At 67.3% G+C, this 52,719-nt stretch carries 50 protein-coding genes and 5 tRNA genes (1 of these 55 running past the window's edge); 22 read left to right on the top strand and 33 right to left on the bottom strand.

The features are described 5' to 3' along the window. Positions 1-92: 92 nt before the first annotated feature. Positions 93-1,184 carry a sn-glycerol-3-phosphate ABC transporter ATP-binding protein UgpC gene (gene ugpC / locus ABE434_RS09540; protein WP_346478640.1) on the bottom strand — a complete coding sequence of 364 codons (1,092 nt, stop codon included), beginning with the start codon at positions 1,182-1,184 and terminating at the stop codon, positions 93-95. A 354-nt stretch (positions 1,185-1,538) separates the two neighbouring features. Here ugpC and zwf point away from each other — a divergent pair, with 354 nt between their 5' ends. The 5 genes from zwf (at position 1,539) to ABE434_RS09515 (ending at position 7,529) form a co-directional block, all read left to right on the top strand. Further along, positions 1,539-2,978, top strand: a complete 1,440-nt coding sequence (gene zwf, locus ABE434_RS09535) for a glucose-6-phosphate dehydrogenase (protein WP_346478639.1) — start codon at positions 1,539-1,541, stop codon at positions 2,976-2,978. Next, a complete protein-coding gene (gene glk / locus ABE434_RS09530) occupies positions 2,975-3,982 on the top strand; it encodes a glucokinase (RefSeq protein WP_121041860.1) in 1,008 nt (335 codons plus the stop codon). The genes zwf and glk overlap by 4 nt, the downstream gene beginning before the upstream one ends. Then, positions 3,979-4,701, top strand: coding sequence for a 6-phosphogluconolactonase (gene pgl, locus ABE434_RS09525; protein WP_346478638.1), 723 nt, complete (start codon positions 3,979-3,981; stop codon positions 4,699-4,701). The genes glk and pgl overlap by 4 nt, the downstream gene beginning before the upstream one ends. Before the next feature lie 45 nt (positions 4,702-4,746). Beyond that, positions 4,747-6,663 (top strand): phosphogluconate dehydratase, encoded by a 1,917-nt coding sequence (gene edd, locus ABE434_RS09520; RefSeq protein ID WP_346463688.1) that lies wholly within the window; start codon positions 4,747-4,749, stop codon positions 6,661-6,663. A gap of 206 nt (positions 6,664-6,869) precedes the next feature. Further along, a complete protein-coding gene (locus tag ABE434_RS09515; RefSeq protein ID WP_346478637.1) occupies positions 6,870-7,529 on the top strand; it encodes a bifunctional 4-hydroxy-2-oxoglutarate aldolase/2-dehydro-3-deoxy-phosphogluconate aldolase in 660 nt (219 codons plus the stop codon). Between the two features lie 54 nt (positions 7,530-7,583). Here ABE434_RS09515 and ABE434_RS09510 read toward each other — a convergent pair whose 3' ends face one another. The 3 genes from ABE434_RS09510 to ispG all read right to left on the bottom strand — a co-directional run bounded on the left by ABE434_RS09510 (position 7,584) and on the right by ispG (position 10,407). Continuing rightward, complete coding sequence (locus ABE434_RS09510) at positions 7,584-8,231, bottom strand: response regulator (RefSeq protein WP_123728958.1); 648 nt, start codon at positions 8,229-8,231, stop codon at positions 7,584-7,586. Positions 8,232-8,453: 222 nt separating this feature from the next. Then, the gene (locus ABE434_RS09505) at positions 8,454-9,161 is read right to left on the bottom strand and encodes a phosphatase PAP2 family protein (RefSeq protein ID WP_346478636.1); all 708 of its coding nucleotides are present in this window, start codon (positions 9,159-9,161) and stop codon (positions 8,454-8,456) included. After that, complete coding sequence (gene ispG / locus ABE434_RS09500; RefSeq protein ID WP_313212901.1) at positions 9,142-10,407, bottom strand: flavodoxin-dependent (E)-4-hydroxy-3-methylbut-2-enyl-diphosphate synthase; 1,266 nt, start codon at positions 10,405-10,407, stop codon at positions 9,142-9,144. The genes ABE434_RS09505 and ispG overlap by 20 nt, the downstream gene beginning before the upstream one ends. Positions 10,408-10,533: 126 nt before the next feature. On the opposite strand from ispG, the gene ABE434_RS09495 reads away from it, so the two are divergent. After that, entirely contained in the window at positions 10,534-11,760 is a 1,227-nt protein-coding gene (locus ABE434_RS09495; RefSeq protein ID WP_346478635.1) for an ATP-binding protein, read from the top strand. Continuing rightward, the gene (locus ABE434_RS09490) at positions 11,757-12,341 is read left to right on the top strand and encodes a response regulator transcription factor (protein WP_176989677.1); all 585 of its coding nucleotides are present in this window, start codon (positions 11,757-11,759) and stop codon (positions 12,339-12,341) included. The genes ABE434_RS09495 and ABE434_RS09490 overlap by 4 nt, the downstream gene beginning before the upstream one ends. A 70-nt stretch (positions 12,342-12,411) precedes the next feature. Here the strand turns inward: ABE434_RS09490 and ABE434_RS09485 are convergent, their stop codons facing one another. The 7 genes from ABE434_RS09485 to pcnB form a co-directional block, all read right to left on the bottom strand. After that, positions 12,412-13,356, bottom strand: coding sequence for a hypothetical protein (locus ABE434_RS09485; protein ID WP_346478634.1), 945 nt, complete (start codon positions 13,354-13,356; stop codon positions 12,412-12,414). Positions 13,357-13,370: 14 nt separating this feature from the next. Continuing rightward, positions 13,371-14,885: a glucose-6-phosphate isomerase gene (gene pgi / locus ABE434_RS09480; RefSeq protein WP_346478633.1), complete on the bottom strand. Its 1,515-nt coding sequence runs from the start codon at positions 14,883-14,885 to the stop codon at positions 13,371-13,373. Further along, the gene (panD, locus tag ABE434_RS09475) at positions 14,882-15,262 is read right to left on the bottom strand and encodes an aspartate 1-decarboxylase (protein ID WP_019183273.1); all 381 of its coding nucleotides are present in this window, start codon (positions 15,260-15,262) and stop codon (positions 14,882-14,884) included. The genes pgi and panD overlap by 4 nt, the downstream gene beginning before the upstream one ends. 266 nt (positions 15,263-15,528) lie before the next feature. After that, a complete protein-coding gene (gene panC / locus ABE434_RS09470) occupies positions 15,529-16,371 on the bottom strand; it encodes a pantoate--beta-alanine ligase (protein ID WP_346478632.1) in 843 nt (280 codons plus the stop codon). Continuing rightward, complete coding sequence (gene panB, locus ABE434_RS09465; protein WP_346478631.1) at positions 16,368-17,183, bottom strand: 3-methyl-2-oxobutanoate hydroxymethyltransferase; 816 nt, start codon at positions 17,181-17,183, stop codon at positions 16,368-16,370. The genes panC and panB overlap by 4 nt, the downstream gene beginning before the upstream one ends. A gap of 31 nt (positions 17,184-17,214) precedes the next feature. Further along, the gene (gene folK / locus ABE434_RS09460) at positions 17,215-17,703 is read right to left on the bottom strand and encodes a 2-amino-4-hydroxy-6-hydroxymethyldihydropteridine diphosphokinase (protein WP_346478630.1); all 489 of its coding nucleotides are present in this window, start codon (positions 17,701-17,703) and stop codon (positions 17,215-17,217) included. A gap of 3 nt (positions 17,704-17,706) precedes the next feature. Continuing rightward, positions 17,707-19,074 carry a polynucleotide adenylyltransferase PcnB gene (gene pcnB / locus ABE434_RS09455; RefSeq protein ID WP_346478650.1) on the bottom strand — a complete coding sequence of 456 codons (1,368 nt, stop codon included), beginning with the start codon at positions 19,072-19,074 and terminating at the stop codon, positions 17,707-17,709. A gap of 50 nt (positions 19,075-19,124) precedes the next feature. Here pcnB and ABE434_RS09450 point away from each other — a divergent pair. Continuing rightward, positions 19,125-19,199: transfer RNA gene (locus ABE434_RS09450), tRNA-Glu, on the top strand. 149 nt (positions 19,200-19,348) lie between these two features. Here ABE434_RS09450 and ABE434_RS09445 read toward each other — a convergent pair. After that, on the bottom strand, positions 19,349-20,779 hold the full coding sequence (locus ABE434_RS09445; protein ID WP_346478629.1) for a sugar porter family MFS transporter: 1,431 nt from the start codon (positions 20,777-20,779) through the stop codon (positions 19,349-19,351). Between the two features lie 138 nt (positions 20,780-20,917). Between ABE434_RS09445 and ABE434_RS09440 the strand changes: the two genes are divergently transcribed. Both ABE434_RS09440 and fdxA read left to right on the top strand, forming a co-directional pair. Continuing rightward, positions 20,918-21,850: an SMP-30/gluconolactonase/LRE family protein gene (locus ABE434_RS09440; protein ID WP_346478628.1), complete on the top strand. Its 933-nt coding sequence runs from the start codon at positions 20,918-20,920 to the stop codon at positions 21,848-21,850. A gap of 105 nt (positions 21,851-21,955) precedes the next feature. After that, on the top strand, positions 21,956-22,279 hold the full coding sequence (gene fdxA, locus ABE434_RS09435; RefSeq protein ID WP_123728932.1) for a ferredoxin FdxA: 324 nt from the start codon (positions 21,956-21,958) through the stop codon (positions 22,277-22,279). 70 nt (positions 22,280-22,349) lie between these two features. On the opposite strand, the gene ABE434_RS09430 is transcribed toward fdxA, so the two are convergent. Next, a complete protein-coding gene (locus ABE434_RS09430) occupies positions 22,350-22,874 on the bottom strand; it encodes a hypothetical protein (RefSeq protein ID WP_176989670.1) in 525 nt (174 codons plus the stop codon). A gap of 26 nt (positions 22,875-22,900) precedes the next feature. Further along, a complete protein-coding gene (gene dapA / locus ABE434_RS09425) occupies positions 22,901-23,794 on the bottom strand; it encodes a 4-hydroxy-tetrahydrodipicolinate synthase (protein WP_176989901.1) in 894 nt (297 codons plus the stop codon). 164 nt (positions 23,795-23,958) lie between these two features. On the opposite strand from dapA, the gene ABE434_RS09420 reads away from it, so the two are divergent. The 10 genes from ABE434_RS09420 (at position 23,959) to ABE434_RS09375 (ending at position 29,879) form a co-directional block, all read left to right on the top strand. Beyond that, positions 23,959-24,519 (top strand): glycine cleavage system protein R, encoded by a 561-nt coding sequence (locus ABE434_RS09420; RefSeq protein ID WP_019183297.1) that lies wholly within the window; start codon positions 23,959-23,961, stop codon positions 24,517-24,519. 78 nt (positions 24,520-24,597) lie between these two features. Then, entirely contained in the window at positions 24,598-25,077 is a 480-nt protein-coding gene (locus ABE434_RS09415) for a peroxiredoxin (RefSeq protein ID WP_346478627.1), read from the top strand. A gap of 81 nt (positions 25,078-25,158) precedes the next feature. Beyond that, on the top strand, positions 25,159-26,556 hold the full coding sequence (locus ABE434_RS09410; RefSeq protein WP_176989668.1) for a PhoH family protein: 1,398 nt from the start codon (positions 25,159-25,161) through the stop codon (positions 26,554-26,556). Between the two features lie 23 nt (positions 26,557-26,579). Beyond that, the gene (locus ABE434_RS09405; RefSeq protein ID WP_176989900.1) at positions 26,580-27,059 is read left to right on the top strand and encodes a hypothetical protein; all 480 of its coding nucleotides are present in this window, start codon (positions 26,580-26,582) and stop codon (positions 27,057-27,059) included. A 30-nt stretch (positions 27,060-27,089) separates the two neighbouring features. After that, positions 27,090-27,761, top strand: coding sequence for a YoaK family protein (locus ABE434_RS09400; RefSeq protein ID WP_346478626.1), 672 nt, complete (start codon positions 27,090-27,092; stop codon positions 27,759-27,761). A 43-nt stretch (positions 27,762-27,804) separates the two neighbouring features. Further along, a complete protein-coding gene (gene thiD / locus ABE434_RS09395) occupies positions 27,805-28,614 on the top strand; it encodes a bifunctional hydroxymethylpyrimidine kinase/phosphomethylpyrimidine kinase (protein WP_346478625.1) in 810 nt (269 codons plus the stop codon). Beyond that, positions 28,611-29,450 (top strand): alpha/beta fold hydrolase, encoded by an 840-nt coding sequence (locus ABE434_RS09390; RefSeq protein ID WP_346478624.1) that lies wholly within the window; start codon positions 28,611-28,613, stop codon positions 29,448-29,450. Before thiD ends, ABE434_RS09390 begins: the two co-directional genes overlap by 4 nt. Positions 29,451-29,512: 62 nt before the next feature. Next, positions 29,513-29,589: transfer RNA gene (locus ABE434_RS09385), tRNA-Arg, on the top strand. Between the two features lie 54 nt (positions 29,590-29,643). Further along, positions 29,644-29,720 (top strand) — tRNA-Arg (locus tag ABE434_RS09380). Between the two features lie 82 nt (positions 29,721-29,802). Then, positions 29,803-29,879, top strand: a tRNA-Arg gene (locus ABE434_RS09375). 80 nt (positions 29,880-29,959) lie between these two features. On the opposite strand, the gene ABE434_RS09370 is transcribed toward ABE434_RS09375, so the two are convergent. Both ABE434_RS09370 and ABE434_RS09365 read right to left on the bottom strand, forming a co-directional pair. After that, positions 29,960-31,105, bottom strand: a complete 1,146-nt coding sequence (locus ABE434_RS09370) for an alpha/beta fold hydrolase (RefSeq protein WP_346478623.1) — start codon at positions 31,103-31,105, stop codon at positions 29,960-29,962. 110 nt (positions 31,106-31,215) lie between these two features. Beyond that, a complete protein-coding gene (locus tag ABE434_RS09365) occupies positions 31,216-32,142 on the bottom strand; it encodes a LysR family transcriptional regulator (RefSeq protein WP_346478622.1) in 927 nt (308 codons plus the stop codon). 140 nt (positions 32,143-32,282) lie between these two features. Here ABE434_RS09365 and ABE434_RS09360 point away from each other — a divergent pair, with 140 nt between their 5' ends. Continuing rightward, positions 32,283-32,984 (top strand): pirin family protein, encoded by a 702-nt coding sequence (locus ABE434_RS09360; RefSeq protein ID WP_346478621.1) that lies wholly within the window; start codon positions 32,283-32,285, stop codon positions 32,982-32,984. 57 nt (positions 32,985-33,041) lie between these two features. On the opposite strand, the gene ABE434_RS09355 is transcribed toward ABE434_RS09360, so the two are convergent. The 3 genes from ABE434_RS09355 to ABE434_RS09345 all read right to left on the bottom strand — a co-directional run bounded on the left by ABE434_RS09355 (position 33,042) and on the right by ABE434_RS09345 (position 37,315). Beyond that, complete coding sequence (locus tag ABE434_RS09355) at positions 33,042-35,180, bottom strand: TonB-dependent siderophore receptor (RefSeq protein ID WP_346478649.1); 2,139 nt, start codon at positions 35,178-35,180, stop codon at positions 33,042-33,044. A gap of 231 nt (positions 35,181-35,411) precedes the next feature. Then, positions 35,412-36,560: an aldo/keto reductase gene (locus ABE434_RS09350; protein WP_346478620.1), complete on the bottom strand. Its 1,149-nt coding sequence runs from the start codon at positions 36,558-36,560 to the stop codon at positions 35,412-35,414. A gap of 113 nt (positions 36,561-36,673) precedes the next feature. Beyond that, positions 36,674-37,315: an ankyrin repeat domain-containing protein gene (locus ABE434_RS09345; protein ID WP_346478648.1), complete on the bottom strand. Its 642-nt coding sequence runs from the start codon at positions 37,313-37,315 to the stop codon at positions 36,674-36,676. A gap of 226 nt (positions 37,316-37,541) precedes the next feature. Between ABE434_RS09345 and ABE434_RS09340 the strand changes: the two genes are divergently transcribed. Beyond that, the gene (locus ABE434_RS09340; protein ID WP_346478619.1) at positions 37,542-37,919 is read left to right on the top strand and encodes a VOC family protein; all 378 of its coding nucleotides are present in this window, start codon (positions 37,542-37,544) and stop codon (positions 37,917-37,919) included. Positions 37,920-37,977: 58 nt separating this feature from the next. Here the strand turns inward: ABE434_RS09340 and ABE434_RS09335 are convergent. From ABE434_RS09335 to ftsH, 14 genes are all read right to left on the bottom strand, one after another. After that, positions 37,978-38,070, bottom strand: a tRNA-Ser gene (locus tag ABE434_RS09335). Positions 38,071-38,151: 81 nt separating this feature from the next. Then, a complete protein-coding gene (csrA, locus tag ABE434_RS09330; protein ID WP_019183311.1) occupies positions 38,152-38,355 on the bottom strand; it encodes a carbon storage regulator CsrA in 204 nt (67 codons plus the stop codon). Between the two features lie 145 nt (positions 38,356-38,500). Beyond that, positions 38,501-41,380 (bottom strand): alanine--tRNA ligase, encoded by a 2,880-nt coding sequence (alaS, locus tag ABE434_RS09325; RefSeq protein WP_346478618.1) that lies wholly within the window; start codon positions 41,378-41,380, stop codon positions 38,501-38,503. A 107-nt stretch (positions 41,381-41,487) separates the two neighbouring features. Then, positions 41,488-41,979 (bottom strand): recombination regulator RecX, encoded by a 492-nt coding sequence (gene recX, locus ABE434_RS09320; RefSeq protein ID WP_176989647.1) that lies wholly within the window; start codon positions 41,977-41,979, stop codon positions 41,488-41,490. 110 nt (positions 41,980-42,089) lie between these two features. Next, entirely contained in the window at positions 42,090-43,130 is a 1,041-nt protein-coding gene (gene recA, locus ABE434_RS09315) for a recombinase RecA (protein WP_121041797.1), read from the bottom strand. 204 nt (positions 43,131-43,334) lie between these two features. Further along, positions 43,335-43,985 (bottom strand): transcriptional repressor LexA, encoded by a 651-nt coding sequence (gene lexA, locus ABE434_RS09310; RefSeq protein ID WP_176989646.1) that lies wholly within the window; start codon positions 43,983-43,985, stop codon positions 43,335-43,337. A 485-nt stretch (positions 43,986-44,470) separates the two neighbouring features. Next, entirely contained in the window at positions 44,471-46,150 is a 1,680-nt protein-coding gene (gene ubiB, locus ABE434_RS09305; RefSeq protein ID WP_176989645.1) for a 2-polyprenylphenol 6-hydroxylase, read from the bottom strand. 36 nt (positions 46,151-46,186) lie between these two features. Next, complete coding sequence (locus tag ABE434_RS09300) at positions 46,187-46,681, bottom strand: CinA family protein (RefSeq protein WP_176989644.1); 495 nt, start codon at positions 46,679-46,681, stop codon at positions 46,187-46,189. A 138-nt stretch (positions 46,682-46,819) separates the two neighbouring features. Continuing rightward, entirely contained in the window at positions 46,820-48,130 is a 1,311-nt protein-coding gene (hflX, locus tag ABE434_RS09295) for a ribosome rescue GTPase HflX (protein WP_176989643.1), read from the bottom strand. A 26-nt stretch (positions 48,131-48,156) separates the two neighbouring features. Next, positions 48,157-48,438 (bottom strand): RNA chaperone Hfq, encoded by a 282-nt coding sequence (gene hfq, locus ABE434_RS09290; protein WP_019183319.1) that lies wholly within the window; start codon positions 48,436-48,438, stop codon positions 48,157-48,159. A 107-nt stretch (positions 48,439-48,545) separates the two neighbouring features. After that, positions 48,546-49,499 carry a tRNA (adenosine(37)-N6)-dimethylallyltransferase MiaA gene (gene miaA, locus ABE434_RS09285; protein WP_346478617.1) on the bottom strand — a complete coding sequence of 318 codons (954 nt, stop codon included), beginning with the start codon at positions 49,497-49,499 and terminating at the stop codon, positions 48,546-48,548. Further along, positions 49,499-50,398: a dihydropteroate synthase gene (gene folP, locus ABE434_RS09280; protein WP_346478616.1), complete on the bottom strand. Its 900-nt coding sequence runs from the start codon at positions 50,396-50,398 to the stop codon at positions 49,499-49,501. The genes miaA and folP overlap by 1 nt, the downstream gene beginning before the upstream one ends. Before the next feature lie 117 nt (positions 50,399-50,515). Next, entirely contained in the window at positions 50,516-50,704 is a 189-nt protein-coding gene (locus ABE434_RS09275) for a hypothetical protein (protein ID WP_346478615.1), read from the bottom strand. 100 nt (positions 50,705-50,804) lie between these two features. Continuing rightward, positions 50,805-52,719 carry the 3' portion of an ATP-dependent zinc metalloprotease FtsH gene (gene ftsH, locus ABE434_RS09270; protein WP_176989639.1) on the bottom strand. 29 nt of this gene lie beyond the right edge of the window, so 1,915 of the gene's 1,944 nt are visible here — the last part of the coding sequence; the start codon falls outside the window, past its right edge; it ends in the stop codon at positions 50,805-50,807.

Raw genomic sequence — 52,719 nt, 5'->3', positions numbered from 1 at the left:
GGGCCGGCCACTCCCTCAGTGGGGGCCTGGGGGTTTGGGGGGCCAGGTTTTGCCCCGCCGGCGCCCCGGCAACCCCGTATCCCGTCCGCGCCTTACGCGTCGTTCAAGCGCTCGCCGGTCTCTGCATCGAAGAAATGCAGGCCCTGCGGGTGGATCGCCACGCGGATCGGCTCGCCGACCGACGGCAACGCCTGCGGCGCCACCCGCATCACCAATGGCTGGCCGCCGCTGGTCATGTTGACGAAGATTTCGTTACCGACCGGCTCGATGCCGTCGATCATCGCCTCGAACGCGGTCGCATCCCCGGCCGCCGCCGGCTGCAGATGCTCCGGGCGCACGCCCACGGCGATCGCCTTGCCGACCCATGCCTGATCGATCCGGGCCTGGCCCAGCGGTGCGGTCAGTGCGGTGTCCTGCACGGCGTAGCCACTGTCGGTGCACTGCAGGGTGCCGCGCAGCACGTTCATCGCCGGGCTGCCGAGGAAGCCGGCCACGAACAGATTGGCCGGACGGTCGTACAGCGCCATCGGGGTGTCGATCTGCTGGATCACGCCATCCTTGAGCACCACGATCCGCTGGCCCAGGGTCATCGCCTCCACCTGATCGTGGGTCACGTAGATCATGGTGGTGCCGAGCTTGCGATGCAGCTGCGCGATTTCCGTGCGCACGCTGTGGCGCAGCTTGGCGTCCAGGTTGGACAGCGGCTCATCCAGCAGGAACACCGCCGGCTCGCGCACCAGCGCACGGCCCAGCGCGACGCGCTGGCGCTGGCCGCCGGACATCGCCTTGGGCAGCTTGTCGAGCATGTCGGTCAGGCCGAGCGTTTCGGCCGCTTCGCCCACCCGCTTGCTGATCGTGGCCTTGTCGTGCCCCCGCAGCTTCAGACCGAAGGCCAGGTTCTCGGCCACGGTCATGTGCGGGTACAGCGCATAGCTCTGGAACACCATAGCGATGTCGCGGTCCTTGGGCGCCACGTCGTTGACCACGCGGTCGCCGATCGTCAGCGTGCCGCCACTGATTTCTTCCAGGCCGGCGACCATGCGCAGCAGTGTGGACTTGCCACACCCCGACGGCCCCACCAGCACCATCAATTCACCATCGGCCACTTCGAAGGTCGCGCCCTGCACGGCCACCTGACCGTTGTCGTAGACCTTGCGAACGCCCTGCAACTGCACTTTTGCCATATCACCATTCCAGTCCGCCCGGTCTCCGGGCTGTTATGCGGAACTGCCTTCGGCCCTCCCGATGGCAGGTCGATGGCGTGGTGCCGCATGACGGCGACCACTGCAATCGAATACAGTCTGCGCATTCTGCCATGTAAACGTTTTCACGTGGCACTATCCGATAGTCGGCCGTGACCTGGATGCCGGGGAGGATGCGATATCCCCCACGACACCGGGTTGGCAGGCCATCATGCCGGGCGGAATCCCTGGGGCGTGCTGCACCTGCAACAAGCAGACAACGGACCCCGCCCGACCCCCGAGAACATAGACGAGAAGCGATTGACAACGATGTCACCCGGATCTGAAACTCGAGCGATGCACGACACCCTTTTCCTGTTTGGCGCCACAGGTGACCTGGCCCAGCGCTATCTGTTCCCCTCGCTGCTGCGATTGCTGGGCGACGGTCTGCTCCCCGAGGACTTCAAGGTCCGTGCGCTGGCGCTGTCGCCGCACGATACCGAAGCCTTCCGCGAGATCCTGCGCCCGCGCCTGCAGCAGGCCATGCCGATGGCCAGCCAGGACGACATCCACTCGCTGCTGCAGCGCATCGACTACCGCTCGGTGGATCTGCGCAATCCGGACTCGGTGGCCGAATCGGTCAGCGATCTGGTCGACCGCCACTGCGTGAGCTACCTGGCCATTCCGCCGGGCCTGTACATCTCCACCTGCGAAGGGCTGGCCAAGGGCGGCGCGTTGGCCGCTCCGCACCGTCTGATGCTGGAGAAGCCGATCGGCAGCGACAGTGCCAGCGCCGAGGAGATCATCTCCACCATCGGCCAGTGGATCGACGAAGACCGCGTGTTCCGCCTGGATCACTACCTGGGCAAGGCCGCGGTGCAGAACCTGATCGCGCTGCGCTTCGGCAACACGCTGCTCGAGGCGGTATGGAACCGCAACTACATCGAATCGGTGCACATCCTGGTCGCCGAGAGCGAGGGCGTGGACGGTCGCGATGCCTACTACGCCCGTTCCGGCGCGCTGCGCGACATGGTCCAGAGCCACATCCTGCAGTTGCTCTGCCTGGTCGCGATGGAGCCGCCGGCCTCGCTGGAAGCCGACCGCATCCGCGATGAAAAGGTCAAAGTGCTGCGCGCCCTGCGCCCGCTCACCGCCAAGCACGCCGCACGCGACAGCGTGCGCGGCCGCTACACCGCCGGCACCATCAACGGCCAGCCCGCGCAGGCCTACCAGCCGCCGGAAGGCAGCGATGTGGAAACCTTCGCCGGGGTCACCGCGCATATCGACAACTGGCGCTGGTCCGGCGTGCCGTTCCACCTGGTCACCGGCAAGCGCCTGGCCGAGCGCACCACCCGCGTGGTGGTCACGCTGAAGCCGGTCACCCACTGGCTGTTCGAGCGCCCGCACCGCCGCAACGCGACCCCGAACCGCATCACCTTCCAGCTGCAGCCGCAGGAAAACATCGAGCTGGGCCTGATGAGCTCGCTGGCCGGCCCGGAATGGGGCGCGCTGGAGCTGCATCCGCTGGAACTGGAACTGTCCGTGCCGACCGGCCTGCACCGTCGCATCGCCTACGAGCGCCTGTTCCTGGATGCGTTCAACGGCAACCATGCGCTGTTCGTGCGCGATGACGAAGTGCGCGCCGCCTGGGCCTGGATCGACAGCGTCAGCGACGCGTGGAAGGAAGCCAAGCTGCCGCTGCAGCCCTACCCGGCCGGCGAATGGGGTCCGCGGGAAGCCACCGGCTTCCTGCCCGCCGAGGCCGAGGCCGACGCTGTCCACGGTGATCAGGCATGACGGTGTTGTCCCAGCCGGTCCTCGTCGCGGATATCGGAGGAACCAACGCACGCTTCGCCCTGGCCGATACCTCGCTGGCCGCGCCGCTGCAGCAGGACAGCATCCGCGAATTCGCGGTCGCTGATTTCCCCTCGCTCGGCGAGGCGGCACGCCACTATCTGGAGCAGATCGGGGCGGAAGCCAAGCGCGGCGTGTTCGCCGTGGCCGGCCGCGTCGACGGTGACGAGGCGCGCATCACCAATCACCCGTGGGTGATCTCGCGCATGCGCACCGCGCACATGCTCGGCTTCGACGAGCTGCACCTGATCAACGACTTCGCCGCCCAGGCGATGGCGATTTCGCTGCTGCAGCCGCAGGACGTGATCCAGGTCGGCGGCGCGGCGTGGGTGCCGGGCAAACCCGGCCAGCCGCGCAACTACGCGGTGATCGGCCCGGGCACCGGGCTGGGCGTGGGCGGGCTGATCCTGCGCCACGGCCGCTGCTACCCGCTGGAAACCGAAGGGGGCCACGTCAGCTTCCCACCGGGCACGCCGGAGGAAATCCGCATCCTGGAAATCCTCTCCGAGCAGTTCGGCCGTGTCTCCAACGAGCGCCTGATCTGCGGCCCGGGCCTGGTCAACATCCATCGCGCCGTGTGCGAGATGGCCGATATCGATCCGGGCCAGCTGCAGCCAGTGGACGTCACCGCGCGTGCGCTGCATGGCGACCCGCAGGCGATGCGCACCGTGGATGTGTTCTGCGCGGTGTTCGGCGCGATCGCCGGCGACCTGGTGCTGATGCAGGGCGCCTGGGACGGCGTGTTCCTGACCGGCGGCCTGGTGCCGAAGATGCTCGATTCGCTGCAGCACTCCGGCTTCCGCCAGCGCTTTGAACACAAGGGCCGCTTCTCTTCGATCATGTCCAAGGTGCCGTCACTGGCGGTGATGCACCCCAGCCCCGGCCTGCTCGGCGCGGCCGCGTATGCGGCGGATGTGGAACGCGATCTGCCGGGAGGCACCGCATGAATACCCTGGATACGTCCGATCGTTTCACCCTGATCCGCCATGGCGATGCCGATTGCTGGATCGAAGCCGTCGCCGCCGAGATGGCGGCCGAGCTCAACCGCGACATCGCCGAATTCGGCCGGGCGCGCATGCTGCTCTCCGGCGGCACCACGCCGGCGCCGATCTACCAGGCGCTGGCCGAGCTGGACGTTCAGTGGGACCGGGTGGAAGTGAGCCTGGTCGATGAGCGCTGGCTCTCGCCGCAGGATCGCGACAGCAATGCATGGCTGGTGAAGGAGAGCTTCCTCACCCGTGCCGAAGGCGCGCATTTCGATCCGCTGGTGCGGGTCGGCAAGCCGCTGCCCGAGTGCGTCTACAGCGCCAACCTGCAGGCCCAGCACAGCCAGCGGCCCTGCCTGAGCGTGCTCGGCATGGGCAATGACGGCCACACCGCCTCGCTGTTCCCGGGTTCGAAGGATCTGACCCGCGCACTGGAAAGCACCCTGCCCTACGCGGCGCTGGATGCCACCGGCTGCCCCGGTGCGAACCAGTGGCCGCTGCGCATCACCCTCACGCCACACGGCCTGAAGCAGAGCCGCCAGCGCCTGTTGCTGCTGCGTGGCAAGCAGAAGCTGGAAGTGCTCAAGCACGCGCTGGAAAGCAACAATCCGCAGCTGTATCCCATCCTCAACGCGATCGATCTCGACGGCGCGAAACTGCGCGTCCACTGGTGTGACTGAGTTGCCCCGGTGTTGTTCCGTTCGCCTTCTCATAGCCGGTAGCCAATGAGCCTGCATCCCAAACTCCATGCCATCACCGAGCGCATCGTCCAGCGCAGCGTCGCGTCCCGCGCCGCCTACCTGGCCGGTGTCGACGCGGCGCTGCGCGACGGCCCGTTCCGTTCGCGCCTGAGCTGCGGCAACCTCGCCCACGGGTTCGCCGCGTGCGGCCCGACCGACAAGTCGCGCCTGCGCGGCGGCGTGACGCCCAACCTGGGCATCATCACCGCGTACAACGACATGCTCTCGGCGCACCAGCCGTTCGAGCACTACCCGGAGATCCTGCGCGAAACCGCGCGCGAACTCGGCGCGACCGCACAGGTTGCCGGCGGCGTGCCGGCGATGTGCGACGGCGTCACCCAGGGCCGCGGCGGCATGGAGCTGTCGCTGTTCTCGCGCGATGTGATCGCCCAGTCGACCGCGATCGGCCTGAGCCATGACATGTTCGATGCCAGCGTCTACCTCGGCGTCTGCGACAAGATCGTGCCGGGCCTGCTGATCGGTGCGCTGGCGTTCGGCCACCTGCCGGCGATCTTCCTGCCAGCCGGCCCGATGACCCCGGGCATTCCGAACAAGCAGAAGGCCGAAGTGCGCGAGCGCTATGCGGCCGGCCAGGCGACCCGCGAGGAACTGCTGGAAGCCGAAGCCGCCTCGTACCACGGCGCCGGCACCTGCACCTTCTATGGCACCGCCAACTCCAACCAGACCCTGCTCGAGGCGATGGGCGTGCAGATGCCGGGCGCCTCGTTCGTCAATCCGGATACGCCGCTGCGCGATGCACTGACCCGCCAGGCGGCAGTGCGTGCGCTGGAGATCAGCGCGCTGGGCGACGACTTCCGTCCGCTCGGCCGCCTGATCGACGAACGCGCGATCGTCAACGCCGTGGTCACCCTGATGGCCACCGGTGGCTCGACCAACCACACCATCCACTGGATCGCAGTGGCGCGTGCAGCCGGCATCGTGCTGACCTGGGACGACATGGACCAGCTCTCGCAGCTGATCCCGCTGCTGGCCCGCGTCTATCCGAACGGCGAAGCCGACGTGAACCGCTTCGCGGCCGCGGGCGGCACCGCGTTCGTGTTCCGTGAGCTGATGGAGGCCGGCCTGATGCACGCCGACCTGCAGACCGTGGCCGAAGGCGGCATGCCGCAGTACGGCCAGGAGCCGGCGTTGCGCGACGGCAAGCTGACCTACATCGATGGCGTGCGCGAGAGCGCCGATCCGGATGTGGTGCGTGGCGTGGCCAATCCGTTCGAATCCCAAGGCGGCCTGCGCCTGCTGCGCGGCAATCTCGGTCGCTCGCTGATCAAGCTGTCGGCGGTGAAGCCGGAGTTCCGCACGATCGAAGCGCCGGCGGTGGTGGTCGATGCGCCGCAGGTGCTGAACAAGCTGCACGCGGCCGGCGTGCTGCCGCACGATTTCGTTGCGGTGGTCCGCTACCAGGGCCCGCGCTCCAACGGCATGCCGGAGCTGCATTCGTTGGCGCCGCTGCTGGGCCTGCTGCAGAACCAGGGGCGCCGGGTGGCGCTGGTCACCGATGGTCGTCTGTCGGGTGCCTCGGGCAAGTTCCCGGCGGCGATCCACATGACGCCGGAAGCGTCGCGCGGCGGTCCGCTGGCGCGGGTGCGCGAGGGTGACATCATCCGTCTGGATGGCGAGGCCGGCACGCTGGAGCTGCTGGTGGATGCGGCGGAGTTCGCGGCTCGCGAGCCGGCGCCGAACACGGCACCGGCGGCGCACGATCTGGGCCGCAATCTGTTCGCGATGAGCCGTCGTCTGGTGGGTCCGGCCGATCAGGGCGCGATGTCGATTTCGTGTGGGCCGGCGGCCGATGACGGCAGCATCTGGAACTACGATGCGGAATACGAGCTTGGGCATGATGCGGCGGCTGCGGATGCGCCGCATGAGGGTAAGGACGCGTGAGCTGACGCAAAAGCGGCGGCTGGGTGTTCTGGTTGAGGCAGCGGGATGGCCCCAACCAGGACGCGCCGTGAACCCATCCATGGGGGCTCGTAAAGCGGCATCCATGCCGCTTAACGGTCCTGGTTGGGGCCATCCCGCTGCCTCCGGACACTTTTCGGCGCGTCGTTTGCGCTGCAGACATTGATGAAAAGAAGGATTGGAAACGCATGAGCATCGCCGAACATCAGAAACGCGCTGAAACCCTGTTGACGGCTGCCGGCATTCTGCCGGTGGTGACGGTGCATACGCTGGATCAGGCCCGTGCGGTCAGCGCGGCGTTGCTGGAGGGCGGGCTGCCCGCGATCGAGCTGACGCTGCGCACGCCGGTGGCGATGGAAGCACTCGCGATGCTCAAGCGCGAGCTGCCGGATGTGGTGGTGGGTGCGGGCACGGTGTTGACCGTGGAGCAGATGCAGCAGTCGATCGATGCGGGGGCGGATTTCCTGGTCACGCCGGGTACGCCGGCGCACATGGCCGATGCGTTGGCACAGGCGGCGTTGCCGGTGGTGCCGGGTGCGGCGTCGCCGACCGAAATGCTGGCGCTGTATGCGCGCGGCTTCCGGGTCTGCAAGCTGTTCCCGGCCTCGGCCGTGGGCGGGCTGGCGATGATCAAGGGTCTGGCCGGTCCGATTCCGGATCTGAAGCTGTGCCCGACCGGTGGCATCACCGAAGACACCGCCGCCGAGTACCTGGAGCAGAAGAACGTGGTCTGCATCGGTGGCTCGTGGATGGTGCCGGGCGGTTGGATCGAGCGTGGCGAGTGGGACAAGGTACGCGCGAGTGCGGCCCAGGCCGCGAAGATCGTGGCGCGGGTCCGCGCGCACTGAACGAAAACGCCCGGGCATGCCCGGGCGTTTTTTCATCCACCGCCAGCACGCGGGCTACATCGGTCGCGCCGGATTCACCAGGCCGTACTGGCTGGCCATGCGCGCCAGCGCGATGTTGTCATTGATGCCCATCTTCTCGAACAGGCGCGCCTTGTGCGTGTTGACGGTCTTCGCGCTGAGGCTCAGGCGCTTGGCGATGTCTTCCTGGCGCAGGCCCTGGGTGAGCAGCAGGGCCACTTCCAGTTCGCGCGGGGACAACGTGTCGAACGGCGAGTGGTTGCCTTCCACGTTTGACAGCGCCAGGTTCTGCGCGATGCTGTTGCCCAGGTAACGGCGACCGAGCGCGGCATCGCGCACGGCACGCAGCAGTTCCTGTGCATCGCAGGCCTTGCCGATGTAACCGGAGGCACCGGCTTCGAGCAGACGCTTGGGCATCGGGCCATCTTCAAGGACGGAGACGATCACCACGCGGGTGCCGTGATCGCCACGGACCACGCGTTCGGTGACCTCCATGCCGCTCACGCCCGGCAGGTGCAGATCGCACAGCACGACGTCGGGCCGCAGGCGGCGGATATCCGGCAGCGCATCTTCACCGCTCTCCGCCTCACCGACCACCTCGATGTCGGTCTCGTTGGAGAGGATCATTTTCATGCCGGTACGCACCAGAGCATGATCGTCCACCAGATACACTCGAATCGTCATCCGCCAACCTCGTCAAACACTGTGAACGGGGGCAAGCCTAGCTGCGGGATGTGTCGATCACAAGGAACCCGGTTCCCCGTCATCGCGTTCTGCTCCGCGCATCACAGACGTGCTGTCCTGCCCCTCCCCCTGTGCCTCTCATCCTAGTCTGTTCCAAAGAAACAGCCTATCGATGCGGCGCGTCTTCATGCCGTTTTCGGCCAGTTTACCGCCGTAATGCTCTCAGTGGCGGTGCCGCCAGGGATGGCGGCGGCGGAACATGACCAGGAAGCACCCTACCACCCAGACCAGGGCGGCACACCAGCCGGCCAGGATGTCGGAGGGGTAATGGACCCCGAGGTAGACCCTCGAGAGGCTCACCAGCACCGCGAAGGTCACCGCCGACAGGGCCACCGGCCAACGCCAGCGGGTATTCCAGGCCAGCAGCACCAGGGTGACGGCCAGGGTCATCGAGCCCATCGCGTGGCCGCTGGGGAAGCTGAAGGTGCTCTCCGGGGCGATCGATTCCCACAGGCTGGGGCGGTCGCGCTGGAAGAAGCGCTTGCTGCCCAGGTTCAGCAGGGCGGAGCCGACGAAGCAGATCGCCACGAAACTGGCTTCGCGCCAGCGCTTGCGCCAGACCAGCAGGGACACGATCAGCACATCGGCCGGGATCAGGAACCACTCGTAGCCCAGCTTGGAGAGCAGCACGAAGAACGCGTCCAGCCCCGGCGAATGCAGGCCGTGCATCTTCCACAGCAGGGGCGCGTCGAAATAGATCGATTCCAGCGCGTGGACTTCGTCGGCCAGCGCGACGAACCCGGCCAGCGGCAACAGCACGCCGACGAACAGCATCACGAAGCGCCAGGCGTTGCGGCCCATCCAGTGGCGGAAACCGGCCGCCTGCTCCGGGGCGGCCAGCACCGCCGGCTTATCCCGCGCGTCGGACATAGGTCCGTTCGACGTACGCGTCGATCAGCGCCACGAAGTCCTGGGCGATGTTGTCGCCGCGCAGGGTCACCGTCTTCTCACCGTCCACGAAGACCGGTGCAGCCGGGGTTTCGCCGGTGCCCGGCAGCGAGATGCCGATGTTGGCGTGGCGCGATTCGCCCGGCCCGTTGACGATGCAGCCCATGACCGCCAGGGTCATGCTTTCCGCGCCGGGGTGGCTCACTTTCCAGACCGGCATCTTCTCGCGCACGTGGTTCTGCACGACCTTGGCCAGTTCCTGGAAGAACTCGGAGGTGGTCCGGCCGCAACCCGGGCAGGCCGTGACCAGCGGCGTGAAGGCTCGCTGCCCGGTGGTCTGCAGCAGTTCCTGGGCGACGATCACCTCGGCCGTGCGCGACTGGCCCGGCTCGGGCGTCAGCGAAATACGGATGGTGTCGCCGATGCCTTCCTGCATCAGCACCGCCAGCGCCGCCGAGGAGGCGACGATGCCCTTGCTGCCGATGCCGGCTTCGGTCAGGCCCAGGTGCAGCGCGAAATCCGAGCGCTGGGCCAGGTCGCGATACACCGCGATCAGTTCCTGCACGCCACTGACCTTGGCCGAGAGCACGATGCGATCGCGCGGCAGGCCGAGCTCGACAGCGGTTTCAGCCGAATCCAGCGCCGACCGGATCAGCGCTTCGCGCAGCACGCGGCCGGCATCCCAGGGCTGTGCGCGCTGGCTGTTCTCGTCCATCAGGCGCGCGGCCAGGGACTGGTCCAGCGAGCCCCAGTTGGCGCCGATGCGGACCGGCTTGTTGTAGCGGATCGCGAACTCGATCAGCTGCGCGAACTGAGTGTCCTTCTTCTTGCCGAAGCCGACGTTGCCCGGGTTGATCCGGTACTTGGCCAGGGCCTCGGCGCAGGCCGGTTCCTGGGTCAACAACTGGTGGCCGTTGTAGTGGAAGTCGCCGATCAGGGGGACATCGATCCCCATCATCTGCAGCTTCTCCACGATCCGCGGGATGGCCGCGGCCGACTCGGGATTGTTGACGGTCAACCGCACCATCTCCGAGCCCGCACGCCACAGTTCGGCCACCTGCTTCACGCTGGAGGCGACATCGGCGGTGTCGGTGTTGGTCATCGACTGCACCACCACGGGATGGCCCCCACCCACGACCACGCCGCCGATATGGACAGGCTGGGTCTGGCGGCGGGCCCACACGGCGGAGTCGGCGGGTTGGGTCGGTCGGGTCACGGCGTCATGCATCCGCCTATTTTAGCGCGCCAGGCGCACGCTGAGGTGCTTGCCGTTGGTTGCCGCTCATGTTGCCCCGCAGCGATGCGGCCGATTGTCGCAGGCAGGCATAGGCGGGAGCGCATACGATGTGCGGACATGACCGGTACCGACGCCCCCTTCCTCCGCACCCTGTGCAGCCTGCGCTGGCTGGCCGTGGCCGGCCAGGCCGCGACGATCCTGGTCGCCACCTCGGTACTGGGGCTGGAACTGCCGCAACTGCCGCTGTGGGCCGGCGTTGCCGCGCTGACCCTGTTCAACCTGTACGCGCAGCTGCGTGTCCAAGGCCCCGATACGGCCCCGGTCACCGCCTTCGGCCACATCCTGGTGGATGTCACCGTGCTGACCTGGATGGTCGGGTGGAGCGGCGGCATCGCCAATCCCTTCGGCTCGCTGTTCCTGATCCTGATCGCGCTGGCCGCGCTCGCCCTGCCCCTGCGCTGGACCCTGGCCGTGGCCGCAGCCTGCCTGATCGGTTACGCGGTCAGCGGCGTGTTCGGCCTGCCGCTGCCAAGCGGCTACTTCACCGGTGCGCAGATGCAGCAGTGGGGCGTGGTCTGCAACTTCCTGCTGTCGGCGACCGTGGTGCTGGTGTTCGCAACCCGGCTGGCGATCGCCCTGCGCCAGCGCGAGCATGAGCTGGCGATGCTGCGCGAACGCTTCGTGCGCAACGAGGGCATCGTCGCGCTGGCCACCCACGCCGCCTCGGTCGCCCACGAACTCAATACGCCGCTGGCGACCATGACCCTGCTCGCCGACGACATCGCCGACCAGACCGAAAGCAGCGAGGTCCGCGATGACGTGGAAACCCTGCGCGAGCTGCTGGTGCAGTGCCGTGAGCGCGTGCTGGCGCTCGCCCGCCCGGCCGCCGGCGATGCGCCGGGCCGCGACGCGGTGACCCTGCCGCAGGTGCTGGAACAGTGGCGGCTGGTGCGCCCGACCATCGCACTGCATCGCAATGAGGATGCCCCGCTGACCCTGCCGCTGGACCCGGGCATCGGCCACCTGCTGATGGTGCTGCTCAACAATGCCGCCGACGCCGGCGAGAAGGCCGACCGCGCGCAGGTGGATCTGACGCTGCGCATCGAAGGCGACGATCTGATCGGCGAAGTGCGCGATTACGGCCACGGCTTCGACGCCCGCGAGGCGGTGCTGCCCGGCACGCTGTTCAACAGCGGCAAGACCGACGGCATGGGCGTCGGCCTGGCCCTGTCCCACGCCACCATCGAGCGCCTGGACGGCGAGCTGTGGATGCGCCCGGCCAAGGGCGCCGGCACCCGCGTCGGCTTCCGCCTGCCTCTGTCCCCACGGGAGACTTCCGCATGACCACCTTCACTCCGGCGCCCGGCCTGGCCAGCCATGGCCTGCTGGTCGACGACGACGAACTCTATCTGCGCACGCTGCAGCGCAGCCTGGCCCGCAAGGGACTGGAAACCGTGACCGCCAGCGACACCGCCTCGGCGCTGCTGCTGGCGCGGCAACAGCCGCCGGCCTACGCCTTGATCGATCTCAAGCTCGGCACCGAATCCGGCCTGGCCCTGATCCAGCCGCTGCGCGCCCTGCGCGAAGACATGCGGATCCTGCTGGTGACCGGCTATGCCAGCATCGCCACCGCGGTGGAGGCGATCAAGCTCGGCGCGGACGACTACCTGCCCAAGCCGGCCACGGTGCCGATGATCCTGCGCGCGCTCGGCGAGGAAGACGATGGCCCGGCCGACGATGGCGACATGGAGCCGCCGGATGCGATGACGCCGATCAGCCGCCTGCAGTGGGAACACATACAGCAGGCGATGCATGAGACCGGTGGCAACGTCTCCGCCGCTGCGCGCCTGCTCGGCATGCATCGGCGCTCACTGCAGCGCAAGCTGGCCAAGCGGCCGAGCCCGGAGCGCGATCCGACGCGGTGAGGCCGGTGCAATCGGTCCACGTAGGTGCAGCGCGACGTGCCCCCCGGGCCACTGTGTGGCTCGGCTTCCTTCAAGGTTCGAGAAGAATCCGCACGTCCATCCCTTGCGCACGGGCGTGTGCCTGGACTTCCGCGCTCCACTGGACCATCCCCCCGCGCAACAGGTCGCCCCGGCTGGGCAGCACTTCGCGACTGGGGCAGTAAAGATCCAACAGCAGGCGGTTGCGCGCCTCAACGGTCATCTCGGCACCCGCCGAGCTGGCGGCAATCGCGTCCGCTCGCGCAAGAGCACCCTCGTCCAGGGTACCTTCCTCGTGGCGAAGCAGGACCACAACCGGCACGTCCATCCCCTGCTGCACCGCAGCCTGCAATCGATCATGCCCGTCAAGCACGACATGGGCCTGCAGCCCGCTGACCCACATCAGCAGCACCGGCGGGAGCGTACCCGCGCGGGCATGTCGCGCCCAGGCATTGACCCGTCCATTCTGGGCGGGCGATGGGGAACGCAACGGAATCGGTGCGACTGGGCGGCCGAGGGTAATGTCCGACCAGTCCAGCGCATCCAATGCTGGACGTGCCAGTGCAAGGGCGGCCATGTCGGGTCGAATCGAGACCGCAGCGCTGCCATGCAGCGAAGGCTGCAACAACCATTGGCCATCGGCCAAGGGAGAACTGCCGGATCCAGCCAACGCCTCAGCGAAGAATCGGGCCCATCCAGCGCGCGCCCGAGCAGCGTCGGCCGCATGTTTTTCGCGCACCTGGGCGGCCGTGATCGGAGGCACGATGCCGGGGGACAACGGCGAGTCACTGCGAAGCAGGTCTACCCCCCAGTAGTCCCTCTCCACCCGGGCCCACAGCATTGCGCGGTCGCCTGCGGCCACCCGCAGGCAGTGGGGTGGACACACCGAGACAGTAAATGCAGGCGGCGTGCACGCCGAAACGTCGAGGAGCAATCCGCCCCAGACCCCGGGCTGCTTTCGCTGCCCGAGATCACGCCAGTGCATGGACACCCCCATCGCAGGCTCCGCGATCAGGCCTTCAGTTCAGCCAGAATCGCGCGGGTCACCGGGTCATCGATGGCCACGTCCTCGCCCTGCAGGGCAGGCAACAGGCCACTGGCCAACTGCTTGCCCAGCTCCACGCCGAACTGGTCGAAGGCGTTGATGTTCCAGATCAGCGACTGCACGTACACGGCGTGTTCGTACATCGCGATGAGCGCACCCAGCGAGTGCGGGGTCAGCGCGTCGAGCAGGATCAGCGTGCTCGGGCGGCCGCCGGGATACTCGCGGTGCGGATCATCGCTGCCCTGCCCGTTGGCCAGCGCTTCGGTCTGCGCCAGCAGGTTGGCCATCAGCGCCTGGTGGTTGACCACGTAGGGATCATCGTTGTGCACGCAGCCGATGAAATCGGCCGGGATCACGCTGGTGCCCTGGTGCAGCGCCTGGAAGAAGCTGTGCTGCACATCGGTGCCCGCCCCGCCCCACCACACCGGCACGGTGTCGCTGGCGACCGGGCTGCCATCGAGCTGCACGCGCTTGCCCAGGCTTTCCATCACCAGCTGCTGCAGGTAGGCCGGCAGCAGCGCCAGGCGCTGGTCGTAGGTCATCACCGCATGCGTGGCATGGCCGAGCAGGTTGCGGTTCCAGATGTCGGTCAGCGCGTGCAGCACCGGCAGGTTCTGCGCCAGCGGTGCGGTCAGCGCGTGTTCGTCCATCTGCGCGGCGCCCTCGAGCAGCTGCTCGAAGCGCGTGAAGCCGATTGCCAGTGCGATCGGGAAACCGACCGCCGACCACAGCGAATAGCGCCCGCCGACCCAGTCCCACATCGGCAGCACGCGGCCGGCGGCGATCGAGAAGGCCTTGGCCGCACGCTCCGGGTTGGCGCTGACCGCATACAGGCGCTCGCTGCCGCCCAGCCAGTCGTGCAGGATCTGCCCGTTGAGCAGGGTTTCCTGGGTGCCGAAGGTCTTGGAGATCAGGATGCCGGCGGTGGTGGCCGGGTCCAGCGTGGCCAGCGTGCGCTGCATCGCCGCGCCGTCCACGTTCGACACGAAATGCACGCGGAAGCGTGCGCCGGTGACCGGACGCAGCGCGTCGGCCACCAGCCGCGGACCGAGGTCCGAGCCGCCGATGCCGACGCTGACGATATCGGTGATGTTGGTGGCTTCCAGCGCGGCGATCAGCTCGCCCATCTGCTGGCGTACCTGCGCGGCGGTAGCGAAGGCCTCGCCGGCCACCGGCGCGCCGCTGGCATCGCCGCGCAGCGCAGTGTGCAGCGCCGCGCGGCCTTCGGTCACGTTGACCGTTTCACCGCGGAACAGGCGCTGGAAGCCGCCGACGACATCGCGCTCGGCGGCCAGCTGCAGCAGTGCGTCCAACGCCGCGCGGTCGTACTTCTGCCGCGCGAAATTGACGTACAACGGACCGACCCGCAGCCCCAGCGATTGTGCGCGGCCCGGTTCGGCGGCGATCAACGAAGGGATGCTCGCGCCACGCAGGCGCTGGGCATGGGAATGAAGCGGGTCGAATCCGTTGTGCTGTGTCATGCGGCCTGTGTCGGGATCGTGTCGTTGGTGTGGGAGATCTGGTTCTTGCCGTCCACATATACCAACTTCGGCTTGAAGCTGTCAGCTTCTTCTTCGCTCATGCTGGCGAAGGCCGCGATGATGATGATGTCGCCCACCTGCACGTGGCGCGCGGCGCCACCGTTGAGCGACACCACGCCGCTGCCGGCTTCGGCGCGGATGGCATAGGTGGAGAAACGCGCACCGTTGGTGACGTCCCAGATGTGCACCTGCTCGAACTCACGGATGCCGGTGGCAGCCAGCAGGTTGTCATCGATGGCGATGGAACCTTCGTAGTTCAGCTCGGAATGCGTGACGGTGGCGCGGTGGATCTTGGTCTTCAGCAGGGACAGGTGCATGGCGACGGGACAACGGTAAAGGAAAGGGAAATTCTAGCACCCGCTGGATCGGCGGCAGGGCGCGCGGCGCCGGTCCCGGGAGGGCGCTGCCCATCGTTCAGCATCTTCACGCCTCCACGCCACCCCGGTAGAGCCACCCCATGGGTGGCTGCGCGGGACCGCGGGTCACAGTGGCGGAACGCGGGGCACACCGGCTCCAGGGGGCGCCCCCTTGAGCAGCCACGCGTGGCGTGGCCCTACACCCGCCCCGCCCGGGGTTTGCCCCCTCAGAACTCCAGGTTGTCGATCAACCGGGTGTTGCCGATCCGCGCGGCGATCAGCGCTACGCGGGTGCCGTCGTTGGCATCGGCCGGCTCGGACAGGTCCGGCAGGCGCACCACGGCGTAGTCGACCTGGAAGCCCGCCGCCTGCAGCGCGGCGGCCGCCTCGGCCTCGATCAGGCTGCGGCTCTTGCCGGCGATGAAGCCTTCGCGCATGCCCAGCAGCACCTGGTGGATGCTGGTCGAGACCGGGCGCTGCTCGGCGCTGAGGTACTGGTTGCGCGAGCTCATCGCCAGGCCGTCGTCTTCACGCACGATGTCGCCCCCGACGATCTGGATCGGGAAGGCAAGGTCTTCCACCATCTGGCGGATCACCGCCAGCTGCTGGTAATCCTTCTTGCCGAAAGCCGCCACGTCCGGCTGGACCTGGTTGAACAGGCGCGAGACCACGGTGCAGACGCCATCGAAATGGCCCGGGCGGTGCGCGCCCTCGAGCAGGCCGCTGATGCCCGGCACGTTGACGCTGGCCGCCAGCGCGACGCCGAACGGGTACATCGATTCAACGGTGGGCAGCCACAGCACATCGCACCCGGCCTGCTCCAGGCCGGTGGTGTCGGCTTCGGGCGTACGCGGATAGCGGGTGAAATCCTCGTTCGGGCCGAACTGGGTCGGATTGACGAACACGCTGGACACGACGCGGTCGGCGTACTGCCGGGCCAGCGTGACCAGCGAATAATGACCTGCATGCAGGTTGCCCATGGTAGGGACCAGCGCGACGCGCAGGCCCTCGCGCTTCCAGCCGTTGACGACGGCGCGCAGACGGGACAGTTCGGTGACGGTTTCGATCATGAGGCGTAGGCGTGTTCTGCGTCGGGGAAGGAGCCGTCGCGCACGGCGTCGGCGTAGGCACGGACCGCACCGGCAACCGACCCGCCTTCGGCAAGGAAATCCTTGACGAACTTGGGACGGCGATGGCCGCTGTCCAGGCCGAGGAAATCATGCAGCACCAGCACCTGGCCATCGCAGTGCGGGCCGGCACCGATGCCGATGGTGGGCACACTGATGTCCGCGGTGACCTGGGCAGCCACCGGCGTCGGCACGCATTCGAGCACGACCAGGCTGGCGCCGGCGGCGACCGCAGCCTTGGCGTCGTCGCGCAGCTGCTGGGCGGCATCGCCACGGCCCTGCACGCGGTAACCCCCCAGGCGCAGCACCGACTGCGGCGTCAGGCCCAGGTGCGAGCAGACCGGAATCTCGCGCTCGACCAGGTAACGGATGATGTCCAGCTTGAAGCCGGCACCTTCGATCTTGACCATCTCCGCGCCGGCCTGCAGCAGGCGCAGCGAGGCATCCAGCGCGCGCTCGGGCGTCGCGTCGGCGCCGAACGGCAGATCAGCGACCAGCAGCGCGCGTTGCAGCACGCGGGCCACGGCGCGGGTGTGATAGACCATGTCATCGGTGGTCACCGGCAGGGTCGAATCGTGCCCCTGCACCACCATGCCCAGCGAGTCGCCAATCAGGATCAGGTCCACGCCGTTGGCGTCGAAGCTGCGGGCGAACCCGGCATCGTAGGCGGTCAACATCACCAGCTTCTGCCCAGTGCGCTTGGCCTCCGCCAATGCGGGGACGGTCCAGGGCTTGCTTTCTGCGTGGGTACTCATGAGCTGATAACCGGTGGCGATAAGCCCCGCATTATCCTCCTATTGGAGAGATCCCGCAGGCCTCGACCCGCATCACAGCATCCCGCACGCGGCCGTGCCCGGGAATGGTGGCGTCCGGCGCGATCTCGGCCAGCGGCAGCAGCGCGAACGCACGCGCGTGCAGATACGGATGCGGCACCTGCAGCTGCGGCAGATCGATGATCTCCTCGCCGTACAACAGCACGTCCAGGTCCAGCGCGCGCGGGCCCCAGTGCACGGCCGGATCGCGCACGCGGCCGAACTGGCGCTCGATCTCCAGCAACGCCTCCAGCAGCGCGGGCGCGGGCAGCGCGGTATCGAGCACCGCGGCGGCATTCACGAACGCCGGCTGGTCTTCGTTGCCCCAGGCCGGCGTGCGGTACAGCTGCGAGCGCGCGCGCAACGTGGTCTGCGGCAGCACCGCCAGCGCCTGGAACGCATCGCGCAGGGTCTGCGCGGCGTCCCCGAGATTGGCGCCCAATCCGATACAGGCCAGGGTCACGGCTTACTCGCCTGCCACTCCACCGGGACGACGACGGCGGCGGCGACGCTTGCGCGGTGCATCGTCTTCGCCTTCGCCGTCGGCCTGGGCCGCATCCAGGGCCGAGTCGAGCTCGGTACCGGACTGCAGCTGGGCCTCGCGCCAGAACGCCACGTCCGCTTCATGCTCGCTGGAGGCGACCTGGCGCAGGACCAGGAAGTCGTAGGCGGCGCGGAAGCGCGGGTGGGTCAACGTACGGATCACGCGCTTGCGCTGGCGCGAGGCGAAGCGGCCCTGCAGCAGCCAGATTTCCTGCATCGGCAGCGAGAAGCGGCGCGGCAGGGCGATCGTGGTCAGCTGGTGCAGGGTCACGCGATCCGCGGCGCGGCGCTGTGCCTCTTCCAGTGCGACGCCCTGCTTCTGCAGGCTGGCCAGGGCGCGGCAGAAGGCCGGCCACAGCAGCAGCGCGAACAGGAACGACGGCGACACCGGTTCATCGTTGGCCACGCGCAGATCGGTGTTGTGCAGGCCTTCGATGACCATCCGGCGCAGCGCACCGCTGCGGTTGCTGCGCAGGGCGGCGGCGCTCTCCGGGAACATGACGTCGAGCAGACCGTAACGCTCCAGGCCTTCGAAGCTGGCCACGCCGTGCCCGGACAGGAACAGCTTGAGCACTTCCTCGAACAGGCGCGCCGGGGCGGCCTCGGCCAGCAGGTTGGCCAGGCGCGGCAGCGGCTCGGCGGTCGCCTCTTCGATCTGGAAGCCCAGCTTGGCCGCCAGGCGCACCGCGCGCAGCATGCGCACCGGGTCCTCCTGGTAACGCTGCTCGGGGTCGCCGATCAGCTTCATCAGGCGTGCCTGCACGTCTTCAAAGCCACCGGTGTAATCGCGCACCGAGAAATCCTCGATCGCGTAGTACAGGGCGTTGCAGGTGAAGTCGCGGCGGATCGCGTCGTCTTCGATGCTGCCGTACACGTTGTCGCGCACGAGCATGCCATTTTCCATCTCACGGTCGCCGCTGCCATCGTCGATGTTGGCGCGGAAGGTGGCGACCTCGATGATCTCGCGGCCGAACACCACGTGCGCCAGGCGGAAGCGGCGGCCGATCAGCCGGCAGTTGCGGAACAACTGCTTGACCTGCTCGGGCGTCGCGTCGGTGGCGACGTCGAAATCCTTGGGGTGGCCGTTCACCAGCAGATCGCGGACGGCGCCGCCGACCAGGTAACCGGCAAACCCGGAATCACGCAGCCGGTACAGGACGCGCAGGGCGTTCGGGCTGATGTCCTTGCGGGAGATGTTGTGCTGATCGCGCGGGATCACGCGCAGGCTGAACGGTGATGTAGCAGAGGAATTGATGTTGGCGCTTCCGGTTGAGTTTTCGGGATTGCCCAATGGCATCTAGGTCCATATACTAGCGCGCTGCGCAGTTCGCGACAAAGCCTGCTCCCTTCGTCTAATGGTTAGGACGTGGCCCTCTCAAGGCTAAAACAGGGGTTCGAGTCCCCTAGGGAGCACCAGTCGCGGTGCAGAAAGCCAAAAACCCCGCCACGGCGGGGTTTTTTGCGTTCCAGGCCCGGGTTGTCGCTCCTGCCCCGCCCGGCCCGGATCCGGGGAGCACGCTCCCCGACCCGGCCCCGGCGCTGCGCGGCGGGCGCTCGGAAGCGGCTCAGCCCTCCATCTGCTCCAGTTCCTTGCCCTTGGTCTCCTTGACGAAGCGGAGCACGAAGAACACCGAGATCACCGCCGCGAGCGTATAGATGCCATAGGCCCCGGCCAGGCCGATGCTGGCCAGCAGGACCGGGAAGGAGACGGTGATGGCGAAGTTGGCGGTCCACTGCGCCGCACCGGCCACCGCCAGCCCCGAGCCACGGATCTGGTTGGGGAACATCTCGCCCAGCATCACCCACATCACCGGGCCCCAGGACATGTTGAAGAAGATCACGTAGACGTTGGCGGCCACCAGCGCCAGCGTGCCCATGCCGTCGGTCAACTGCAGCTTGCCGCCGGCATCGAGCGAGCCACTGGCGAAGGCGAAGGTGACCAGCGCCAGCGAGACCGCCATGCCTACCGAGCCGATCCACAGCAGCGGCTTGCGCCCGATACGGTCGATCAGGACCACGGTGATCAGGCAGGCGCCGATGCTCAGCGCTCCGGACAGCACGTTGATCAGCAGCGCGTCGTTCTCGGAGAAGCCAACCGCCTGCCACAGCACCGCGCCGTAGTAGAAGACGACGTTGATGCCGACCAGCTGCTGGAACACCGCCAGGCCGATACCGATCCAGACGATCGGACGCAGCCTGCCGGTGGCCTTGCTGACCAGGTCGGAGAAGGTCGGGCGATGCTGGTCCCGGGAAAGCGAGCCTTCGATCTCGGTGATCTTGGCCTGGGCCTCGGCCGCACCGTACAGACGGGTCAGCACCGCCAGGGCCTGGTCACGGCGCCCTTTGACCACCAGGAAGCGCGGGCTCTCCGGGATCACCAGCAGCAGGCACAGGAACAGCAGCGAGGGAATGGCCTGCATCCAGAACATCCAGCGCCATGCCGCCTGCCCCAGCCACAGCGCCTCGGTGGAGGCACCGGCCGCCTTGGCCAATAGATAGTTGCTGAGGAAGGCGCAGAACAGGCCGCTGATGATCGCGATCTGCTGCACCGTCGCCAGCCGCCCCCGATACCGGGCCGAGGCGACCTCGGCGATGTAGGCCGGCGACATCACGCTCGCCGCACCGACCGCGAAGCCGCCGATGACCCGGGCGATGATGAACACCGCGGAGCTGTGTGCCGCCCCGGCCGCCAGGGCGGAGAGCAGGAACATCACCGCGGCGATGATCAGCACGCCGCGACGACCGAGCCGGTCGCCGAGGCGGCCCGCGAAGAACGCACCGATCGCGCAGCCGAGCAGCATCGAGGCGACCTCGAAGCCGATCCCGGCCGAACTGGACTGGAAGGTGTCCTTCAGGCCATCCACGGTGCCGTTGATCACGCCACTGTCGAACCCGAACAGGAAGCCACCGATGGTGGCCACGCAGCTGATCAGGATGATGAAGCCGGTGTTCTCGCCGCTGCCGGCGCGGGGACTGCTGAGCGAAGCACTGGACATGGGAAACCCTGGGTTGAAGGGACGCTGCGGATCCGCGCAGCAGGGACGGGGGACCAGATTCTCACACCTGCAGCGCACACGGGATTGATCGGCCGGATGGCAGAATGCGGCAGCCCCTGCTGTCGTGAGACCTGCCCCATGCCCGATGCCATCGCCGCACCCGTCACCGCTGTCGCGGATGCCCCCCTGCTGGTCGACAGCCGTTGCACTCATGGCGAAGGTGCCCTGTGGTCGCCGCGGCGGCAATGCCTGTTCTGGGTGGACATCAGCGAGCGCCGCCTGTGGCAGTACCGTACCGCCGATGGCAGCCACCGCAGCTGGTCGCTGCCCGACCGCCCCGGCTGCCTGGCCGAGGGCGAGGACGGCCGCCTGCTGATCGCGCTGGCCGGTTCGCTGCAGCGCCTGGATCTCGACCGCGATGGCGATGCCTCCGCACCACCCCTGGAATGGCTGGCCGACGTGCAGCCCGAGGTCGCGGACACGCGCAGCAATGACGGCCGGACCGACCGCGCAGGCAACCTGGTGTTCGGCACCATGAGCGAGGATCCGGCGCGTGCGCCGCTCGGCCGCTTCTACCAGTTCTCGATGCGGCACGGCCTGCGCGAACTGAACCTGCCCGCCGTCGTGATCCCCAACGCGATCTGTTTCAGCGCGGACGGCGCCACGATGTACTTCTGCGATTCGGTACGCCCGGCGCTGTGGTGCTGCGACTACGACGCCGAGCGCGCGCACTGCGGCCCACCCCGCCTGTTCGCTGCCCTGCCCGATCCGGGCTGGGAGCCCGATGGCGCCATCGTCGATGCCGAAGGCGGCGTCTGGAACGCGCAGTGGCGGGCCTCCCGCGTAGTGCGCTATCGACCCGACGGCCAGGTCGACCGGGTCGTACTGCTGCCGGTGCGGAACCCGACCTGCGTCGCACTCGGCGGGCCGTCGCTGCGGCAGTTGATGATCACCAGCTCCCGGCTCGACCACACCGCGGCGGAACTGGCGGCCAGCCCGCGCGCGGGCGGCGTGTTTGCGCTGGAAACCGGCATCGCGGGCCTGCCCGAGCAGCCCTTCCGCTGGTCCTGAGCCTTGCGCCGAGGGCATTTCGGGGTTTGAGGGACGATCCGATCCCGCGCCACGGACCAACCTGTTCTAGAATTGTCCGGCTTACTGTCGGATCCAGATCCAGCCATGCCTTTTGTCGTCACCGAAAACTGCATCAAGTGCAAACACACCGATTGCGTGGAAGTGTGCCCCGTGGATTGCTTCCATGAAGGCCCCAACTTCCTGGTGATCGACCCGGATGAGTGCATCGATTGCACCCTGTGCGAACCGGAGTGCCCGGTCAACGCGATCTTCCCCGAAGACGACGTGCCCGCCGGGCAGGAAGCGTTCGTGGCGCTGAACGCCGAACTGGCCCAGGCCTGGCCGGTGCTGACCGTGCGCAAGGACCCGCCCGCCGATGCCGGCGAATGGGACGGCAAGCCGGACAAGCTGAAGCTGCTGGAACGCTGAGCCTCCGGGTTCTGGCGGCAACGAAAAAGGGCGCCGAGGGCGCCCTTTTCGTTTCTCTGAGACGGTCCGGTTACGGAGCCAGCTTCGCCTTCAGCTCACCCAGCAGCTTGGTCGGGGCTGCGGCGGTCGCCGGCAGGCCACGCGGATCCACGGCGGAGACGTAGGCACCGGCATCGACGGCGACCACGCGGACCAGGAAGTCACTGCCTTCGAAGGCCACGTCGTAGGAACCCAGCAGCTGGGCCTTGCTGGCGATCTTCACGCCTTCAACGGACTCCAGCGCGGTGCCGACCTTGGCGAACACCTCTTCCTTGGTGCCCGGCACGGTGAAACCGGCATTGTTGGCGGCAGCCTGGGTCGAGGCCGGGGCCGGACGCGCGGCCTGCGAGGCCAGCGAGGAGCTGGTGGCAGCGGTGGCGGCGGCCTGGCCGGCCGGGACGTTCAGATCCGGCGGCACTTCCAGCGGACGGACTTCGGGGGCCAGAGCGTAGTCGCCCTTGGCGCCGCGCTTGAAGCAACCGGTGGTGCCGATGAGGGTGGCGGTAGCCAGGATCGCGAAGGACAGCACGCGGAAGGCGGAAACGGATTGACGCATGGGAATCTCCTGGGTGACCACTGTCATCAGTGGTTGGATAGTGCTTCCAGCGCACCGATATCGGTGGCCAGGTGTTCGGCAGCGGCGTGATGGGCCGCGGACAAGGGCAGCAGCGGCAGGCGCAGGCCGTCACCAATGCCGATCCGGCGCAGCAGGTCCTTCACCGGGATCGGGTTGGACTCCACGCCGCAGAATTCATGGAAGGGCTCAAGACGGGCGTCCCACGCCTCGGCCGCCTCGCGCTCACCGGCCGCGGCCAGGTCGCACATCCGGCGGTAGGCCCCCGGCAACGCGTTGGAGCCGACCGATATCAGGCCATCCACGCCGGACAGGATAGAGCGCGCGGCGGTGCCATCGTCGCCGCTGAGAATGACGAAGTCCGGCGAACGCAGGGCCAGCAGCGCATGGACCCGGCCGACATCGCCGACCGCTTCCTTGATGCCCACGATGTTCGGGTGGCTGGCCAGCTCGGCCACGGTTTCGGGCAGCATGTCGCAGCCGGTGCGCCCCGGCACGTTGTACAGGATGACCGGCAGGCCGCCCTGGTCGGCCACCGCGCGGTAATGCGCGATCAGGCCGGCCTGGGTCGGGCGCACGTACGGCGGGGTCACTACCAGCGCGTGGGTGGCGCCATTGGCGGCCGCCCGGCGGGTCTGTTCGATGGTTTTGGCCGTCCCCGACAGCCCGGTCCCGGCCAGCACCGGAATGCGCCCGGCCACGGTTTTGACCGCACTGCGCAGCAGCTGGTCGTATTCGTCGTCGGACAGGGCCGCCGCTTCACCGGTCGAACCGGCCACCACGACACCGTGAACACCACCCTCCAGTTGCAGGTGCAGCAGGCGCTGCCAACCGTCGGGATCCAATGCGCCGTTCGCCTGGAAGGGCGTCGCCAGCGCGGTGATGAGACCGGAAAGGGACAAGGACATCGTGCTCGGAAGAAAGGGGGCACCCTGCCTGCGTAAACGCCGGCCAGATGTACGCTGCATGTTACTTGCGGGTCGAAAGCGCGGGCAAGTATGCTGGACTCCGGCGAACGTGCCGTCGTCCGGCCGTTCAGACTCACCTTGCATCACCCGGAACCATCTTGACCGACACCACGCCGCGGCCTGCGCCGACCGAAAACCACCTCCTGATCAACGCCTATACGACGCATCCGGAGTCCCCCCTGCTGCCTGTGACCCGGCGTATCGCCGACAGTGGCTGCAATCTGGTCGATGCCCGCCTGGCCACGGTCGGTCGCGACGTCTCCGTCACCGCCCTGGCCACCGGCTCGTGGGATTCGGTGGCCAAGCTGGAGGCGATGCTGACCCGGCTCGAGCGCGAGGAAGGCCTGAAGCTGGTCTGGTACCGCACCGGTGCCAAGCAGGCGCAGTCCAACCTGCTGCCCTACATCGTGGAAGTGATCGCGGCCGACAAGCCGGGCATCCTCTTCCAGCTGGCCGATTTCTTCGACCGCCAGGGCATCACCATCGAGAACCTGCAGAGCACGCGTTACCGCGCGATGCAGACCGGTGCGGAAATGTTCTCCGCACAGGTCACCATCGGCGTGCCGGCCAACATGCACATCGCCGCGCTGCGCGATGATTTCCTCGAGTTCTGCGATCACCTGAACCTCGATGCGATCATGGATCCGATGAAGTTCTGATGTTTCGCGCGTTCGTCACGGGCGCGCGGGGTTTCATGCAGGTGTAGTAGACGTACCCCAGGATCCGGAAAGGAACCCATGAACGACGGCGACACCCTGGACAGCACCACCCTCGCACTGCCGCTGGCCTTGTCCGGCGGCGAGAGCACCACCCTCGGCGATCTGGCCGGCCAGTGGCTGGTGCTGTACTTCTATCCCAAGGACAGCACCCCGGGCTGCACCACCGAGGGCATCGATTTCAACGCCCTGCTCCCGCAGTTCACGAAGGCCGGCGCCCGCGTCTTCGGCGTCTCCCGCGATTCGGTCAAATCCCACGACAACTTCTGCGCCAAGCAGGGCTTCGCCTTCCCGCTGATCAGCGATGGCGACGAAGCGCTGTGCACCGCGTTCGACGTGATCAAGCTGAAGAACATGTACGGCAAGCAGGTGCGTGGCATCGAACGCAGCACCTTCCTCATTTCGCCGGACAGTCGTATCGTGCAGGTGTGGCGCAAGGTCAAAGTGGCCGGCCACGCAGACACCGTCCTTGAAGCCCTGAAGGCCGCGAAAACCCAGTGATCAACCCGGCACCCCCAATGGCCATCACCCTGCCCCGCAGGTCGTGATGGCTTGTCCCTGTTCTGCCACCAGGAATTGACGATGACCCGAGGCAAGCGCATCTACGTACTGGATACCAACGTGCTCATGCACGATCCGACCGCGCTGTTCAAGTTCGAGGAGCATGATGTCTACCTGCCGATGCAGGTGATCGAAGAGCTGGACAACGGCAAGAAGGGCACCACCGAGGCGAGCCGCAATGCGCGCCAGGTCAGCCGCTTCCTCAATGAGCTGGTGCAGGCCTCGGGCCTGGACAACCTGGCCGATGGCATCCCGCTGCAGCGCCCGAACGGGCTGCAGCTGCGCGGCAAGCAGAGCGTGGGCCTGCTGCGGTTCCAGACCAGTCACTTCGAGGCCGGCAAGAGCTTCGGCGCGGTCATCCCCGACAACGCCATCCTCGGCGCGATCCTGGCGCTGAAAGAGCAGGTGCCGGAAATCCCGGTGGTGTTCGTCTCCAAGGACATCAACCTGCGGATCAAGGCGGCGATCGCCGGCATCGTGTCCGAGGATTACGAGAACGACCGCGCGCTGGACGATTTCAGCCTGCTCTATACCGGTGCCACCGAGCTGCCGGAAGACTTCTGGAAGAAGCACACCGACAACCTGCGCAGCTGGAGCGACAAGGGCCGCACCAGTTACGAGATCATCGCCAGCGAAGACGAGAACTGGCATCCCAACCAGTACGCCTACCTGCCGGGCGACGATGAAGTCGAACTGCGCGTGGCCAAGATGGACGGCGACAAGATCACGCTGTCGCTGGTCAACGATTTCCGCCATGGCAGCCACGCGGTGTGGGGCATCAGCGCGCGCAACCGCGAACAGAACTTCGCGCTCAACGCGCTGATGGACCCGGAGATCGATTTCGTCACCCTGCTCGGCACCGCCGGCACCGGCAAGACCCTGCTCGCGCTGGCCGCCGGCCTGGCCCAGACCATGGACCAGCAGCGTTACCGCGAGATCATCATGACCCGCGCGACGGTCAGCGTCGGCGAGGACATCGGTTTCCTGCCCGGTACCGAGGAAGAGAAGATGACGCCGTGGATGGGCGCGCTGACCGACAACCTGGAAGTGCTGACGCATACCCAGGAAGGCGGCGCATGGGGCCGTGCGGCGACCAACGACCTGATCGCCAGCCGGATCAAGATCCGCTCGCTGAATTTCATGCGTGGCCGTACGTTCCTGTCGCGCTATCTGATCCTGGATGAAGCGCAGAACCTCACCCCCAAGCAGATGAAGACCCTGATCACCCGTGCCGGCCCCGGCACCAAGATCGTCTGCCTGGGCAACGTCGAACAGATCGATACCCCGTACCTGACCGAGACCACCTCGGGTCTGACCTACGCGGTGGACCGCTTCAAGAACTGGCCGCACAGCGCGCACATCACGCTGCGTCGTGGCGAGCGTTCGCGCCTGGCCGATTACGCTTCGGAGGTGTTGTGAGCCGTTCCCTGTCACGTGCCGTCCTGCCGCTGGCGCTTGCCGCGCTGGCGGCGGCCTGCACGCCCGCCAATACGCGGCCGGGCGCCAGCGTCCCGACCGCGATCAAGACCGGCCAGTCCTGGGTGGTGACGCGACCGGTGGTCGCCGCCCAGGTCCTGGATACCTGCTCGCGCGACAGTCCCGGCCGCGAGGCCGGGCGGGTCACCGGTTACTGGGCGCCCAGCCGCAAGGAGGTCGAGCAGTTGGAGGCCGCATTGCCGACGCTGGAGGCGCAGGTGCCAAAGGCCGCCGATTTCGATCGCCAGTACGTCGGCATCGAAATGAGCGGACGCAAGCTGATCTACCTCAATGCCTTCCATCTGCCCGATGACGCCGACATCGATCCGGCCCGCGAAGCGATCCGGGTCTGCGATGGTGGCGCGCAGTTCTGGGGCGCGGTGTTCGATCCGGCCAGCGGCAGCTTCTCGGATGTGCAGTTCAACGGCCCGCCCCCGGGTCGTTGATCGTGCCGTGACCCCCACCGCGCACGCCGGATGAGCATCCGGTTGCCCACCTGGGTCTGGATCGGGGCGATCGCCCTGTCCTGCGTGGCCGGGATGGTCAACGTGGTCGGCTTCCTGGGGTTCGAGCACCAGGCGGTGAGCCACATGACCGGCACCACCAGCCAGCTCGGCATGGCGCTCGCCCAGCGGGACTGGCGGGTGGTCGCGCCTCTATGGGGACTGCTGATCGCGTTCTGTGCAGGTGCCACGCTCAGCGGCATGATCATCCAGGACAGCGGCCTGCAGCTGGGCCGACGCTATGGCGTGGTGCTGGCGCTGGAATCGGTGTTGCTGCTGATCGCGATCCCGCTGTTCAAGCAGCAGCAGATCTGGGGCGCACTGGCGGCAGCGATGGCATGCGGCCTGCAGAACGCGATGGCGACCACCTTCAGTGGCGCGGTGGTGCGCACCACCCATCTCAGCGGCATGTTCACCGACCTGGGCATCGGCCTGGGCCATCTGCTGCGCGGCCTGCCGCTGCCGATCCGGCGCCTGACCCTGAGCGGACTGATCATCAGTGGTTTCCTGGCCGGCGGCGTGATCGGCGCCTGGCTGTTCCTGCGCTTCGGCTATGACGCCCTGCTCGCCCCGGCTCTGCTGACCGGCGGCACCGGGCTCGGCTACGTGCTGTACCGGCAGTGGGCGCTGCTGCGGGCACGCTGAGGGCGCGGCAGCAATGCCGCGGCAAACATTGCACAATCGAGGCATGACACCGTCCAGCCCCGTTTCCGCCCTCACCATCGCCGGCTCCGATTCCGGCGGGGGTGCCGGCATCCAGGCCGACCTGAAGGCCTTCGCCGCCCATCGCGTGCATGGGCTCTCCGCGATCGCCGCGCTGACCGCGCAGAACACCCGCGGCGTCATCGCCGTGCACGTGCCGCCGCTGGATTTCCTGCAGGCGCAGATCGATGCCTGCTTCGCCGATTTCGACATCCATGCGGTGAAGCTGGGCATGCTGGCCAACGCCGAAGTGATACGCCTGGTCGCCGACGCGCTGGAAAAGCACCGGCCACCCCACGTGGTGCTGGATCCGGTGATGGTCGCCACCAGCGGCGCCAAGCTGCTGGAGGACAGTGCACTGGCGGCGATGCGCACCCGCCTGATCCCGCTGGCCACGCTACTGACGCCCAACACACCCGAAGCGGAGCTGCTGCTCGGCCGCCGCATCGTTACCGCCGAAGACGCAGAGGATGCCGCCGACGCGCTGCTCGAACTGGGCGCCGGTGCGGTACTGCTCAAGGGCGGCCATCTGGACGAAGGCAGCCGCGTGATCGATCGCTACTTCGACGGTGTGACCCGCGAAGAATTCATCCATACGCGGCTGCCCGTGGATGCGCACGGCACCGGCTGCACGCTGGCCTCGGCCATCGCCGCGCAACTGTGCCAGGGGCTGTCCTTGCCGAACGCCTGCGAGGCGGCCATCGATTACGTCGCGCGCGGGCTGCAGGGGGGCTATTACCCCGGCCGCAGCGAAGTGCTGGTGATCGACCACTTCGGCGCGGCACGCCCGGCATGATCGACGCCTCGCCCCTGCCCGTGCAGGCCGCAGACGGCCATCGCTTCGAGCTGCTGGCGCGCGTCCCCGTGCAGCCCCGCGCGCGGCTGCTGTGGCTGCCTGCGCTGGGTGTCGCCGCACGGCACTACCTGCCCTTCGCCGAGGCGCTGGCCGCACGCGGCATCGCGGTGTACCTGCACGAGTGGCGTGGCAATGGAAGCAGCAGCCTGCGGCCCTCGCGCACGCAGGATTGGGGCTATCGGGAAATCCTCGAACAGGACCTGCCGGCGAGCCTCGCGAACGTGCCAGGGGAATCTGAAACACCGTTGATCATCGGCGGCCACAGTCTCGGCGGCCAGCTCGCCTGCTGCTTCGCGGGGCTGCATCCGCAGCGTTTTGGTCGCGTCTGGCTGGTGGCCAGCGGCACGCCGTACTGGCGTACCTTCCCTGCCCCGCGTGGCTGGACGCTGCCGCTGGTGTATCGCTTCCTGCCCTGGCTGGCCCAGCGCCAGGGGGTCCTGCACGGCAAGAAGCTCGGCTTTGGCGGCACCGAGGCACGCGGGTTGATCCGCGACTGGTCGCGCGTGGGCCTCAACAACCACTACGCGGCCGTCGGCATGGCGACCGATCTGGAGGCCGGCATGCGCGACCTGCGCGGCCAGGCCACCGCGGTGGTGATGGCGGCCGACTGGCTGGCCCCGACGGGATCGATGCAGGGCCTGCTGGACAAGATGCCGGGCATGCGTGCGCAGCTCAGCGTGATCAGTGCGCAGATGCTGGGTGCGCGTGCCGATCACTTCGCGTGGATGAAAACGCCGGAAGCCGTGGTGGAGCGGCTTTTTCATTCATTTGAATGAAGACCTTCACAAAAACCGTTGACGAATGCGACGCCGATCCGCATAATTCCGCTCCTGTTGACGCGCCCGTAGCTCAGTTGGATAGAGTACCTGGCTACGAACCAGGCGGTCGGGAGTTCGAATCTCTCCGGGCGCACCATCAACAGGGTATCGATTTCGCCGTCGGTATCAGCAATGAAAATTCGATGTAAATGCGCCCGTAGCTCAGTTGGATAGAGTACCTGGCTACGAACCAGGCGGTCGGGAGTTCGAATCTCTCCGGGCGCACCATTACATCGAACGGCAGGCTCGCCTGCCTTCCCGTCGAACGTGGCGACACGCGCGGCAGGACACACAACCAGACAATGCAAATGCGCCCGTAGCTCAGTTGGATAGAGTACCTGGCTACGAACCAGGCGGTCGGGAGTTCGAATCTCTCCGGGCGCACCATTGCATCGACGAAGACAGCAGCCATCGGTTGCTGTTTTTTTTTGCGTTGGCGCCGGCCAGCGGCCGGCACTACCGGGGGGTCATCCCTGCGGTGCGGGTGCCTGGGCCGCCTGCATCGCCATGAGATCGGCTTCACCGGGCAGCTCCGGCGCCGGGCACGCGCCACCGGCGTGATCATCATGCGCCAGCCAGTCGTCCACCACGCCGCCCAGCAGATCCACCCGCAGCGGGAGGGTGATGTGGTCTTCGCCACGCATCTCGATGTAATGCACGCGCGGGCTGGCGGCAGCCAGGCGGCGGCCCTGCCCGACCGGCACGTGCTCATCGTCCTGGCCGTGCAGCAGCAGCACGCAGGCGCGGCTGTCGGCCAGCGCGCGGGTGACGTCGACGCGATCCAGGTCCAGATCCAGGCGCTGGCTGGCGGCGGCGATCACCTGGTCGATATCCTGCCCGCCATAGCGCCAGCGCCCGTAGGCCGCCATGGCCTGCGCCTTCCATGCGGTCGGCTGCAGCGACATCAGGTGCGGGATCATGCTGCGGATCGCATCGCCAGCATTGGCGAAGGACTCCATCGCCACCACCCCGGTGACCTGCTCGCCGAGCTTGTCGGCAGTGAACAGCGCGGTGGCCGCACCGTAGGAAACGCCGAACAGGTACAGCGGCCCGACCACCTCGCCGCGCGCCTTCAACGCCGCGATGACATCGACCACGTCATCCGATTCGAACGTGCCGTAGCCGGACGGGCCGGCGCCGGAATGGCCGTGGTTGCGCAGGTCGATGGTGACCACGCGGTAGCCGGACTGCGCCAGCTGCAGCGACCACGGCAGCATCGCATCACCGTTCATCATCCAGCCGTGCAGCAGCACCACCGTGCCGCGTGGCGCCTGCGGCTGGAACGGATGCGGCAGGTCCAGCGCCATGCCGGTGCGCAGCGGCTCGCCGTTCTCGTGCTGCTGGGCCAGGTATTCGTAGCGCACCCCGTACTGCCCCGGGTCGAAGGCCCGCCAGAAGATCGGCACGCCCGCGCGGCCGGTCACGAGGCCGTGCCGGTTGGGCACGCTGTCCACCGCTTCGGCGATGCGCGCGGTGTCCAGCAGCGTGGACACGCCACCCGGCGCGATCAGCCGATCGCTCAACGAGGTCGAGGCGGCGGTGGAGGTCAGGGAGGAGCAGGCAGCCAGCCACAGGCCAGCCCCGGCCAGCAGCAACAGCAGCAAGCGCTTCATGGGGAGATGTGCGAAAACCAGACGAGTCGGGCAGGTTACCGATCAGGCCGACGGCGCTCTATCGCATCCAGATGACCGTCCGATGACAGCGAGGCCACGATTCAGCTTGACTAGCCCAGCCAGGCCTCCATGGTCGGCCACCAGCCCGCCAGCACCTCCGGGCGCTGCATGCGCTCGCGCCACCACTTCAGCGCTGCCCCCTCCTCGCCGGTGCGCCAGGCCAGCCAGAAGGTCTCATCCGGCTTGGGCTCCTCGACCTGCCGGATCACCAGCCGCCCCTCGCGCACCGCCTGCTGCACATACGGCTCGGGCAGGAAGCCGAACCCCAGTCCCGCACACTGCAGGCGGAACTTGCTGACCATGTCCGGCACGGTGACCGTCTCCTGCCCCATCAGCAGCCCCACCGTGCGCGGCAGCAGCCGCCGCGCCGAATCAGCCACGGCGATGGCACAGTGGCCGGCCAGCTGCTCGCGGCCCAGCGGCTCGGGCGCGGCTGCCAGCGGGTGCGAGGGCGCCACCGCGAACACGAAACGCACCACGCCCATCGGCTCGACCACGTAGCCCCCGCCACTGGGCCCCTCGCCTGCCCCGCCGACCAGCAGGTCCGCGCGCCGGTCCAGCAGCGCCTCCCAGGTGCCCGACAGCGATTCACTGATCAGCCGCATCCGGGTCTGTTCGGCCACCGCATTGAAAGCGCGCACGTCCTCGGCCAGCAGTGCCGGCACGAACATCGAGTCGACCGCCACGGTCAGTTCGGCCTCCCAGCCGGAGGCCACCCGCCGCACCCGCAATTCCAGCTCGCGCGCCGCCCGCAGCAGGTGGCGCCCCTCTTCCAGCAGCGCCTCCCCGGCCGGGGTCAGGTGCGCACGCGGCCCGACCCGGTCGAACAGCTGCACGCCCAGGTCCTCTTCCAGCTTGGACACGGTGTAGGAAATGGTCGAAGGCACCTTGTGCAGGGCCTTGCCGGCCGCGGCGAACGAGCCCCGGCGGTCGATGGCATCCAGGATCTGCAGGGCGTCGAGGCTGAGCTTGAGCATTCGAATTTTTCGATGATGGCTTGCAAAACTATCCGTTTTTCAAGCCGGCGGAGCAAGCGGATACTGGCCGCAACAGGAAAGGGGACGGCAGCGACCGCCCCGGACCGCCATCGAAACCATCGAACACCAAGGAGATTCCCATGCTGCAGATCCGCAAGAGCAACACCCGTGGCAAGGCCGACCATGGCTGGCTGAACTCCATGCACACCTTCTCCTTCGCCAACTATTACGACCCGCGCTACGTCAGCTTCGGCCCGCTGCGGGTGATCAACGAAGACCGCGTCCAGGGTGGCCAGGGCTTCGGCACGCACAGCCACAGCAACATGGAGATCATCTCCTACGTGCTCGGTGGCGCGCTGGAGCACAAGGACTCGATGGGCACCGGCTCGGTGCTGCGCTACGGCGACGTGCAGCGCATGAGCGCCGGCAGCGGCGTCAGCCACAGCGAGTTCAACCACTCGGCCGACGAAGCGGTGCACTTCCTGCAGATCTGGCTGTTCCCCGACCAGGAGAACATCACCCCGAGCTACCAGGAGACCCACTTCGCCCCGGACACCAAGCGCGGCCAGCTGCGCCTGATCGTCTCGCGCGATGGCCGTGAGGGGTCGCTGCTGATCCACCAGGACGCCAACATCTACGCCACGATCCTGGACGGCGACGACCGCGTCCACCTGCCACTGGCCCCGCGCCGCGGTGCCTACGTGCAGGTCGCCCGCGGGCAGCTGCAGGTCAACGGCATCACGCTGGAGACCGGCGATGCGCTGCAGGTCAGCGACGAGGCACAGCTGACGCTGGAGAACGCCAACGACGCGGAAGTCATCGTGTTCGAGCTGGCGCTGTAACCACCCGGCCTCAAACGCAGACACCCCGGTTGCCCGGGGTGTCGTTCGTTGCGTGGATCAGAATTTGTAGTTCAGCGTCAGCCGCACGTTGCGCGGCTCGCCCCAGGTGTACGTGCTGTACCAGCTGAAGATGGTGTAGTAGTGCTTGTCCAGCAGATTGTTGACGTTGAGCGTCGCCGACAGCTGGTCGTTGAACTGGTACCGCGCCATGGCGTCGAGCAGCCAGTACGGCTCCGTGCGATGGAGCTGGCTCCCGCCGGTGGCGGGGTTGGTGATGGTGCCGAACGTGCTGCCCTGCCAGCGCGCGCCGCCGCCCACGCTCCAGCCATCGGCTGCACCGGTGAGGCGGTAGCTGGTGTGCACGCTGAACTGATCTTCCGGCTCCAGCGTGGAGACCTTGGTGGACTGCTGGCGCGCGATCTTGTGCGCATAGCCGCCCTGGACCTGCCAGCCCGGCGCCAGCTGACCCGACACCTCCAGCTCGTAGCCCTTGGTGCGCACCCCCATCAGGCCTTCATAGGCGATCCCGCCGCTCGGCGTCCTGCCGCCGGTCGGTTGTGCGTAGTTGTCCTGCTCCAGCTGGAACACCGCCGCGCTGGCGTTGAGTCGGCCGTCGTAGAACTCCGCTTTCAGGCCGGCCTCGTAGCTGCGCCCTTCCATCGGATCCAGCACCCGGCCCTGTTCGTCCTGGTTGCCCTGCGGCTTGAAGATGGTGCTGTAGCTGGCGAACACCGAGAAGTTGCGGTTGAGGTCATACACCAGCCCGGCGTACGGCACGACCACGCCACTCTCGTCGGTATCCGGAGATTTATAGTTGGCGATGCGGCTGCCGACGATCAGCTTCAGCGGGTCGGCCAGGTCGAAACGGCCCACCACGTAGGCACCGCTTTCGCGGGTGACCTGGTTGTCACCGTAGCCCCACTGCCAGTCCGGCTCGGGCACGTCGCCGGTCCAGGCGTAGTAGTCGGCAACGCTGCTGACATAGCCCGGCTGCGGCGAGTAGCCGTTGTTGACCCAGCGCTTGCGCGACACGCTGCCGCCGACGACCAGCTCGTGCTGGCGGCCGAACCATTCGAACTTTCCGCTCACATATAGATCGGCCGCGTTGCTGGTGGTCTTGCCGATGTACTGGCCCAGCCACATGCTCACGCCCTCGCCGGTCACCGGATCCGGATTGCCACCGGCCGCGGCACCCAGCGAGGCGTCATACCCGTTGACCTGGTGGTTGAGCTGCAGCTTGGCGACCCAGTCATTGCCGAAGGTGTGCTCCAGCGTGGCGAAGCCGGTACGGGCGTACTGGCCCCAGCGGCTCCATTGCGCGCCGTTGTTGAACGAGCGCGGCATCTTGTTGAAATTGCCTTCGCTGTCCAGCAGCGGAATGCCGCCCCAGCTGGAACCCTCGGGATCGCTGTCCTGGTAATCGGCCCCGACGGTCAGCAACGTGCTCTCGCCGATGTCGGCCTCGAGGATGCCGTAGAACACCTCATTGCTGCGCTGGTAGTGGTCGGCATTGGAATGCCTGTCCTGGTAGGCGCCGACCACGCGGCCGCGCACGCGGCCACTTTCGGTGAGCGGCCCGCCGACATCGACCTCGGCGCGATAGCTGTCCCACGAGCCCACGCCCAGCGTGGCGCTGCCGGCCAGTTCACGGGTCGGCTTCTTGCGCACCAGGTTGATGGTCGCGCCCGGATCGCCCATGCCGGTCAGCAGGCCGGTGGCGCCCTTGAGCACTTCGATGCGGTCGTAGATGGCCATGTCGCTGAGCGTGTTGCCGGCCGAGTACGCCGAATCACGCGCCATCGGGATGCCGTCGTACTGGAAGTTCTGCACCGCGAAGCCGCGCGCGTAGTACTCGGTGCGCTCGCTGTCATAGGTGACGATGCTCACGCCGGGCGTGACCTTCATGACGTCGTCGATGCCGTTGAGGCCGAAGTCGTTCATTTCCTGCCGGGTGATCACGCTGATCGACTGCGGAGTCTGGCGCGGGCTGAGCACCAGGCGGCTCGCGGTGGCGATCGTGCCGGGCGTATACGAATCACTGCCTTCGGTCACGGTGCCGAGCTGGTTGGCGGTGACCTGCACGGTCTGCAGGGTCTGCGCGCCTTCCTTGGGCGGTGCTTCGCCACGTGGCGCCTCTTCGGCCTGCACGGCCGAGGCGGACAGGGCCAGACCCAGCACGCAGGCCATCGCCTGCATCAGCGGGGAGAGCGCGGGAACAGCACGACGGCGACCCGGGTGGATCGGGGCAACACGGAACGGAACGACGGACACGGCAATGCCTCCAGGCAGGAAGGAACTCCTCTGGCGGCGGCTGGAGGGAACGAATGGGCGGCATGATGCCGCATCCGGGGCGCCAGTGGAAGATGGGGCGACCGTTGAGGCAGAAGGCGTTCGGGGGTCGCCCCGCGCCAGACGGGGCGTGGTGGATCAGCCGCGAGGCACCGGGGCATCCGAGGCGATCAGCTTCTCCTGCTTCAGCTCGGCCCAGAACGCGGCCGGAATCGCCACGGACATGGACGCGACATTGGCCAGCACCTGTTCCGGCGTCCGCGCGCCGGGAATGACCGCCGAGACCACCTCCGGCGCATCGGCAAACTGCAGCGCCGCGGTGCGCAGATCCACACCATGGCGATCGCAGAGAGCCTGCACCTTCGCGCGCTTCTCCGGCGCCCACGACGGCACCTTGCCGTCATAGAGATACCGGTCGCGACCGGCCAGGTAACCGGCCAGCAGCGGCGAACCGACCACCACCGACGCACCGTGTGCTGCGATCTTCGGGAAGGTGTCATGCAACGCCTGCTCGTGGTCCAGCAGCGAGTACTGGCAGGCGAGCAGGAAGATGTCCGGATCCGCCTCGGCCACCGCACGCAGGGCGGGCTCGGGACGGTTCACACCGAAGCCCCACGCCTTGATCAACCCCTCCTCGCGCATGCGGGTCAGCGCCGGCATCGCGCCCTTCGCAGCTTCCGCGAAACGCTGCTCCCAGGGCATGCCCAGGTCTTTCTCGTTGTCCGGCGACAGGTCATGGATGAAGACCACGTCCAGCTGCGACACACCCAGCCGGTTGAGGCTGTCCTCCACCGAACGCCGCGTACCGTCCGCGGAGTAGTCGTAGCGGTAATGGAACGGCGACGGATCCTTCCACATCACCTCCTGCAGCTCACCGGCGGTCGCCGTCAGCAGGCGGCCGACCTTGGTCGACAGCGTGTACTCGCGCGCCGGGTGGTTGTGCAGGTGATGGCCGTACCGACGCTCGCTCAGGCCAAGCCCGTACCAGGGCGAGGTATCGAAGTAGCGCACCCCGGCCGCGTACGCTGCGACCAGGGTGGCTTCGCTCTGCGCATCGGTCGCGGCCTCGAAACCATTGCCGATCGCGACGCCGCCCAGGCCCAGGCGGGTGTGCGGACGGTAACGCCTGTGCTGTTGCGCGGGATTGCCAGGCAACGGCTTTGCCGCAGCGTTGCCGCGGGTGGGCAGCACACTGCCCGGGCCGGCGGACTGCGCCATCAGCGGCGAGGCGGCGAACGCTGCGGTACCGGCGGCGGCAACGGAGAGGAAGTGGCGGCGTGTGTTCACGGCGACTCCTGTTTCTGCGGGGGAAGCGGTCACCTTCGCAGAGCGGCGGTGCAGAGCATGCCGTTGCCGCGTCAAGGCAGCGGCAACACGGCCCGTTCCCGCCCCGCGGATGTTCAGCCCTGGCCAGCGCCTGCGGCAAGAAGCAGCGTCTCGATCTCGCGGTAGCCGCGCTGGCGTGCATGCTGCAGCGGGCTCACGCCTTCACCGTCGGGCAGGTTCACATCCGCGCCTGCCGCGATGAGCTGACGGACGATCTCGACATGCCGTGGGCCGCCATCGGCGAGGATGATCGCCTCCAGCAGCGCGGTCCACTGCAGGTTGTTGACGTGATCCACATCGACACCGGCCGCGATCAGCGTCACCACGGTCTCCACGTGCCCACGTTCGGCCGCTGGAATGAGTGCGGTGCCACCGTAGCGGTTGGTGCTCTTCAGGTCCGCACCGGCTGCCAGCGTCGCACGCAGGATGTCGAGATGGCCGCGCGCACCGGCGTAGAGATACGGGCTGTCCTGGATCGCGTCCTTGGCATTGACGTCGGCACCGGCCTGGATCAGCGCCAGCGCGGCCTCCACCTGGTTGTGGTGGGTCGCGACCAGCAACGGCGTCGCCTTCGCCACGCCGCGCGCATCCACCCGGGCGCCCTGCCCCAGCAGCGTACGCACCGCAGCGGCGTCACCTTTCTCCGCCGCCCGATGCAGCCGCTCTTCCAACGAGGCAGCACTGGCCGGCATGACCATGCCCATCAGCAGGCTCATGACCACCCAACCACGCAGCGACCTCCGTCCCATCGACATGTTCCTGCTCCTTCCACGGGGGCGCCCGGTGGGACGCCGCTGGAGAACGACCGTAGCCGAGCCGCCGCGCCGGTACCAATGAAGATTGGGGATCGACGGCATTCGCCATCCGAATGTGCGGGCCGGCGCCCGTTCCGCCGATTTCATGCGACGCTGCGCGCGACATTCGACACGGACGCACATCGCCATGCTGCATCACATTTCCCTGGGCGTGCGCGATCTCGCGCGTGCCGCCGCCTTCCACGATGCCGCGCTCGGCGCACTGGGCATGCGCCGCGTCTTCGAAGACGACGAGGCCATCGGATATGGCTACGCGGAGGATGAGGATCTGGTGTGCCTGAAACTGCGGGCCGATGCGGCAGCGCCCGGACCTGGATTCCACCTGGCGTTCGGCGCCCCGTCCCGCCCGGCCGTGGACGCGTTCCATCGCGATGCGCTGGCGGTCGGCGGCACCTGCAATGGTGCGCCGGGACTGCGCGAGGACTATGGCGATCACTACTACGCCGCGTTCCTGATCGACCCGGACGGGCATCGGATCGAAGCGGTCTGCAAGACGGTCGTTTGAACCGGATCGCACAAAGAAAAAGGCCTCCGTACTTGCGTACGGAGGCCTTCTCTACAACTGGCGGAGCGGGAGGGATTCGAACCCTCGATAGAGTTTTAAGCCCTATACTCCCTTAGCAGGGGAGCCCCTTCAGCCACTCGGGCACCGCTCCAGTGTTCTTGGTCCGCCGCCGTGATGAATCATCTCAGCGGGGGCGCGAATAATAACGTTTTCCGCGCCCTCAGGTAAAGCCTTAATCCGAAGAATTTTCACTTCCGGATGCATTCGGCTCATCACCGCGCTGGATGCGCTGGTAAATCTCTTCGCGGTGCACGGCCACGTCCTTAGGAGCGGTGATACCGATACGCACCTGGTTGCCCTTGACGCCGAGCACGGTCACGCTGACCGAGTCACCGATCATCAGGGTTTCGCCTACACGGCGAGTCAGGATCAACATTTGTTCAAGTCTCCAGGGGAACCGGTGGTGGCATTTCCCCACCGGCTTGGCGCCCCGGCAAGAGCGCCCCACGACAACGGGAAAAGATTCGCCATAGTACCGTCAGGCCTCCCGACCCATCAAGGAGCAGGAGGCTTCAGGCTGTTCAGATACGGGGGGTGACCCAGTCGACGACCGCAGCCAGTGCAGAAGCAAGGGCGGGCCCGTCCTCACCACCACCCTGGGCGAGGTCCGGGCGGCCGCCGCCCTTGCCCCCGATCTGACTGGCGATATGGGCCAACAGTTCCCCGGCCTTGACCTTGCCCATTGCGCTGCCGTTCACGCCCGCGACCAGGGCCGCCTTGCCGTCCTGGGTGCCGGCCAGCACGATCACCGCGTTGCCGAGCTGCTGCTTGAGGCGATCGATCGCATCGCGCAGCGCCTTGGCATCAAAGCCTTCCAGGCGCGCGGCCAGGATCTTGATGCCGTTGACCTCGACCGCGGCGGCGCCGAGATCGGCGGTCGCACCGGCGGCCTGCTTGGCCTTGAGCGCCTCGAGCTCGCGCTCGAGCTTCTTCTGGCGTTCGCCCAGCTGGCGGATCTTGTCGACCACGTCGCCGGCGTTGCCGCCGAGCAGTGCGGCCGCTTCGCTCAACTGCGCTTCTTCATCGGCCACGTAATCCAGCGCGCCCTGCCCGGTCACCGCTTCGATACGGCGCACGCCCGAGGACACACCGCCTTCAGCGGTGATCTTGAACAGGCCGATGTCACCGGTGCGCGACACATGCGTACCGCCACACAGTTCGGTGGAGTAATCGCCCATCTTCAGCACACGCACGTGCTCGCCGTACTTCTCGCCGAACAGCGCCATCGCACCGAAGTCGAGCGCTTCCTGCATGCCCATGTTGTGGACTTCGGCCGCGTTGTTGGCGCGTACCTGCTCGTTGACCTTGCGTTCGATGATCGCCAGGTCCTCGGCGCTGATCGGCGCGAAGTGCGAGAAGTCGAAGCGCAGGCGATCGGGTGCGACCAGCGAGCCCTTCTGCTGCACGTGGGTGCCCAGCACTTCGCGCAGGGCGGCATGCAGCAGGTGGGTGGCCGAGTGGTTGAGGATGGTCGCGCCGCGGCGCTGGCCATCGACCTGGCCGGACAGCACGTCGCCAACCTTCAGGGTGCCGGAGGTGATCCTGCCCACGTGCCCATGGAACTGGCCCGCGAATTTCTGGGTGTCGCTGACCTGCAGCTGCAGGCCTGCGGCGGTGAGCACGCCGGTATCACCGACCTGGCCGCCGGACTCGGCATAGAACGGGGTCTGGTCGGTGATCACAATGACCTCCTCGCCCGCCTGCGCGGCCTGCACCGGACGGCCGTCCTTGAGCACGGCGACCACGCTCAGTCCATCGGCCTGCAGGCGGTCGTAGCCCAGGAACACGGTCGGCTTGAGGGTGGCCACCAGATCGGCCGACAGGGTCACCCCACCGCCAAACTTGCCGGCCGCCCGTGCGGTCTCGCGCTGCTGTTCCATCGCTGCGTCGAAGCCGGGCAAATCCACCGATAGACCACGCTCGCGAGCAATATCTGCCGTCAGATCGACGGGGAAGCCGTAGGTGTCGTAAAGGCGGAAAAGCAGCTGTCCGCTCAATTCGAGCCCCCTCCAATCCCGGGCGACAAGATTTACTGAAATTCCGTTTTGCCTGGCGATCTGACTTGCCAAGGTCTGGGCGAAATCCCCTTCTGGGTCTTCGCACACGAGAACAGAATGGACCACTCGCTCGCCCAAGGATGCGCTTTCTTCATGGAACATGCACTCTGTCGCTTCGGCATGCGCTTTGAAGCCAGCTTGTTTCCAGTTGGATTCGTTACGCTTCGCCCAAGCAGTAGCCTGCAAAGAATCTAGAGCTTGATCGAGTAGCTTCATCCCAGTGTCCAGCGTCTCGGCGAAACGCTCTTCCTCGGCCTGCAGCGCGCGCACCACCGTATCGGCCTGGGCCGGAAGTTCCGGATAGGCCACGCCCATCTGCTCGACCAGGGTCGGCACCAGCTTGCTGAAGAACGGCTGGCGCACGCCCAGCATCCAGCCATGGCGCAGGGCGCGGCGGATGATCCGGCGCAGCACATACCCACGGCCTTCGTTGGACGGCAGCACGCCATCGACGATCAGGAACGAGCAGGCGCGGATGTGATCGGCGATCACGCGCAGCGACTTGTTTTCCAGATCGGCCATGCCGGTCAGCTCGCTGGCCTTGCGGATCAGTGCCTGGAACAGGTCGATCTCGTAGTTGGTGTGGACGTGCTGCAGGATCGCGGCCAGACGCTCCAGGCCCATGCCGGTATCCACGCAAGGCGCCGGCAGCGGCACCAGGGTGCCGTCGGGCTGGCGGTCGAACTGCATGAAGACCAGGTTCCAGATTTCGATGAAGCGGTCGCCGTCTTCATCCGGCGAGCCCGGGGGGCCACCGGCGATATGGTCGCCATGGTCATAGAAGATTTCGGTGCACGGGCCGCACGGGCCGGTCTCGGCCATCTGCCAGAAGTTGTCCGAGGCAAACGGCGCGCCCTTGTTGTCGCCGATGCGCACGATCCGCTCTTCCGGAATGCCCACCATGTCGCGCCACAGCGCGTAGGCCTCGTCATCGGTCTGGTAGACGGTGACCAGCAGGCGCTCGGCCGGCAGCTTCCAGACCTGGGTCAGCAGCTCCCAGGCCCAGGCGATGGCGTCCTTCTTGAAGTAATCGCCGAACGACCAGTTGCCCAGCATTTCGAAGAAGGTGTGGTGGCGCGCGGTGTAACCGACCTGGTCCAGATCGTTGTGCTTGCCACCGGCGCGCAGGCAGCGCTGGACGTCGGCCGCGCGCACGTAGCTGCGCTTCTCGGCGCCAAGGAACACGTCCTTGAACTGCACCATGCCGGAGTTGGTGAACAGCAGAGTCGGATCATTGCCCGGCACCAGCGGCGCCGACGGCACGATCGTATGGCCTTTGCCCTTGAAGAACTCAAGGAAATCGCTGCGGATCTGGGAGGTAGTGAATTTGACGGATGCGTTCATGGGGGGCTGGCTTTGTGCGGGCCGGTCAGTCCCTGGCACGCAGCCCCAATGGCCGGGTGTCAACTGCAGGACCGCCGAAACCACAAAGGGTATCAGGCCCGGGCCGCTCAGTCCTCAGGGTCGTAGCGGGTGGCCTGGCGGATACTGTCGCCGGGGAACCCGCGGCGGGCCAGAAGATCGGCGGCTTTGCGCCGCGCAGGCAGTTCCTGCGGGCCGGCGTCGCCGAAACGGCGGCAGACCAGGTCGCGGGCGTTCTCGGTCCAATCGCCTTCAAAGGTGTCCATGGCGGCGGCGATCTGGTCGCTGTCCAGTCCATGCGTGCCCAGTTCGGCGCGGATGTGGATCGGGCCATAGCCCGTGTTGGCCCGGATCCGGACCAGGTTCTCGGCAAACCGGGTGTCATCCTGCCAGCCGGCCTCGGCCAGCTTGGCGACGGCCGCCTCGGCCGCCTCGTTCTCGATGCCACGCGCCTGGAGCTTACGGGTCAGTTCTTTACGCGAATGCTCGCGGCGCACCAGCAGCCCCAACGCCCGCTGGACCGGCGTCTGTTCCTGGACACGGCGCTTGCGCCGGGGTGCGGGGGCTTCGGAGTCTTGCATGGCAGTGGTCCATTACAGTGCGCCGTCCTTGGCGCCATCCCGTCGGGGATACGTGAAACTGCAGGACAGGGCGAGCGTCACTGACGGCGCTGCCCTGCCCCGCAGGAAACTCATTCGGCGTCGTCTTCGGCCTCGTCGCCGCCTTCGCGCACGGCTTCTTCCGGCTGGAACTTCTCGCGCAGCTCGGCTTCCAGGCGCTGGGCAATCTGCGGGTTGTCGCGCAGGTAGCCGCGGGCGTTGTCCTTGCCCTGGCCGATGCGCTCTTCGCCGTAGCTGTACCAGGCGCCGGCCTTCTCGACCAGCTTGGCTTCCACGCCCATGTCGATCAGTTCGCCTTCGCGGCTGATGCCTTCGCCGTACAGGATCTCGGTAATGACCTGCTTGAACGGCGGTGCCAGCTTGTTCTTGACCACCTTGATCTTGGTCTGGTTGCCGATGATCTCGTCGCCCTTCTTGATCGCGCCGATACGGCGGATGTCCAGGCGCACCGAGGCATAGAACTTCAGCGCGTTGCCGCCGGTGGTCACTTCCGGGCTCTGGCCCGGCATCATCACGCCGATCTTGTGGCGCAGCTGGTTGATGAAGACCACCAGGGTGTTGGAGCGCTTGATGTTGCCGGTCAGCTTGCGCAGGGCCTGGCTCATCAGGCGGGCCTGCAGGCCCGGCAGCTGGTCGCCCATTTCGCCTTCGATTTCGGCCTTCGGGGTCAGCGCGGCGACCGAGTCGATCACCACGATGTCCACCGAGCTCGACCGCACCAGCATGTCGGCGATTTCCAGAGCCTGCTCACCGGTATCCGGCTGCGAGAGCAGCAGGTCGTCCACGTTGACGCCCAGCTTGGCGGCGTAGATCGGATCCAGCGCGTGCTCGGCATCGATGAAGGCGGCGGTACCGCCCTTCTTCTGGCATTCGGCGATCGCCTGCAGGGTCAGGGTGGTCTTGCCCGAGGATTCCGGACCGTAGATCTCCACGACACGGCCCTTGGGCAGGCCACCGATACCGAGGGCGATATCCAGCATCAGCGAACCGGTGGGGATGACCTCGACCGCCTCGACGACGCGGTCGCCCATGCGCATCACGGCGCCCTTGCCGAACTGCTTTTCGATCTGGCTCAGCGCGGCGGTGAGGGCGCGCTTTTTGTTTTCGTCCATCGGAGTGGTCCTTGCAGAGGTCGTATCGGTGGAGGTGCTGTCTTTGGAAGTCTTCTTGGCCATGGGTTCACTTTAAGGCTGGCGTATCGCACGGGCTGAGATTCTGCCCGGCGTTCGGAAAAAAAGTATCGGACATCCGTACCAACCTCAGCAGAACCAGAGATGTGCCACAAAAGACCGCGCGTAATAGAGGGGAAAACCGGGTCAGCGGTTGGGCCGCAGCAACCCGCAATAGAGGCCTTCAATGGCGAAGTCCTGGTCGGGCAGCACTTCGATCGGCTTGTAATCGGGGTTGCGCGGCAGCAGGCGGATCCGGTCCTTGCCCATCTTCAGCAGCTTGACCGTGATCTCGTCATCGATGCGGGCCACCACGATCTGGCCGGACCGGGCGTCGCGGGTGCGGTGCACGCCGATCAGGTCGCCGTCGAAGATGCCTTCGTCGATCATCGAGTCGCCCTGCACCTTCAGCAGGTAATCCGGTGCCGGCGAGAAGAACACCCGGTCCAGGACCACGAAATCGTCCGAGCCGATATCCGCCCCGATCGGCAGACCGGCCGCGACCCGGCCCAGCACCGGCAGGCGCAGGACGTGGTCCGGCAGCGCCGAGGCGGGCAGCGATTCGGGCAGGCCGCTCTGCAGCGACGGCGCCTGGACCAGCCGGATGCCGCGGGCCTGGCCCGGGATGCGACGGATCGCCCCGGCCTGCTCCAGCGCCTCGAGGTGGTACTGCGCGGCCCGGACGCCCTTGAAGCCGAACGCACGGGCGATTTCAGTCTGCGACGGCGGTGCGCCATCGGTCTCTATACGCTCGGCGATCAACTGCAGGATCGCCTGCTGGGTATCGGTCAGGTCCATGGTTAGTAGTATTACTACTAACGATGCGGGCACGCAAGTGCCCGCAGAGGAAGAGCAGATAGAAGAAGGGCGGTCCCGCCCCGGCCGAAGCCGCCAGCAACACTTGTAGCCACCGACCGTTGGTCGGTGACCGCGCGCAGCGCGGCAATGCCTGACGGCGCGGGCGCATGTCGCTTGCGGCCATCTCTCCGGCGTTTAGCCTCTGCCATCTCTTGGGTCAGGCATTCGTGGGGGCCGGATGAGGAGCAGCCACGCATGGCGTGGCTCTACCCGTGGCAGCGGTGACGGACCGGCGCAGCCACGCATGGCGTGGCTCTACCCGTGGACGCGGTGACGGACCGGCGCAGCCACGCGTGGCGTGGCGCAACCGGGAAGCGGTGACGGGCCGGTCAGGAAGGAGCGTCAGACCGACGGTCGGACCTACACGGAATCCCCCGCTTGGGCAGGAGATTCCGGGGATCCTTCGGATCCCAGCGGCAAGAACCCTACGGGTTCTTGCCGCTGCGCCAGATCGAAAACAGGATCCACACCCCACAGAACCCGGCGCCGATGAAGCCGGCCACGCCCAGCGCGAGCAGCCAGCGGCTGGAGATGCCGCCGACGCTGTGCATGACGATCGAGGAGCCGATGATCAGCGCGGCAGTCACGATCCCCATCACCAGCCGGTTGGCGGCGCGGTTGACCTGGTCGCCGAAGCCCTGCAGCGCGGTGGTTTCGATCTTGAGCTGGAGCCGTCCGCGGCGCGCCATCTGCAGCAGGCGGCGCACATCGCGCGGCAGATCGCCAACCAGGTCCATCACCCCGACCAGGCTGCGCTTGCCGCGCTTGAGCATTGCGCCGGGCGAGTAGCGCTGCCACATCACGCGCTCCAGATAGGGACGTGCGGCACTGGCCATGTCGAACTGCGGATCGAGCTGGCGCCCCATGCCTTCCAGGGTGAGGAAGGTCTTGATCATCAGCGCGAGGTCGGCCGGCAGGGTCAACGCGTACTGGCGCAGCAGCTGGGTGATGTTGCCCAGCATCAGGCCCATGTGCAGGTCTTTCAGCGGCACACCGCGGTACTGGTCGACGAAGGTGCTGATGTCCTGCTGCAGCCGCGATTCATCGACCTCCACGCCCCCGGCCCAGTCCAGCAGCACGTCGGCCACCTGTTCCGGCTCCTGGGTGACCAGGCCATGCAGCAATTGGGCGACCTGGAAACGGCGCTGCTCGGAGATCGCACCGACCATGCCGAAATCGATCACGCCGATGCGGCCGTCACGCAGGTAGATGATGTTGCCCGGGTGCGGGTCGGCGTGGAAACAGCCATCTTCCAGCACCATCTTCAGCACGATGCGCGCACCGGTGCGCGCCAGCTGCACGCGGTCGAGACCGGCTGCATCGACGCCGACCAGGTCACGGCCGGGAATGCCGTCGACGAAGTCCTGCACGTTGAGGCTCTCGCAGGTCCACTCCCAGTGCACGTTGGGGATCAGGATGTCCTCGCGGCCCTGGAAGTTGCGTGCGATGCGCTCGGCATTGCGGCATTCGGCGGCAAAATCCAGTTCCCGGCGCAGCGAGACCTGGAACTGCTGCACGACTTCAGCCGGGCGGTAGCGCTGCAGGTCGGGCAGGCGCGCTTCAACGATTTCGGCCAGCCGCGCCAGCAGGCGCAGATCGGCCTCGATGACGTCACGGATTCCCGGCCGCCGGATCTTCAGCACCACCGCGGTGCCGTCGTGCAGGGTCGCGCGGTGGGCCTGTGCCAGCGACGCCGCCGCCATCGGCGTTTCATCCAGCCACGCGAACACCTCGGTCGCGGGCGCGCCAAGATCGCGCTCCAGCTGATCGCGCACCTGTGCATACGGCAACGCGGGCACGGCGTTCTGCAGTTCGGAGAATTCAGCGATCCAGTCCGGCGGAAACAGGTCCACGCGGGTCGCCAGCACCTGGCCGAGTTTGACGAAGGTGGGGCCCAGGTCTTCCATCGCTCGGCGCACGCGCACCGGCGCGGTCATCCGCAGCATCTGCTGGGTGTCGTTCCAGTGCAGCAGCCGGCCGGCACGTTCGAGCACATCGGCCAGGCCAATGCGGCGCACCAGGTCGCCGAAGCCATAGCGGATCAGGACCGACGCGATTTCCTGCAATCGCCCCAGGTCACGCACGGTACCCAGCGTTTCCCACATCGGCCCACTCTCCTGTCAGCACACCCGGTCAGGATGTCACAACAGCGGGAAGATTCCGGTCAGTGCCTGCTGCACGGTCTGCCGCCGTATGGCTTCGCGGTCGCCCTCGAACTGGAACAGCTGCGCACGCGCGTAGCCGCCACGGCCCTTCCAGCCGATCCAGACGCTGCCCACCGGCTTGTCCTCGCTGCCGCCGCCGGGCCCGGCAATGCCGGTCACCGCCACGGCGATGCCGGCACCGGAATTGATCAGCGCACCGGAGACCATTTCCAGCACGGTCTCGCGGCTGACCGCACCGAACTGCTCCAGGGTCTGCGCACGTACGCCGAGCAGGCGTTGTTTGGCTTCATAGCTGTAGACGACCATGCCGCAGTCGAAGAACGCCGAGGAGCCGGCGATATCGGTCATCGCCTTGGCGATCCAGCCGCCACTGCAGCTTTCGGCGGTCACCAGCTGCAGCGAGGCCTGCTGCAGGCGCTGGCCCACGTCACTGGCGAGGGCGCCCAGCTCGGCGTCGGAAGGAACGGTCATGGGGAAATCCTGGATCAACGGGGGGACGAACGCCCCCTGTTTTAGCCGAAAACGTGGGTGGTGTCGTGTGTCCGCGGGTGCGACGGAGGGTCGCGCTTCCTCAGGATCAAGGGCGCCGGCCAGTGGCCGGCACACCCATCACCATTCCGGGAGCTTCTCCGGGAGCATCGCGCGGATCGGCTCGCCGCCCTCGCCGGCCGCCAGCTTCTCGGCCTCGGCGATCGGGATCTCGACCTGGAGCAGCCAACCGTCTTCGTCGGTGACTTCGCTGCGTACGACCTCCAGCTGATGCAGGCGCGACCGCAGGCGACCGGCACTTGGCGGCAACCGCAGCTCGCCGCTGACATGCTGCAGGCCCAGGCGCTTGCCCAGCACGGACTGCAGCAGCGGCAGGCCGACATTGTCGCGGGCGGAAATCCAGACCCGCTCGCGGCGTGCGCTGTCCGGGATGCCATCCTGGCCATCGTGGCGCACTTCGGCCCCGTCGATACGGTCGATCTTGTTGAACACCAGCAACTGCGGCAGATCGCCCGCGCCGATGGCGGTCAGGACTTCATCGACCTGCGCGATGCGTTCCTCGCGGTGCGGATCGGCGGCATCGACGAGATGCAGCAGGAAGTCCGCTTCGCGGGCTTCGGACAAGGTCGACCGGAACGCGGCCACCAGATCATGCGGCAGGTCGCGGACGAAGCCGACGGTATCGGCGAGCACCACGCTGCCGCCCGGCAGCGCGATGCGGCGCACGGTCGGGTCCAGCGTCGCGAACAACTGGTCCGCGGCGTAGGCCTCGGCACCGGTCAACGCGTTGAACAGGGTCGACTTGCCGGCGTTGGTATAGCCCACCAGGGCCACGCGCGGCAGCTCGCTGCGCAGCCGGGCACGGCGCATCTGGGTGCGCTGCACTTCCACCTTTTCCAGCTTCTTCTGCAGCTGCTCCACCCGCTTCTGCAGCAGGCGGCGATCGGTTTCCAGCTGGGTTTCACCCGGCCCGCGCAGGCCGATGGAACCGCCGCGCTGGCGCTCCAGATGGGTCCAGCCGCGGATCAGCCGCGTGGACATGTGGCGCAGCTGCGCCAGCTCCACCTGCAGCTTGCCTTCGTGGCTGCGCGCGCGCTGGGCGAAGATGTCCAGGATCAGCCCGGTGCGGTCGATCACGCGCCGCTCCAGGAAGCGCTCCAGGTTGCGCTCCTGCCCCGGCGACAGCGCATGGTTGACCAGGATCAGGTCGGCACCGGTCGCATCGGCCGCGGCCTTGACCTCGTCCAGCTTGCCGCTGCCGATCAGGATCGACGGATTGGGCCGATCGATGCGCGCGGTCAGGGTGGCCGCGATGCTGGCCCCGGCAGAGCGGGCCAGATCGGTGAACTCTTCAAGCACGTCGTCTTCGAGCCGGCCGGCATGCGGCTGGATCAGGAGTGCGTGTTCGCCTCGCTTGGAACGGTCAAACACGCAGTTCTCCAGAAATTTTCACACTGTCACTCAACGTCGTCATCACCTTGGACGCCTTCGGCGCCATCATTGGATTGCACATAGCCACCACCGGGCCCGACCTTGACGTTGCGCGCCGGAACGACGGTCGAGATGGCGTGCTTGTACACCATCTGGCTCACCGTGTTACGCAGCAGCACCACGAACTGGTCGAACGATTCAATCGTCCCCTGCAGCTTGATGCCATTGACCAGATACACCGACACCGGCACACGTTCGCGCCGAAGTGCATTCAGAAACGGATCCTGCAGCGATTGCCCCTTGGACATTGCACACTCCTGATTATTGTTTTTATGGTCTTCCGGCAGTTGCCACGGCCCCCGCCGCCCGCCGGAACCCTTGATGGTACACGGGGTGGAGGCGTGAAGGCGTGGACTCAGCGTGCGACGAAGGTCGACACCGCATCCGCCAGGGAAGCCCTGTCTAAATGGGGATCGAACCAGCGCGCATCAAGCTCCCCGCGCAGCCAGGTCAGCTGGCGCTTGGCCAGCTGACGGGTAGCCTGGATGCCGCGGTCACGGAACGCCGCCGCCGTACCCTGCCCGTCCAGATACTCCCAGGCCTGCCGGTAGCCCACCGCGCGCACCGCTGGGAGATCCAGCGGCACCGCGACCCCGGCCATGGCAGGAAGGGCCCGCAGCGCGCGGACTTCGTCCAGGAACCCGTGGGCCAGCATGGCGTCGAAACGGGTCTCGATGCGCTGGTGCAGCACCGAGCGTTCGCGCGGTGCCAGGACCAGTTTGAGCGCCCGCACCGGCAGCCGGTCCACGCCAGGCAGCTTCTGCCACTCGCTGATCGGGGTGCCGGTCAAGCGATGGACTTCCAGCGCCCGCTGGATGCGTTGCGGGTCGGTGGCGTGAATGCGCTTTGCAGCGGCCGGATCGATGCCGGCCAGCTGCGCATGCATCGCCGCCCAGCCATGCTCGGCCGCCTCGGCCGCGATCTGCGCGCGCACCGCCGGATCGGCTTCGGGCATCGGCGACAGGCCCTGCAGCAGGGCGCGGAAATACAGCCCAGTGCCGCCGGCAAGGATCGGCATGCGCCCGCGCGCGATGATGTCGCGGACGGCACGCGCCGCGTCGCTGGCGAACTCCGCCGCCGAATAGGTCTGCCACGGGTCGCGCACATCGAGCAGATGGTGCGGCGCCTGCGCGCGCTCGGCCGCATCGGGCTTGGCCGACCCGATATCCAACCCGCGATAGACCAGCGCCGAATCGACGCTGACGATCTCACCGTCCAGCTGCTGGGCCAGCGCGATCGCGGTGGCGGTCTTGCCCGACGCGGTCGGGCCCATGACCGCGATCGCCAGCGGGCGCCGATCGACGGCCATCAGTCCTCGTCCGGCCAGCGCGGCATCGCCGGGGCGGCGGACACCCGCGGCATCGGGACGGCATCGACCGCTGCCCACACCTTCAGGGCATCGACCGTGGCCGCGACATCGTGCACGCGCAGCAGCGTCGCGCCGCGCTGGGCGGCGATCAGGTGCGCGGCCACCGAACCGGCCACGCGGTCACGCGGCTGCTCGCGACCGGTCAGTTCACCGATGCTGCGCTTGCGCGACAGGCCGGCCAGCATCGGCACGCCGAGCTCGAGGAACCGGTCCGAGCGCGCCAGCAGGGTCATGTTGTGTTCGGTGGTCTTGCCGAAGCCGAAGCCCAGATCGATGATCAGGTGCTTCTTGGCGACGCCAGCCATCTCGGCCTGGAACATGCGCTCGGTCAGGAAGCGATGCACTTCGGCGACCACGTCATCGTAGTGTGGGGTGTCCTGCATGCTGCCCGGCTCGCCCTGCATGTGCATCAGCACCACCGGCACGCCGAGGTCGGCGGCGGCGTCCAGCGCCCCCGGCTGGCGCAGTGCATGGATGTCATTGATCAGGCCGGCACCGGCCGCGACGGCGGCACGCATCACCTCGGGCTTGAAGGTATCGATGCTGATCGGCACGGTGGTTTCGCGTGCCAGGCGCTCGATCACCGGGATGACCCGGCGCAGTTCTTCGTCCAGCGGCACCGGCGCACTGCCGGGCCGGGTCGACTCGCCGCCGATGTCGAGCAGGTCGGCGCCCTCGGCCACCAGCTGCAGGCCGTGTGCGACCGCGGCCTCGACGCTGTCGTGGTCACCGCCGTCGGAAAACGAATCCGGGGTGACATTGACGATGCCCATGACCCGCGGGCGATCCAGCCGCAGCAGTCGGCCGCCGCAATCGAGCTGGGGGGAGATATCGAACATGGGCAGATCCACGAAGTACGCCAGCGCGTAGTTTACGCCCGCGTACCGCTGCCAGCCCGGTGGTAGCGGGCGCACTCCCCGGCATGCACATCCGCCGCGCTGGCGGAGAGCGGACGCTCAGCGCTGCTGGCGGCGCTTGCGCTCCACGTAGACGGTCTTGGCGATGCTCATCAACACGCCGACCGCAATGCCGATGCCGGCGCCGAGCAGGAAGTTGTCGCGGGTCAGGCCGATGGCCACGCCGATGATCGTGGCGATCACCATTTCGGTGGTATGCGAGATCGGCTGCGGCGGGGGTGCGGACATGGCGACTCCAGAACGGGAACGAATACGGTGTCCCATTATGACCTGCCGGAAACGACGAAGGCCGGGTTTCCCCGGCCTTCGTCACTTACGTGGGCAACACTCAGATCTGCTCGGCAGGACCGGCGATCGGCGCGACCGGACGGGCATCGCCGCCCTTGTCGTTGTTGTTGCCGCCATCCTTGTTGCTGGGCGACTTGTCCCAGCCCATCGGCGGCGGCGGATCGCGGCCTTCCATCACGGCGTTGATCTGCGGCGCATCGATGGTCTCGTACTGCAGCAGCAGCTGGGACATCGTGTGCAGCTTGTCGAGGTTGGCGGTCAGCAGCTCCGTGGTCCGGGCGTAGGCCTTGTCCAGGATGCTGCGGACGACTTCGTCGATGCGGCGCGCGGTGTCGTCGGAGACGCTCTTGTGCTGCGTCACCGAACGGCCGAGGAACACTTCATCGTCCTCTTCGCCGTAGGCGATCGGGCCGAGCTCGTCGGACAGGCCCCACTTGGTGACCATGTTGCGGGCCATCTTGGTGGCGCGCTCGATGTCGTTGGAGGCACCGGTGGTGACCTTGTCTGTGCCGAAGATCAGCTCTTCGGCAACGCGGCCACCGTACAGCGAGCACAGCTGCGACTCGATCGCGACGCGGTTCATCGAGTACTTGTCGCCTTCCGGCAGGTACATCGTCACGCCCAGCGCACGGCCGCGCGGAATGATGGTGACCTTGTAGACCGGATCGTGCTCGGGCACCAGGCGGCCGACGATGGCGTGGCCGGCTTCGTGATAGGCGGTGAGCGTCTTTTCTTCTTCGCTCATCGCCATCGAACGGCGCTCGGCACCCATCAGGATCTTGTCGCGGGCACGATCGAAGTGGTCCATGCGGACTTCCTTCTCACCGCCACGCGCGGCAAACAGCGCTGCTTCGTTGGCCAGGTTGGCCAGGTCCGCACCGGAGAAGCCCGGGGTACCCCGCGCGATCACCATCGGCTCGACATCGTCGGCCAGCGGCAGCTTGCGCATGTGCACCTTGAGGATCTGCTCGCGGCCCTTGACGTCCGGCAGGCCGACCACGACCTGGCGGTCGAAACGGCCCGGGCGCAGCAGCGCCGGATCCAGCACGTCCGGACGGTTGGTGGCGGCGATGACGATCACGCCCTCGCCTCCCTCGAAGCCGTCCATTTCGACCAGCAGCTGGTTCAGGGTCTGCTCGCGCTCGTCATGACCGCCGCCCAGGCCGGCACCACGGTGGCGACCGACGGCGTCGATTTCATCGATGAAGATGATGCACGGCGCCTGCTTCTTGGCCTGTTCGAACATGTCGCGCACGCGGCTGGCGCCGACGCCGACGAACATTTCCACGAAGTCCGAACCGGAGATCGAGAAGAACGGCACCTTGGCTTCGCCGGCGATCGCACGGGCCAGCAGGGTCTTGCCGGTACCCGGCGGGCCGACCATCAGCACGCCGCGCGGAATCTTGCCGCCCAGCTTGGTGAACTTGGTCGGGTCGCGCAGGAAGTCGACCAGCTCGCCGACTTCTTCCTTGGCTTCGTCGCAACCAGCGACGTCGGCGAAGGTGACCTTGATCTGGTCTTCGCCCTGCAGCTTGGCGCGCGACTTGCCGAAGGACATCGCGCCCTTGGCACCGCCGCCGCCACCCTGCATCTGGCGCATGATGAAAATCCAGAAGCCGATGATCAGGATCACCGGGAGGAAGTTCATCAGGATCGCGCCCAGCGAGATGCCGCTGGACGGGGGCGCCTGCTCGAATTCCACTTTCTTGCCACGCAGCACGTTGATCAGGTCGCGATCGTAGGGCGCGGTGATGGTGCTGGTCTGGCCGCTGCGGGTGGTGTAGGTCACATCATTGGCACCGCCGCGCATTTCGCCCAGCACTACCTTCTGGATGTTGCCGCTGTCCACCTGGTCCAGGAACTGCGAGTACGTCGCGCCCTGTGCGCCGGCTCCGCTGCTCTTCGGCGAGAAGCTCTGGAAGACCACCATCAGCACGACGGCGACGACCACCCAT

Origin of the sequence: Stenotrophomonas sp. TWI1183 (assembly GCF_039673115.1) — a bacterium.
GTDB classification, from domain to species: Bacteria; Pseudomonadota; Gammaproteobacteria; order Xanthomonadales; family Xanthomonadaceae; genus Stenotrophomonas; species Stenotrophomonas maltophilia_AA.
This window is presented reverse-complemented; position numbering and strand designations above follow the sequence as displayed.

Bases quoted from the DNA above. Each gene is read 5' to 3' on its own strand.
- ugpC (WP_346478640.1), bottom strand. From the start codon at position 1,184: ATGGCAAAAGTGCAGTTGCAGGGCGTTCGCAAGGTCTACGACAACGGT.
- zwf (WP_346478639.1), top strand. From the start codon at position 1,539: ATGCACGACACCCTTTTCCTGTTTGGCGCCACAGGTGACCTGGCCCAG.
- glk (WP_121041860.1), top strand. From the start codon at position 2,975: ATGACGGTGTTGTCCCAGCCGGTCCTCGTCGCGGATATCGGAGGAACC.
- pgl (WP_346478638.1), top strand. From the start codon at position 3,979: ATGAATACCCTGGATACGTCCGATCGTTTCACCCTGATCCGCCATGGC.
- edd (WP_346463688.1), top strand. From the start codon at position 4,747: ATGAGCCTGCATCCCAAACTCCATGCCATCACCGAGCGCATCGTCCAG.
- ABE434_RS09515 (WP_346478637.1), top strand. From the start codon at position 6,870: ATGAGCATCGCCGAACATCAGAAACGCGCTGAAACCCTGTTGACGGCT.
- ABE434_RS09510 (WP_123728958.1), bottom strand. From the start codon at position 8,231: ATGACGATTCGAGTGTATCTGGTGGACGATCATGCTCTGGTGCGTACC.
- ABE434_RS09505 (WP_346478636.1), bottom strand. From the start codon at position 9,161: ATGTCCGACGCGCGGGATAAGCCGGCGGTGCTGGCCGCCCCGGAGCAG.
- ispG (WP_313212901.1), bottom strand. From the start codon at position 10,407: ATGCATGACGCCGTGACCCGACCGACCCAACCCGCCGACTCCGCCGTG.
- ABE434_RS09495 (WP_346478635.1), top strand. From the start codon at position 10,534: ATGACCGGTACCGACGCCCCCTTCCTCCGCACCCTGTGCAGCCTGCGC.
- ABE434_RS09490 (WP_176989677.1), top strand. From the start codon at position 11,757: ATGACCACCTTCACTCCGGCGCCCGGCCTGGCCAGCCATGGCCTGCTG.
- ABE434_RS09485 (WP_346478634.1), bottom strand. From the start codon at position 13,356: ATGGGGGTGTCCATGCACTGGCGTGATCTCGGGCAGCGAAAGCAGCCC.
- pgi (WP_346478633.1), bottom strand. From the start codon at position 14,885: ATGACACAGCACAACGGATTCGACCCGCTTCATTCCCATGCCCAGCGC.
- panD (WP_019183273.1), bottom strand. From the start codon at position 15,262: ATGCACCTGTCCCTGCTGAAGACCAAGATCCACCGCGCCACCGTCACG.
- panC (WP_346478632.1), bottom strand. From the start codon at position 16,371: ATGATCGAAACCGTCACCGAACTGTCCCGTCTGCGCGCCGTCGTCAAC.
- panB (WP_346478631.1), bottom strand. From the start codon at position 17,183: ATGAGTACCCACGCAGAAAGCAAGCCCTGGACCGTCCCCGCATTGGCG.
- ABE434_RS09445 (WP_346478629.1), bottom strand. From the start codon at position 20,779: ATGTCCAGTGCTTCGCTCAGCAGTCCCCGCGCCGGCAGCGGCGAGAAC.
- ABE434_RS09440 (WP_346478628.1), top strand. From the start codon at position 20,918: ATGCCCGATGCCATCGCCGCACCCGTCACCGCTGTCGCGGATGCCCCC.
- fdxA (WP_123728932.1), top strand. From the start codon at position 21,956: ATGCCTTTTGTCGTCACCGAAAACTGCATCAAGTGCAAACACACCGAT.
- ABE434_RS09430 (WP_176989670.1), bottom strand. From the start codon at position 22,874: ATGCGTCAATCCGTTTCCGCCTTCCGCGTGCTGTCCTTCGCGATCCTG.
- ABE434_RS09415 (WP_346478627.1), top strand. From the start codon at position 24,598: ATGAACGACGGCGACACCCTGGACAGCACCACCCTCGCACTGCCGCTG.
- ABE434_RS09410 (WP_176989668.1), top strand. From the start codon at position 25,159: ATGACCCGAGGCAAGCGCATCTACGTACTGGATACCAACGTGCTCATG.
- ABE434_RS09400 (WP_346478626.1), top strand. From the start codon at position 27,090: ATGAGCATCCGGTTGCCCACCTGGGTCTGGATCGGGGCGATCGCCCTG.
- thiD (WP_346478625.1), top strand. From the start codon at position 27,805: ATGACACCGTCCAGCCCCGTTTCCGCCCTCACCATCGCCGGCTCCGAT.
- ABE434_RS09390 (WP_346478624.1), top strand. From the start codon at position 28,611: ATGATCGACGCCTCGCCCCTGCCCGTGCAGGCCGCAGACGGCCATCGC.
- ABE434_RS09370 (WP_346478623.1), bottom strand. From the start codon at position 31,105: ATGAAGCGCTTGCTGCTGTTGCTGCTGGCCGGGGCTGGCCTGTGGCTG.
- ABE434_RS09365 (WP_346478622.1), bottom strand. From the start codon at position 32,142: ATGCTCAAGCTCAGCCTCGACGCCCTGCAGATCCTGGATGCCATCGAC.
- ABE434_RS09360 (WP_346478621.1), top strand. From the start codon at position 32,283: ATGCTGCAGATCCGCAAGAGCAACACCCGTGGCAAGGCCGACCATGGC.
- ABE434_RS09355 (WP_346478649.1), bottom strand. From the start codon at position 35,180: ATGCAGGCGATGGCCTGCGTGCTGGGTCTGGCCCTGTCCGCCTCGGCC.
- ABE434_RS09345 (WP_346478648.1), bottom strand. From the start codon at position 37,315: ATGAGCCTGCTGATGGGCATGGTCATGCCGGCCAGTGCTGCCTCGTTG.
- ABE434_RS09340 (WP_346478619.1), top strand. From the start codon at position 37,542: ATGCTGCATCACATTTCCCTGGGCGTGCGCGATCTCGCGCGTGCCGCC.
- csrA (WP_019183311.1), bottom strand. From the start codon at position 38,355: ATGTTGATCCTGACTCGCCGTGTAGGCGAAACCCTGATGATCGGTGAC.
- alaS (WP_346478618.1), bottom strand. From the start codon at position 41,380: ATGAACGCATCCGTCAAATTCACTACCTCCCAGATCCGCAGCGATTTC.
- recX (WP_176989647.1), bottom strand. From the start codon at position 41,979: ATGCAAGACTCCGAAGCCCCCGCACCCCGGCGCAAGCGCCGTGTCCAG.
- recA (WP_121041797.1), bottom strand. From the start codon at position 43,130: ATGGACGAAAACAAAAAGCGCGCCCTCACCGCCGCGCTGAGCCAGATC.
- lexA (WP_176989646.1), bottom strand. From the start codon at position 43,985: ATGGACCTGACCGATACCCAGCAGGCGATCCTGCAGTTGATCGCCGAG.
- ubiB (WP_176989645.1), bottom strand. From the start codon at position 46,150: ATGTGGGAAACGCTGGGTACCGTGCGTGACCTGGGGCGATTGCAGGAA.
- ABE434_RS09300 (WP_176989644.1), bottom strand. From the start codon at position 46,681: ATGACCGTTCCTTCCGACGCCGAGCTGGGCGCCCTCGCCAGTGACGTG.
- hfq (WP_019183319.1), bottom strand. From the start codon at position 48,438: ATGTCCAAGGGGCAATCGCTGCAGGATCCGTTTCTGAATGCACTTCGG.
- miaA (WP_346478617.1), bottom strand. From the start codon at position 49,499: ATGGCCGTCGATCGGCGCCCGCTGGCGATCGCGGTCATGGGCCCGACC.
- folP (WP_346478616.1), bottom strand. From the start codon at position 50,398: ATGTTCGATATCTCCCCCCAGCTCGATTGCGGCGGCCGACTGCTGCGG.
- ABE434_RS09275 (WP_346478615.1), bottom strand. From the start codon at position 50,704: ATGTCCGCACCCCCGCCGCAGCCGATCTCGCATACCACCGAAATGGTG.